Consider the following 56,508-nt stretch of genomic DNA (forward strand, 5'->3'; position numbering starts at 1 on the left):
CCGCAAACAGTGGTTCGACTCGGTGCGCAACGTCTTCTTCACCTTCCTGTTCCCGCTGATCGGTGGCGTGATCCTCGGCATCCTGTTCTTCACCACCCTGATCGACAGCATGGATCCCGACTATGGCAGTGGCTCGAACATCTTCGGTGTCGGCCTGGTCTTCGTGCTCGGCATGGTCATCCTGGTTGCCGGCGGAATCATCATGATGGTGCAGGCGAAGCTGCGGCCCGCCTTCTTCCGCGGTGAAACGCTGAGCAAGGATGCCCCGGCGAGCATCGGGCGTCGTCGCCGTTGCTAGCGCTCGGTGATCGAGCCGCGTCGGCGATCATGCCGCTGCGGTGATCGAGCGTATCGAGATCCGGCCGCCGCCACCGTCTTCGTCGGGCGGGGCGGCGGTCGATGCACGGGGATATGCTGGCGCCAGGTCGGCCATGAGTCGCGCCGGCGGAATCGAGTATCCCTATGTTTACCGTTCGAGTTGAGCACGTCGTCGCCAGTTACGACGCGTGGAAGACCATGTTCGACAACGACCCACTTGACCGACGAGAGTCTGGCGCGAAGTCCTACCGGATCATGCGGCCGGTCGATGACAAGGGTGCGGTCATGATCGACCTCGACTTCGACACGCGCGCCCAGGCGGATGCCATGGTGGTGGCGTTGCACCGTCTCTGGGAGGGGCCGGCCGCCGAGATGCTGGTCGATCCGAAGGCGCAGGTCGCTGAAATCGTGGAGGCGTCGGTCGTCTAGAGTGCCGCCGCAACCGCCCGCCCGGCCACACGACCCGAGAACAGGCATCCGCCGAGGAACGTGCCCTCGAGCGAGCGGTAGCCGTGCACGCCTCCGCCGCCGAAGCCGCTCGCCTCGCCGGCCGCATAGAGACCGGGCACCGGTTGGCCGTCGGCGCCGAGCGCCCGCGCCGAGAGATCCGTCTCGATGCCGCCGAGGCTCTTGCGGGTGAGAATGTGCAGCTTCACCGCGATCAGCGGTCCGGCTGCCGGGTCGAGGAGCTTGTGCGGACTGGCCACTCTGATCAACTTGTCGCCGCGATAGTGGCGCGCCTGCCGGATCGCGTTGATCTGGGCATCCTTTGAGAAATCGTTGTCGACCTCCCGGTCGCGCGCGGCGATCTCCCGTTCGATGCGTTCGAAGTCGAGGGCGACCTCGGGGGAGAGCTCCTGCATTCCGGCCAGCAGCTCAGGGAGGGTGTTGGCGACAACGAAGTCGACGCCCTTCTCCTTGAACGCCTCGACCGGACCAGGCGCGCCGGGAGCAACACGCTTGGCGAGGAGTTTCAGGTCTTTGCCGGTCAGATCGGGGTTCTGCTCGCTGCCGGACAGCGCGAACTCCTTCTCGATGATCTTCTGGGTGAGCACAAACCAACTGTGCTCATACCCGGTCTGCAGAATGTGTTCAAGCGTGCCGAGGGTGTCGAATCCCGGAAAAAGCGGGCCGGGAAGTCGCTTGCCCGTCGCGTCGAGCCACAGCGATGACGGGCCGGGAAGAATTCGGATGCCGTGGGCCGCCCAGACCGGATTCCAATTGGTGATTCCCTCGGTGTAGTGCCACATTCGGTCGCCGTTGATCAGGCGGGCCCCGGCCTTTTCGGCGATGCCGAGCATCAAGCCGTCGACGTGCGCAGGGACCCCGGAGAGCAAATGCGCCGGGGGAGTGCCCATCCGTTTCGGCCACTGTTCGCGCACCAAGTCGTGGTTGCCGCCGATGCCGCCGCTCGTGACGATCACTGCCGAGGCGCGCAGTTCGAAGTCACCGACCACCTCGCGGGAGCTCGCTTCACCCCTCGCGGCATTCGACTCGGCCAGTCTGCTGCCACGCACACCGACGACCGCGGCGCCCGGCCCCGTGCCCTCCAGAATGAGTTCCTCGACCCGGTGTCGGTGCAGTGCGGTGACGAATCCGGCCTGCACGCCCTCGCGCACCCGGGTGATGAAAGGTTCAAGCACGCCGGGGCCGGTGCCCCAGGTGATGTGAAAGCGAGGCACAGAGTTGCCGTGTTCGAGGGCGGTGTATCCGCCGCGCTCGGCCCACCCGACGACGGGAAAGAAACGCACACCTTTCTCGTGCAGCCAGGCACGTTTCTCACCGGCGGCGAAGTCAAGGTAGGCCTCGGCCCAGCGCCTCGGCCAGGCGTCTTCTTCGCGGTCGAAGCCGGCACTGCCATACCAGTCCTGGGTGGCGAGCGCGAGGGAATCCTTGACGCCCATGCGGCGTTGCTCGGGGGAGTCGATCAGAAAGAGTCCGCCGAATGACCACCAGGCCTGGCCGCCCAGCGAGGCGGCGGGCTCCTGGTCGACAAGCAGCACGCGTTTGCCGGCATCCACCAGCTCAGCCGTGGCGACGAGCCCGGCGAGGCCGGCCCCCACAACGATGACATCGGCTTCAGTGGGCGGGTACGACATGCGTGTCTCCTTCGTCACAGTGTGTGCCGAGTCTAGAGCGCGGCACACACTGTGAACGGAAGGCGCGGGTCAGCGTGCCGAGTAGGCGCCGTCGACGAGGTGGTAGCTGCCGGTGATGAATGAGGCGTCGTCGGAAAGCAGGAAGACCACGAGGGCGGCGACCTCATCGGCCGTGCCGAGGCGTCCGATCGGGTGCAGAGCGACGAGGCCGTCGAGCAGGGCCTGCGGCGCGGAGGAGAGCAGCGGGGTGTCGATGTAGCCGGGGCCGACCGCGTTCACGCGGATGCCGTGGGGCGAGACTTCGAGAGCGGCCGACTTGGTCAGGCCGACGACGGCGTGCTTGGCCGACACGTATGCGGCCGAGTTCGCCTGACCGTTGGTGCCGAGGATCGAGGAGAGATTGACGACCGAGCCGGTGCCGCGGCTCATCATGTGGGCCAGCTGGTGGTGCAGACCGTAATAGACGCCATTGAGGTTGATGTCGATGACGCGGCGCCAGTTTTCGAGGGTGCCTTCTGCGATCGACTCCTGGCCGCCACCGATTCCGGCGTTGTTCACCGCGTGGTCGAGCTGGCCATAGGTCGCGATGGCGAAATCGACGGCCTTCTTCGAATCCTCTTCACGCGCGGTGTCCTGCTGCAGCGCCTCGGCGGTTCCGCCGGCGGCGCGAATCTCCGCGACGACGCGCTCGGCTCCGGCCAGGTTGATGTCCGTCACGACGACGGATGCGCCGGCTGCGGCCAGGCGCTTGGACACTGCCTCGCCGATGCCAGAGCCTCCGCCGGTGACCAGTGCGACGCGTGAATTGAATGATGACATTGAGTACCTTCCGTTTGGCTACATGTGTAGTTGAAACAAGACTACGCTCGTGTGCCAGAGTCTTCAATGCGATAGTCGCTTCTCAAAGGAGTTCAGGATGGATGTTCGCGCCGAGCGCACCGTCACGGCACTGTACGGGGCGATTCTGTCGTTGGCCGAAACTCACGATGTGGCCGAACTCACCGCGTCGCAGGTCGCCCAGGCCGCCGGCATCAACCGCGTCACCTTTTACAACCACGCATCGTCACCGGCGCAGTTGCTTGTTGATGCGTTGCGGGTTGAGCTCGACGACATCCGGCAGCGCTTTCTGATTTCGTCGGGGGAGTCGCCTTTGCAGAGCACCGCACGTCGGACGACATTGGCTGTCGCAGCCCACATGATCGAGCGGCGCGCGGTGTACCGGCGGTCCCTGCCAGCCGACGCCCATGGGATCCTCGCCGACTTTCTGAGCGAGCATTTCGCCGCCTCTGTGCGGTTGTTGTTGGCCGATCGCCCGAACGTTCACATCGGGTCATCTCGTCGTTCCCCGGTTTCCGCCCCGGTCTTCTCTGAGGCGACTGCGCAGTTCGTCGCGCACGGCTGCATCGGTGCGTTCGCGGTCTGGCTGCACACCGACGACCCGCTGATTCCCGCAGACGTCGTCGATCTCATTGAAGACCTGATGCCGGCCTGGTGGTCGGCGGCCGACGACGCTTCCTCGCGCTGAGTCGAAGACTCTCAATATGGAAATTCCGCCCCCGCATCCCCTCACCAGAGAGAAGGCGACCTAGGATCACCGTATGAGACGACATTCTTTTCTGACCGTCACTCTCGCGGTGATGGGGCTGACGGCAGGCCTCACGGCGTGCACCGCTGGTCCGGTTCCGACGACGAGCGATTCCGCCCCCACGTCGCCCGCCACGTCGACCCCCAGCCCCACGTCCAAGTCGGAGACCGCTGGCGCCTGGCAACAGCAGTTCCTTGACGGAGGAGACAACCTCGTCCGCTGGGGAGATGACGTCAGCCCGCACATCATTCTCTCCACGTACGGCAGCGGGACCTGCCCAACGACGCCGGCAACATTGGAACTGACCAACTCCACGACAATCACCGTGACACTCGCGCCACCGCCCACCGGCCCGTGCACAGCGGATTACCGCCGTACCTCATTCGCAGCTGAGCAACCTCAGAATCTCGACCTGTCCCAGGTGATTACCGTCATTGTCGACGGAAAACCGTATGGAACTCTTCCCGCACTGACCAGCTGAGATGAGTGACCGCAAGCGAAAACTCGCACTCCCGGCCCTCATGATGCTGTGCCTGTCGGCCGCTGCCACCGGATGCGCCGGGATTCCGGGCGGTGCGCCAAGCTCGGTACCCACCTCGACCTCTTCTGTCGGCGCATCGGTTACGCCCAGCGCCGGGCCGACCGGAACGCCGACATCCGCTGTTCCCGTCCCGACGGCGTCGGCGGCCGGCTGCGCACCGAACGGCGCGAGTGTTCCCGTCGGAGCTACGACGGCCACGATCGAGGACGTCGATGGCGACGACAAGCCAGACGTCGAGTTCTACTCGGAGTCGCCGACATTCGAGTACGGCATTCAGACCGCTTCGGGTGCGACGTTCGCACTTGCCGACGACCTGGCCGGTCCGGGTCGGCACAGTGGCTGGTCAGCACCACTGGAGAGCGGCGTCGTCGTGACCGTTCTCGATGACAGTCGGACAGCAACGCTCCACGCCTTCGTCGGCTGCGCATTTGTGACGACGAAGGGTGTCGACGGAAACCCATACCGGTTCACTCTCAACGGATTCGGTGACTATGGCACCGGCGTCCAATGCAGCAACGGCAACGGCGGGCGCCAACTGCTCGGGGTGCTCGCGACGCAGCAATCGGATGGTCTCTACGACATTGCGCGCACGGTCGTGAACGTGTCGCGCGACGGACTCGTGGCAACCAACGGATCGTTGGCGACCGGAGCGTCTGGCCTGGCGGCCAGCGATCCGCAGGTTGTTCTCGCCTTGACATCGAGGTGTGGTGACATTCCGAAGGTGCAGACGAGCGGGAGATAGCGGGTCGTGTTACGCAGCTGCCGCTTGCGAAATCCGCACCATGTTGCCCGACGGGTCACGGAAAGCGCAGTCGCGGGGTCCCCACGGCTGGTCGATGGGCTCCTGAAGCACTTCGGCTCCCGACGCCCGCAGTCTTTCGAATGTCCCGTCGAGGTCATCGGTACGAAAGACGAGCATTGGCAGCACGCCCTTGGTGAGCAATTCCTGCATGGTGTCGCCATCCGCCTTCGAACGTCCGGCGTGTGGGTCGGAGATCACGATCTCGACATCCGGCTGCGCATCACTGCCGAGTGTCACCCAGCGGTGGTTGCCTGACGCGACATCGTTGCGCACCTCGAGGCCAAGCGCATCGCGGTAGAACGGAAGTGACTCGTCCACGTCGTGGACGGTGATGTTGGTGTAGTGAAGTGAGATTGTMATGACACCAACAGTAGGATCGCCGAGGTTAGACCGCTTCTTGAATCCTGCTCGATCTCGTCTTCATCGGAGCCGGACGCGTGCGCACCTGCGCGACGCAGGAGGGCATCGCCTCGACGGCGTCATGTTCACGGGCGCGGTACGCACTCGGCGTCTCTCCAACCAGTTCACTGAAGCGTGAGCTGAACGAGCCGAGGGACGTACACCCGACTGCCATGCACGCGTCGGTGACGCTGACTCCGGCCCGCAGCAGAGCCATGGCGCGTTCGATCCGGCGGGTCATCACGTAGGCGTAGGGCGTCTCGCCGTACGCTGCCCGGAACTGCCGGGAGAAGTGGGCAGGCGACATCATCGCATGCGCCGCGAGCGACGGTACGTCGAGCGGGAGCGCATAGTCCCGATCGATCAGGTCACGTGCTCGGCGCAGGTGCGCGAGAGTCGCGAGCTCATACGGGGTCATACAGCGAGGCTAGCACTGGGAATCCGGTGCTGCGCGGGAACCTACTCGTCGAATGTGTTGACCATGGCGTGCGCGGCGCGGTCCAGGTAGTCCCACAAAACCTCGCGGTGCAGAGGGGAGATCTCCATCGTGTCGAGCGCATCGCTCATGTGCCCCAGCCAGCGATCGCGGGCATCCGGATTCACCTTGAAGGGCTGGTGCCGCATCCGCAGGCGGGGGTGCCCCCGCTGCTCACTGTAGGTGCCGGGGCCGCCCCAGTACTGCTCCAGGAACATCGTGAAGCGTTCGATCGCCCCGGCGAGATCTTCCTCGGGGTACATCGGCTTGAGCACGGGGTCGCCGGCAACGCCGCGGTAAAACTCGGTGACGAGTGTCGAGAAGAATTCGCGCCCGCCGACCTGCTCGTAGAAGGAGGGGCCGATGGCTGCGCCGTTCTCGCCGTCGCGGAGGTGCACTCCTGTGGGGTCAGGCTTCATGAGGGTTCTCCGGTGGGGTGGCCTTCGGCGTGGGGCGCACGCGAGGCATGGATGCGGGATGTGCGGTCGTTGAGGTCGACGTCGCCGTTTTCGAGGTGCTGGCCGCGGGCGCGTCGGCCGCCGGCGTCGAGCGCTTCGACTTGCGCAGCGGCTTGAGCTCGGGAACGACCGGCATCGGCCGGGTGCGCGGCGGGCGGGCACCCGTGATGCTGTCGGCGCCGTCGAAACCGGTCAGCACAACACTGTTGAGTGACGGGAGCTTGACGCCCATCTCGTCGAGTGCCTTCTTGAGGCGCATCCGCAGCTCGCGCGACACGTCGTCTTTGGTGGACGTGCGCGTCTTGACGACGAGACGGATGAGGAGGGCATCCTCGGCGATCGATTCGAGGCCCCAGACCTCCGGCTTTTCGAGAATGCGGGAGCGCCACTTTCCGGCCGAGGCCATCTCCGTTGCCACGCGCAGGACCTCCGCCTGTACGGCGTCGACGTCCGAGTCGTAGGGCACCGCAAGGTCGATGATCGCCCGAGCCCAGCCCTGGGACATGTTTCCGACGCGCAGAATCTCACCATTGCGCACGAACCAGAGGATGCCGTTCACGTCACGTACCTGCGTGATCCGGATGCCGACGGCTTCGACCATTCCGGTCGCCGGGCCGACATCGACGACGTCGCCGACACCGAGCTGGTCTTCCATCACCATGAACAGGCCGTTGAGCGTGTCCTTGACGATGTTCTGGGCTCCAAAACCGAGACCGGCACCGATCGCGGCGGTCAGGAGAGCGAAGGAACCCAGAATCGTCTGGTCGAGCACGTTCACGATGAGCAGCACCGTCACGACGAGGATGATGACGTTGACGACGTTCGTCAGCACGGAGCCGAGAGTGCGGGTGCGCTGCACCAGTCGAACGGCAGCGAGCGGCGAAACGATGAGCGCCTGCGTGTCGATGGCGTTCTGTTTCTTCTTCGCGCCGGTGACAATCTGCTGCACCACGCGATCGATGACGAAGTGCAAAACCCAGCGCAGGAGGAGCGCGACGACCACGATGATTACGATGGCGATGAGTTTGGGGAAGAACTCCTCGCCGAAAAAGGCGCCGAGGTCTGCCCAGAAAGAGTCAAAATTCATATCCGGTCCAGTCTACTGAGAGCCACCTCGGCAAACCCTGAAGCCGGCCCTCCCTCGTCCCGGCATCCGGCGCGTACCGAAAGCAGGAGTGGAGGTGTGTCGGCACCCCGTCCTCTGCGGAGTAGTCCGGCCGTCGCTGCCGCGACACGCCTCCGTTCCTGATTTTGGACCGCATCAGAGCCGTTGGTCGAGTGTGTCGAGACCCCGTTCGCCGATCTCGAGACCTGGTCACCTGATCGCGACAGGCTCGATCGCCGGGTTAACGACCGACAGGCCCGGCCCCCGGAACACCGGGGATCGAGCCTGTCGAGATCGAACGATCGAGCGAGCGAACTGCTTACTCGGCGTCGCGCGCCTGCACGGCGAGTGCGCGCTCCACGCCGGCGACGTTCTCGATTACCAGGCGGCGGAGAGCCGGCGGCTCGGCATTGGCGTTCAGCCAGGCGTGGGTCGCGTCGACGAGTTCCTGGTTGGCCAACGGCGACGGGTACAGGCCGATGATCAGCTTCTCGGCGATCGCGTAGGCCCGCGACTCCCAGACGGTCTGCAGCGCGTCGAAGTACTTCGCCACGAACGGCTCGAGCAGCGCGGTGTCGTTGGCGCGGAGGAATCCGGCCGCCGTCACCCGAACAATGGTGTTCGGCGCCGTGTCGACGTCGATCAGCGACGACCAAGCGGCGAGCTTGCCCTCTGCGGTCGGAATCGAGGCCCGAGCCTGCGCGGCCGACTGCGCACCGTTGGCGGTGTTGTCGGCCGCCAGTGCGGCGTCGATCTCGGCGGTTCCGGCGCGGCCACCGGCCACGAGGGCGGTGAGCAGCTCCCAGGCCAGGTCGGTGTCGATCTCCAGCGAAGCCAGCGGAGCTGAGCCATCGAGGAGCGCCGCGATCGCGTCAAGCTGTGCGTCGGTGCCGGCGATGGCGGCGAAGAACTTGACGAACTGGAATTGTGCGTCGCTGCCGGCCTCGGCGTTCTGCGCGAGAGCCCAGAGCGCGTCGCCGACCTCGGTGACCGTCGCGGCGCGGTGCGCCTCCGCGACGTACTGCGTCGCGGTCAGCACGACCTGGCCGAGCACCGTGCGGAGCGTCGTCGACTCGGTCTCGGTGGCGATGTTGTTCAGCACCAGGCGCACGAAGTCACGCGGCGACGTTTCGGCGTCGCGAGTCGCATCCCAGGCCGAACCCCAGACGAGTGAGCGGGCCAGCGGGCTTTCGATCGCGGCCAGGTTCTCGATGGCGACAGCCAGTGACGCGTCGTCGAGACGGATCTTCGCATAGGCGAGGTCGTCATCGTTCAGCAGCACGAGGTCGGGACGAGCCTGACCGACGAGCTCGGCGACGTCCGTGCGCACACCGTCGACATCCAGTTCGATGCGGTTCGTGCGCACGAGCGCGCCGTCCCGCATCGTGTAGAAACCGATCGCGAGGCGGTGCGGGCGGATCGTCGGGTAGTCGGCGGCGGCGCTCTGCAGCACGGCGAAGCCGGTGATGATGCCGGATGCGTCCACCTCGATCTCGGGACGCAGCGTGTTCACGCCGGCCGTCTCGAGCCACAGCTTCGTCCACTCCGACAGGTCGCGGCCGCTGGCGGCCTCGAGCTCGACCATGAGGTCGCTCAGTTCGGTGTTGCCCCAGGCGTGCTTCTTGAAGTACGCGGCGACGCCGGTGAAGAAGGCGTCGATGCCGACCCAGGCGACGAGCTGCTTGAGCACCGAACCGCCCTTGGCGTAGGTGATGCCGTCGAAGTTGACGAGCACGTCTTCGAGGTCGTTGATCGTGGCGACGACGGGGTGGGTCGACGGCAGCTGGTCCTGCTTGTAGGCCCAGCTCTTCTCCATCGCGGCGAAGGTGGTCCAGGCTTCGGTCCACTCGGTGGCCTCGGCGGTGGCGATCGTCGACGCCCACTCGGCGAACGACTCGTTCAGCCAGAGGTCGTTCCACCACTTCATGGTGACGAGGTCGCCGAACCACATGTGGGCAAGCTCGTGCAGGATGGTGACGACGCGGCGTTCCTTGATCGCGTCGGTGACCTTTGAGCGGAAGACGTAGCTCTCGGTGAACGTGACGGCGCCGGCGTTCTCCATGGCTCCCGCGTTGAACTCGGGCACGAAGAGCTGGTCGTACTTGTCGAACGGGTAGGCGAAGTCGAACTTCTCCTCGAAGTAGCCAAAGCCCTGACGGGTCTTCTCGAAGATGTAGTCGGCGTCGAGAAACTCCGACAGGCTCTTGCGGCTGAACACGCCGAGCGGGATGGTGCGGCCATCCCGCGAGGTCAGTTCGCTGCGCACGACGGCGTACGGGCCGGCGACGAGCGCGGTGATGTAGCTCGACATGATGTGCGTCGGGGCGAACGCCCAGGTCTTGGCGCCGTTGCCGGCATCGACAGGTTCAGGTGTCGTGGAGTTGGAGACGACTTCCCAGGCGGCCGGGGCGGTCACGGTGAAGGCGAAGGAGGCCTTGAGGTCGGGCTGCTCGAACACCGCGAACATGCGGCGGGAGTCGGGCACCTCGAATTGGCTGTAGAGGTAGACCTCGTTGTCGACGGGGTCAACGAAACGGTGCAGGCCCTCACCGGTGTTGGTGTACTCGGCGTCGGCGACGACGGTCAGCTCGTTCTCGTCGTCGAGATCGTCCAGCTGAATGCGGATGCCGTCGCTCACGACGGCCGGGTCAAGCTCCACGCCGTTGAGGGTGACCGAGTGCACGGTGCGCGTGATGGCGTCGATAAAGGTCGAGGCGCCGGGCGTCGACGCGAACGTCACGGTGGTCGTGCTCGCGAAGGTCTCCGGACCGGTGGTCAGGTCAAGCACGACGTCGTAACTGTGAACGGTGACGAGCGCAGCACGCTCCTGGGCTTCGACCCTGGTCAGGTTTTCTCCGGGCAACGATTTCTCCAATTCAGTTCAGGGAATCACCAGCGCTCGTGGCGCCGGTGCACAGAGATCAAGCCTAGCCATGTCTGGAGGCCGACACCCCGTTTTCTGGGGGTGCAGCAGGGCACAACACAGGCGCCGAATTCACGGAACGAACTCAGCGGTTGAACTGAGCGGTTGAACTGGACGAGTGGGGTGACCGACCTCAGTCGACTGACTCCATTTGCGTGGTGATGAAGTTGTGTTCGGCAGTGGTGAGCGTGATCTCGCCTTCCGGCGTGATCTCGAGGTTGCAGAGCAGGGAGATCTCGGTGACTATATGCACCGGCAGCGGCTCCTCGGGGTGCTCCAGCAGCCAACGCTTGGCCGGGATATCAAGCCCGGGCCACCACCGCTCGATTGACGGTAGTTGTGTCATGTTCATGAGGGTCCTCCTCTGGGCGCACTTCGACAGCACTGAGGCCATCGATGTCTACCTCTCACGATACGCGCGTCAGTTGTGCACGGGCAGGGGCGGTCGGAGGCAGTGGCGCTTCGGCCTGCGCTACATCCATTTCTTGAGTTTGAAGGTGATGTACAGCACGGCGGCGAATGCGAGCATTCCACCGACCGCGAGCGGATACCCGAACGCCCAGTGCAGCTCAGGCATGGTGTCGAAGTTCATTCCATAGACGGCAGCGATCAGGGTGGGGGCGAAGAGAATCGCGGCCCAACCGGAGATCTTCTTCATGTCTTCGTTCTGCCGCTGCGAGACGAGCGTCGCGTTAACGCTCAATATCTGCGACAGGGCATCTCGAAGCTCCGAGACGCGGGCGTCGACCACGGTTAGATGATCGGCAACGTCTTGCAGGTAGGTCTGCAACGCGTCGGGGATGCCATATCGATCAAATCCCTTTCTGAGCGACTCGAGCACGTCGATGAGTGACGAGGTTGCGTGCCTGAGATCGATGACTTCTTGACTCAACCGATAAATGCGCTCTGTGACGGCGGAATCCCCGCTGAACACCTGCCGTTCGATCTGTTCCTTGTCGATCGCCAACCCGCGCAGCACGGGCGTGTAGCCATCGACGATGGCGTCGAGCAACCGGTAGACGACCGCTTCCGGGCCGAGGCTGAGAAGGCTTTCGTTGTCAAGAAGGGTTTTCCCTTCGATGTCGACATCACTGTTCGGGAGAGTCGAATCATCGGTACCGTCTATCCACCGGCCGTCCTGGCACAGTACAGCGACGGCGTTGGGCCGCACGAGGATGTGGAACTCAGAGAAGTCGACCTCTTCAACCTCGTCGACGTAGCGCGCCGACCGCACAACGAGAAACAGCACATCGCCATAGCGCTCCAACTTTGGACGCTGGCCGGCCTGTTGTAAATCCTCGACGAGCACAGGATGCAGGTCCCATGCCTCCGCCAATTCGTCGATGTCTGCACCGGTTGGGGTGGGAAAAAGGCACAACGCGATGCGGCCTGGCGCCGCGACGGAGTACGTGAGGGCCTCCGCTATCGAGGTGTTCAGCGGCGCAGTGGCCAGCCGTCCGTCGACGATGTAGCGGGTGCGTCGAGTCGTCGCAGCGTCGCTGGGCGCGTCGCCCGTGGTGCCACGTCGAAACAGGCCGCTCCGCCGCGGTTGTGCGCCGTCCTGCTGTCGCTGAGGCATCTCATTCGCTTTCGTTGGTTCGGGCGAGGTATCCCTGCAAGCGTAATGTTCGACCGCGATCGCCCGTCGCGAGACACAATGACGCTCAGCGTGAAAGTCGGGTGCGTTTTGAGGAAAAAGGCGTACCGTGCGCTGTAGCAAACGCAGAGCCCCGGGCCTCCGGGCCCCCAACGGAGGAGCAGACAATGCCTGACAAGTCGCCGCACCATCACAACGACAAGAAGCATGGGCTGACCATCAAACAGAAACGCGCGGCCAAGAGGGAAAAGGCCCACCCCTCGGAGGAGGATGTCGATACTATCGCGCATATGAGGAAGCGCACCTAAGCGCGTGAGAAAGCCCCGATGTGCGCTGTGCGGCGAAGAGTGCCGCACAGCGCACTGTGCTGACTACTTGGCGCCAGTCAATCGAGCCGCCAGCGGCAAGGGCTACCAGGTGCCGGGCTTGTAGTCCTTCATGAAGACACCGGTCAGATCTTCGCCGGCCTCGCCGCGCACGATCGGGTCGTAAACCCGCGCCGCGCCGTCCACCAGATCGAGCGGAGCGTGGAAGCCCTCTTCGGCCAAGCGCACCTTGGTCGGGTGAGGCCGCTCGTCGGTGATCCAGCCAGTGTCGACGCTCGTCATCAGAATGCCGTCGCTGAGCATCTCCTTGGCGCTGGTTCGTGTGAGCATGTTCATCGCGGCCTTCGCCATGTTCGTGTGCGGGTGGCCTGGACCCTTGTAGCCGCGACCGAAGACACCCTCCATCGCCGAGACGTTGACGACGTAGGTACGTCGAGCCGGTGACGAGGCCATGGATGCGCGCAGCCGGCTGACGAGGATGAACGGCGCCGTCGTGTTGCAGAGCTGCACTTCGAGCATCTCCAGCGGGTCGACGTCTTCGACGTTCGCCGTCCAGCTGTTCTCCTTGTGCAGATCGGGAACGAGGCCGCCGGCGTCGATGGCGGTGCCTGCGGCGAGGCGGGCCAGCGACGAGGAGCCGGGTGCCAGCGCCAGGTTGGTCAGGTCTTCGGCGGTCAACGGTCCGGCGCCGGCGAGCGACGCAGCGGCCAGAATCGGGTGGCTGGCGACCGAAGCGGCCAGGGCAAGCGGATGCGCATCATTCGTGTGCCCGAAGCTCACGATCTCCGGCATCTCGCCCTCGGGCAGCGGCGACGACTCCGCCTCGACCAGCGGGGAGTAGGAGCCGGGGGAGCGGCGCACGGTCTGCGCAGCGTTGTTGATCAGGATGTCGAGCGGACCCTGCTCGGCCACGGAATCGGCCAGGCCGATCACCTGGGCCGGATCGCGCAGGTCGATGCCGACGATGCGCAGGCGGTGCAGCCAATCGGCGGAGTCGGGCATCGCGGCGAAACGGCGCACCGCGTCGCGCGGGAACCGCGTGGTGATCGTGGTGTGCGCGCCGTCGCGCAACAGCCGCAGCGCGATGTACATGCCGATCTTGGCGCGTCCACCGGTGAGCAGGGCACGTTTTCCGGTGAGGTCCGTGCGGGCGTCACGCTTGGCGTGGCTCATCGCCGCGCAGCTCGGGCAGAGCTGGTGGTAGAACGCGTCAACCAGGGTGTAGCGCTGCTTACAGATGTAGCACGGGCGTGCGACGAGCAGCTCGCCGGCGGTGGGGGCATCCGTGCCCCGTGTCAGCTGGGCGCCACGCGTTTCGTCGTCGATGCGCGTCGGAGCCCCTGTTGCGGTGGCGGCGATGACGTCGCGGTCGGCTTCGGCGATGGCTTGGCGCTTTTCGGCGCGGCGCACGACCTTGACCGACTTGAACATCTTGGCGGTCGCCTGGCGCACGGTCGTGAAGTTGGGGTCGTCGGGGTCGACGTCGGCGAGCGACGCCAAAACCCGCAGGGTGACCTCAAGGTCGTGAGGGTCGATGTGCGAGGCGGTCGCGGGGGATTCAGGCTCCGAGGTCATCAGATAATTCTACGATGACCACGCTGGGAGTCGGCGTTGCATGCAGGAGTCCACGTTTAGGGTTATCGCATGACTGATTCCGTTGAGTTCTGGTTTGACCCGTCGTGCCCCTGGGCCTGGATGACTTCCCGCTGGGTGGATGAGGTGGCCGCGCAGCGCGATCTCGACGTCACCTGGAATGTGATGAGCCTGGCCGTGCTCAACGAGAACAACGATGTCAGCGAGGAATACAAGGCGTTCTTCCCGCGTGCACTCAAGTACACCCGCCTGGTCGCGGCGGCGAAGGAAGTGCACGGCCAAGAGATCGTCAAGCCGCTCTACGACGCGCTCGGAACCCGCATTCACCCCGGCGGCAGCATCGACCCCGACGAGGTCATCCCCGCCGCACTGGCCGAGGTCGGCCTTCCCGCCGAGTTCGCCGCGCACGCCGACAGCGACGCGCATGACCCGCAGATGCGCGCCAGCCACTTCGAAGGAATCAATCGGGTCGGCCAGGATGTCGGCACGCCCGTGATTTCGGTCAACGGCGTCGCCTTTTTCGGCCCGGTGGTTTCGCCCGCGCCGAAGGGCGAGCAAGCCCTCGCGCTCTGGGACGGTGTCGTCGCGGCTGCGGCCTACGACGGATTCTTCGAAATCAAGCGCACGCGCACGCGCGAGCCGATCTTCGACTAACGAGCCAACCCGCCGCATCCGCCCCACCCGCTGCATTACTTCCGCCGAGTTTGACAGTTCCGGTCGAGAATCCCTGTTCTACCAGGCGATCTCGACCGCAACGGTCAAACTCGGCGAGGTCAGCCTCGGCGGGGTCAGTCGTGACGAGCTACGGGAGCGTCAGAATCTCGGCACCACGCTCGGTCACCACGAGAGTGTGCTCAAACTGTGCGGTGATGCTCTTGTCTTTGGTCGTGACCGTCCAGTCGTCGGCCCACATGTCCCACTCGTAGGTGCCGAGGGTGAGCATCGGCTCGATCGTGAAGACCATGCCCGGTTCCATCACCGTGTTGTAGGTCGGCGCGGAGTCGTAGTGGGGGATGATCAGGCCCGAGTGGAAGGCCTCGCCGACGCCATGACCGGTGAAGTCACGCACGACCCCGTAGCCGAAGCGCTTGGCGTAGCTCTCGATGGCGCGACCGATCACGTTCACCTCGCGGCCGGGGGCGACAGCCTTGATGCCGCGGGCGAGCGCCTCACGCGTGCGCTCAACGAGATCGGTGACCTCGGTGCTCGCCTCGCCGACGATGAACGTCATGTTGCTGTCGCCGTGCACACCGTTTTTGAAGGCGGTGATGTCGATGTTCACGATGTCGCCGTTCTCCAGCACCGTGTCGTCGGGGATGCCGTGACAGATCACTTCGTTGACCGAGCTGCAGAGCGACTTGGGGTAACCGCGGTAGCCGAGCGTTGAGGGGTACGCGCCGTGAGCAATCACGAACTCGTGCCCGATGGCATCCAGCTCTTCGGTTGTCACGCCGGGACGCACGGCACGGCCGACGGCCTCGATCGCCTGCGCCGCAATCCGACCCGACTCACGGATCAGCTCGATCTTCTCCGGCGAGTACACGTCGGAGCCGGTGAAGGGCGACGGCCCCTTCTTTCCAACATATTCCGGACGCGGAATAGAAGAAGGGACGGAACGGGTCGCTGAGACCGTTCCAGGAACAAGGTGACCGGCAGAATCCTTAGGCATAGGATCAAGCTTATGGCCGAGGACACTGAGAAACTGTTTTGGTACAATATGCGCACCGGTGACGTCGAGCAAGGCTACGTCTCACCGTCAATCGATCGCGTTGGTCCGTTCAACACGCGCGAGGAGGCTGCGCACGCCCTGGAGAAGCTGCGTGAGAACAGCGCCAAGTGGGCTGAGGAAGACCGCGAAGAGGGTCGCTAGCTACTCATAGTTGTGTTCCGGCGCCGGGTAGGCGCCGGTGGCGACGTCGTCTCTGAACTGATGCACGGCATCCTTCAGAACGTTGCGCACATTCGCGTATTGCTTGACGAATCGGGGAACCCGGCCTTCGCTCATGCCCGCAAAATCGGTCCAGACCATCAGCTGGCCGTCGACATCCGGTCCGGCGCCGACACCGATCGTCGGAATTTCCAGCCGCTTGGTCACTTCGGCGGCCACTGAGCCCGGCACCATCTCCAGCACGACCGCGAACGCGCCGGCATCCTGAACGGCCAGGGCATCTTCGATCAACTTCTCGGCGCCTGAACCGCGGCCCTGGATGAGATGCCCGCCCAGCCCGTGCTCGCTCTGCGGTGTGAAACCGATGTGTGCCATCACCGGGATACCGGCCGAGACGATCCGTTTGATCTGCTTGCGGCTGCGCACCCCGCCCTCGAGCTTGACCGCGTGTGAGTGTGACTCCTTCATGAAGCGCACTGCGGTGTGCAATGCCTCTTCCTTGCCGCCTTCATAGGAACCGAACGGCATGTCGGCAATGACCAGCGCGCGCTTCACGGCCAGCGCCACCGCGCGGGTCAACGGAATGAGCTCGTCAACGGTGACCGGCAGGGTGCTCTCGTAACCGAAGACGTTGTTGCCCGCCGAGTCGCCCACGAGCAGAAAGTCGATGCCGGCCTGATCGAAGATCTGCGCTGTCATCATGTCGTAGCTGGTCAAACCCGTGATCGGGATGCCCTGCTGCTTCGCCGTCTGAAAGTGCCGGGTGCGCACCCGTTTGGGTCCGGCCGGAGCCGCCCCATACGGATTCTGTTCTGAGGGCGTGCTTGAGGCGTCTGACGCTGTCATCTCTGGCATGAGTTCAGTGTAGTCACGGCCCGTTTTCGCTCGTAAACCAGGACAGAGCAAGTAGCCTAGACACGACAAGAAAGGGCGTGGATGGATAAGCAACGCGACTTCGTACTTCGAACTATCGAGGAACGGAGCATCAAGTTCATTCGACTCTGGTTCACGGATGTCGTCGGCACCCTCAAATCAGTTGCCATTGCGCCCGCAGAGGTCGAGGGAGCCTTCATCGAAGGCCTCGGGATCGACGGCTCGGCCATTGAGGGACTGACCCGGTCGTTTGAGGCCGACGTGCTCTTGCATCCGGACCCCACCACGTTCCAGATTCTGCCCTGGCGCGGTGAAGTCGACCCGACCGCCCGCATGTTCTGCGACATCACCACGCCCGACGGGCAGCCGGCTGTCGCCGACCCGCGCAACGTCTTGAAGCGCACCCTCGCAAAGGCCGCCGAACGCGGGTTCACGTTCTACACGCATCCTGAGATCGAGTTCTACCTGCTGAAGTCGTCGAAGGTCGGCAAGGACGGACCGGTTCCGGTCGACTCGGCCGGCTACTTCGACAACGTTCCCGGTGGCACCGCTCACGACTTCCGTCGCCGTTCCGTTCGCATGCTCGAAGATCTCGGCATTTCGGTGGAGTTCAGCCACCACGAGGCTGGCCCCGGCCAGAACGAGATCGATCTGCGCTATGCCGACGCGCTCACCACCGCCGACAACATCATGACCTTCCGCACGGTCATCAAAGAGGTGGCCATCGAACAGGGCGTCTACGCCACGTTCATGCCGAAGCCGATGTCTGACCACCCGGGATCCGGCATGCACACCCACGTGTCGCTGTTCGAAGGTGACACCAACGCGTTCTATGAGGCCGGTGCGCAGTACCAGCTGTCGAAGATCGGTCGTCAGTTCATCGCCGGCCTGCTGCGTCACGCGCCGGAGATCACTGCGGTCACCAACCAGTTCGTCAACTCCTACAAGCGTCTCTGGGGTGGCGACGAAGCTCCGAGCTTCGTCTGCTGGGGTCACAACAACCGTTCGGCGCTCGTGCGTGTTCCGCTCTACAAGCCCAACAAGGGCCAGAGTTCACGCATCGAGTACCGGGCGATGGACTCCGCGGCCAACCCCTACCTCGCCTACTCGCTCATGCTGGCCGCCGGCCTCAAGGGCATCGAAGAGGGCTACGAGCTGCCGCCCGAGGCAGAAGACAACGTCTGGAGCCTGACCGACACGGAACGTCGTGCGCTCGGTTTCCACCCGCTGCCGGCCAGTCTCGATCAGGCCATCGAAGCCATGGAGAACTCAGAGCTCGTCGCCGAAACGCTGGGGGAGCAGGTGTTCAACTACGTGCTGCTCAACAAGCGTCAGGAGTGGAGGGACTACCGCGCCCAGGTGACRCCGTTCGAGCTTCGCAAGAACCTCGAGATGCTCTAACCGCCAGGGGTGTAACGCAACACCATGGCACGTGATCAACTGAACCTCACTGCGCTGGCCCGCGTCGGCTTCAGCGAGCTCAGCGCCGTGCGCGCCCGCCTCGCTGAAGCCGAGGAACTCGGTGCGCCCGACGCGGCCGAGTTGTTGCCGATGCTGGCTCGGGCGGCGAGCCCGGATGCCGCGCTCGGCTCGCTGCTCGAGCTGCTCCGTCAGTCGCCGGAGCAGGTGCAGGCGCTCCTGGCCGACCCGGTCGCCGCCCAGCGTCTCCTGGTCGTGCTCGGCGCCTCAGATGGGGTGGCGGAATTCTTCTTGCGGCATCCGTCTGAGTTGTCGGTGCTCGCCGCCACCCGCACCGACGTTCCGGATGCCGCCGAACTTCTGGCCGATCTTCTCGACTCCGTCGGGGCGGTCAACGGCTTTGCGACACTCGTCGCCGAGCCGGCCTGGGTTGCACTGCGCGTCCGCTACCGGCGGCGCCTGGCCGAACTCGCGGCCTTCGACCTCGAGCAGGAGGATCCGGTCGCCGGGGTTCCCCGCATCGCCGAAACGCTCGCGCATCTCGCCGCTGCCGCACTGGAGGCCGCGCTGGCCGTTGCCCGCACCATGTCTGCCGCCGAGGTGCCCGCACCGGGCGTCTACCCGACGGCCGAGGTCGCCGCCACGCGTCTCGCGGTGATTGGAATGGGCAAAGCCGGTGCGTCGGAGCTCAACTACGTCAGCGACGTCGACGTGATCTTCGTGGCCGCCGGCGATGAAGCGGCCGGGCTGTCCAGCGCGCGCGCTGTCGAGGTCGCCACCCGCCTGGCCATTCTGATGATGCGAGGCATCAACGAGGCGGCGCTGGAGCCCGAGTTGTGGGAGGTCGACCCGAACCTCCGCCCCGAGGGCAAAGACGGCGCGCTCGTGCGCTCATTGGAGTCGCACCTCGCCTACTACGACCGATGGGCGAAGAGTTGGGAGTTCCAGGCGTTGCTCAAGGCGCGTCCGCTCGCCGGCGATCTCGAACTCGGACGTACCTACGTCGATGCCCTGGCGCCGAAGGTGTGGTCAAGCGCGAGCCGCGACAACTTCGTCGAGTCGGTACAGCGGATGCGCGAGCGCGTCACGGCCAACATCCCCGACGACGAGGTCGACATCCAGCTGAAACTGGGTCCTGGCGGCCTGCGCGACATCGAATTCACCGTGCAGCTGCTCCAGCTCGTGCACGGGCAGGTCGACCCGGCGGTGCGCCAGCCGGGCACGCTGCCCGCCCTGACCGCGCTAGCCGACGCCGGCTATATCGGACGCGCCGAGGCCACCGACTTCGCCCACGATTACCGGGTGCTGCGATTGATGGAGCACCGGCTTCAGCTCGCCCGTCTCCGACGCACCCATCTGCTGCCGCGCGATGAGGAGCACTTGCGGGTGCTGGCCCGCGCAACCGGCTTGGCCACGAGTGCGGCAGGCCTCCGCACGCTCTGGTCGGAGACAAAACAGCGTGTGCGTGGGCTGCACGAGCGGCTGTTCTACCGCCCGCTGCTCTCCGCGGTCGCTGCACTTCCGGCTGAGGGATTGAACCTCACGAGCGGGCAGGCTGAGGCTCGCCTGGCAGCGATCGGTTTTCGCAACACCGCCGGCGCCCTGGCCCATATCGCCGCGCTCACCGGGGGAGTGTCCCGCCGGGCGACGATTCAACGGCATTTGCTGCCGGTGCTGTTGCAGTGGTTTTCGGAGGGCGCTGACCCGGACTACGGACTTCTCGCGTTCCGCCGGCTGAGCGACGACCTCGGCTCGACGTACTGGTTCTTGCGTATGCTGCGGGACTCCTCGGGGGCCGCGGAGCGACTCACCCGGGTGCTCTCCGGATCACGTTTCATCGGCGAACTCCTCGAAACCATTCCCGAGGCCGTCGCCTGGCTTGAAGATCCCGATGATCTGCGCCCGCGCCCGTTGTCGGTGCTGCAGGAAGAGGCCAGGGCGGTTCTGTCCCGCCATTCCAGCGCGGATGCCGCGGCCGGCGTCCTGCGCACCGCGCGCCGCCGTGAGGTACTGCGTCTCGCTTTCTCCGCTCTTCTCGGCGAGCTCAGCCTCGACGAGCTGGCGCGCGGCCTGTCGGATGTCACGGCGACCCACATCCAGGCGGTCACTGCCGCAATCCGCGGGAGCGGCCTTGCCGCCGACGAGGGCGACGGCGACGGCATCGAGTTCGGCGTGATCGCCATGGGGCGGTTCGGTGGGGCCGAGCTCGGCTTCGGTTCCGACGCCGATGTGATGTATGTCTTTCGTGCCGCGGCTCTCGAGGGCGACGCCGCTCACGACCGCGCCAAGTTCATTGTGCGTGAGCTCAACCGGCTCACCGAGGACAACCGGTTGCCGCTCGATCTCGACATCGGCTTGCGGCCTGAGGGCAAGAACGGCGTTGTCGTGCGGTCGCTGGACTCCTACGCCGCGTACTATCGTCGCTGGTCGCTGACCTGGGAGGCGCAGGCGCTCCTCCGCGCGCGTGGCGTTGCGGGCGACAAAGGCCTTCTGCGCGACTTTGAAGAGATCGCCGACACCGTGCGCTACCCGACGGCGATCGCCGAGCAAGACGTGCGTGAGGTCAAACGCATCAAGGCCCGGGTCGAGAGCGAACGTCTGCCGCAGGGCGCAGACCCGACCCGGCACCTGAAGCTCGGCCGCGGGTCGTTGAGCGACGTCGAATGGTTTGTGCAGCTGTTGCAGTTGCAGCACGCCGCGGATATCCCGGCGCTTCGCTCGACTTCGACGCTGCACACTTTGCACGAAGCGAGTCTGGCCGGGCTGGTCGCTGAGCCGGATGCGGCGACGCTGCGTGCGGCGTGGGTGTTCGCGTCGCGGGCGCGGTCGGCGATCACCCTCTGGACCAACAAAACGTCCGACGTACTCCCCATCGATCGCACCCAGCTCGAGGGGATCGCCCGGGTGATGGAGTATCCGCCCGGGTCGGCGAACCAGCTCGACGAGGACTACCTGGCCGTCACCCGTCGCTCGCGTGCAGTCTTCGAGCGGGAGTTCTACGGGCCGGCCTAGCGAACGTGCACACTCGGCTTGGCGAGGGTGAAGTCGAGAGCCTGACTAGCTCTACTAGCGCTCCGCGATCAACTTCACGTTCGTGACCAGACTGTCCCACATTCCTTTCGAATGCTGGGCAGCTTCAACGCTCGGATTGTTGTCCTGCGACAGTGTGAGCAGCGTTGTGTCGCCCTCATCATCGAGAGTCCAGGTGAGGGTGTGCCGGTTCTCCGGGACATCTTCCTGGCCGCTTAACGGACTGAAATGGGTATTCACGAGTCGCCGACCCGGTTCAACCTCAAGAATCACGCCCGTGTCCGCGTAGGGCTTGCCCTCCCACACTCCGCGCCATGTAATCGGACTGCCGACCGACCAGTCGGTCTCGACATCAGTGCCGAACATGAACTCCTTGATCGACCCCGGGTCGGTGAGCACCGCCCACACGCGCTCCTGCGGCGCGGCGATCGTGATGCTCGATGTCGCTACGTAGTTCTCTGTCATCGAAGTCTCCTCCTACATTGGCATCATTCTGGCGGTTCGAATCAGCGCGCTTGCCGCCACGCTACTCCGCAGTGCCGGCATCCGGAGCACCAATATGCGTTAACGACATTGGGGCCGCCTCCTCGAAAGGATGCGGCCCCAGCGTGTGTGCTGTGTGGCTTAGACGCCGTAGTACAGCTCGTACTCGAACGGGTGCGGACGTGCAGCGAGCGGCTTGATCTCGTGCTCGCGCTTGAACGCAATCCAGGTCTCGATGAGCTCCGGCGTGAAGACGTTGCCGGCGAGCAGGAAGTCGTGGTCGGCTTCCAGCGCGTCGAGCGCGGCATCCAGCGACGCCGGCAGCTGCGGGATGTTCTTGGCTTCTTCGGGCGGCAGCTCGTAGAGGTCCTTGTCGACCGGCTCGTGCGGCTCGATACGGTTCTTGATTCCGTCAAGGCCGGCCATCAGCTGGGCGGCGAAGGCGAGGTACGGGTTGCTCGCGCCGTCGGGCACGCGGAACTCGATGCGCTTGGCCTTCGGGTTGGTTCCCGTGATCGGGATGCGGATGCATGCCGAGCGGTTTCCGGCCGAGTAGACCAGGTTGACCGGAGCTTCGAAGCCTGGAACCAGGCGACGGAACGAGTTCACGCTCGGGTTGGTGAAGGCGAGCACAGCCGGGGCGTGCTTGAGCAGACCACCGATGTACCAGCGGGCCAGGTCGGAGAGTCCGCCATAGCCGGCCTCATCGTAGAACAACGGCTTGCCGTCGGCCCAGAGCGACTGGTGGGTGTGCATGCCAGAGCCGTTGTCGCCGAAGAGGGGCTTCGGCATGAAGGTGGCGGTCTTGCCCCATTCGTGCGCCGTGTTCTTGACGATGTACTTGAACTTGAGGATGTCGTCGGCTGCGGCGACCATGGTGTCGAAGCGGTAGTTGATCTCGCCCTGTCCGCCGGTGCCCACCTCGTGGTGGCTGCGCTCGAGGATGAGTCCGGCGTCGATCAGCTTGAGGCAGATGTCGTCACGCAGGTCGGCGTGCTGGTCGACCGGGCTGACGGGGAAGTAGCCGCCCTTGAAGGGGGTCTTGTTGGCGAGGTTGCCGCCCTCTTCCTTGCGGCCCGAGTTCCAGGCGCCTTCGCTCGAGTCGACCGAGTAGAAGCTCGAGTGCTGGTTCACTTCGTAACGCACGTCATCGAAGATGTAGAACTCGGCCTCGGGAGCGAAGAACGCGGTGTCGGCGATGCCGGTGGAGGCGAGGTATTTCTCGGCCTTCTTGGCAACCTGACGCGGGTCCTTCGAGTAGATCTCACCGTTGCGCGGGTTGTAGATGTCGAAGAGCATGATGAGCGTGCGCTCGGCGCGGAACGCGTCGATGTACGCCGTGGTGACGTCGGGGATCAGCTGCAGATCCGACTCGTGGATCGACGCGAAACCGCGGATCGAGGAGCCGTCGAACAACTGGCCGACGGTGAAGAACTCCTCATCGACTGTTGCTGCCGGGATGTTGAAGTGCTGCTGCACACCCGGCATGTCGGTGAAACGGATGTCGAGGAACTTGACATCGGTCTCTTTGATGAATTTGAGCACTTCTGAGGAATCGCGGAACATGCTGGAACTCCAAACGGCGTGGTTCTGGGACAGTCGCGCACTGCGGCCATGGTCGAGCGTAGTCGAGCGTCGTTTCTCGAGGGTGACGCGAATGTTTCGCGCATGTTACGTGGCGCCTCCGCGAACTGTCTCGTTCTTGCTCGACCAACGTCGCAGGACTAGATTCACGAGCAAGCGAACAGGATGGTGGCATCAGCGACGCACCATCGCGAAACCGAGAATGTCCGACGGAATCCCCGTACCAGCAGCCCGAGCCAGGGAGAAGCACCGCGCTCCCGCTCAACTCACGGCGATCATCGCGTTGGGCGCCCTGTGCGGACTGGCCTGGGCCGCAGGGTTCCGGGCCTACATGGTCGAACTCGCCGGCGCCGCATCTGCCTTCTCCTGGTGGGGCACATTCGGCGCAGTGCTCCTCCCTGGCGCCCTGGTCGGCGGGCTGCTTGGCTGGGCTGAAGCGATGAGACGCGACGGCGGGCGCAGAGGATGGCGCTGGCTCGCACTCGCGCCGCTCGCGTTTGCGATCGCCCCACTCCTCGGTCCCGGCGCGATCGTCGTCCTGTTGACGCAAGGTCTCGGCGGTGGGGCCATCGCGGTAGCCCTGATCGGACTCGGTGGCGGCTACGCCGTGTCCCGCCGGGGCCCGGGTTGGGTGCGTGTTCTCAGCGGAGTTGTGAGCGCCGCCCTGGCTGTAGCTCTCGTACTCGTGACTCCCGCGATCGGCGGTTCCCGCCTCGCCCTCACCGAACCGAGGGGTGCCTGGGTCGGAGCGTTGGCATTGTCCTTCCTCCTCCTGCTGGCGCTTGCCTCGTCCATCCCGCACCGGCGGGTTTGCACGGCCGCGGTCCCAACGTCGGTGCCCGGGGGCACAACGTCCAGGCGCGCTCGTTAGTATTGAGACGTGTCTGACTCCTCATCGAAATCCGTCTCTTTTGGGCAGCTTGCCCCGAGCGAATGGCCGGGGGAGCGCCTCGGTCTTCCCGAACGTGGACCCCGCTCTGTGGCACGGGTCGGGCGCCGTTTCGCGGCACTGGGGATCGACTGGGCCCTGGCCGTCGTCGTGTCGAGTCTGTTCTTCGACTACAACGGTTTCGCCACGACGCTCGTCTTCGTTGGCATGCAGATCATCTTCATCCCCACACTCGGCGGCAGCATCGGCCACCGCCTGCTCGGCCTGCGCGTCGTCGCTCTGGCCGGCGGCTGGGTCGGCCTCTGGCGACCGGTCGTCCGTTCGGTGCTTCTCGGCATCGTCGTGCCGGCACTCGTCTGGGATTCAGACCAGCGCGGCTTTCATGACAAAATCGCCGGCACGGTTCTGATCCGCGCGTAGCGAACCGAGATACCGTGCCGGCGATGAAAGACGCTGGCGGGGTGAGGCCTAGCGGCCGCGCTGCGGACGCGCCTTGAACGGGTCGACGCCCTTCGGAATCGGCAGTGCGGTTCCGAGGGAGCTCAGACGGTTGTTGACCGCGAGTACCTCGGCCTTGGTCAAGGTCGGCTTGATGCGCGTCAGGCGGCGGGCCAGCTTGTGCAGTGGCACGGCATCCGCGTCGGGGCCGACCGAAATCGTCGTGACGGTGACGTTGCCGAGCACCTTGGCGACCTTGCGACGCTCATCGTCGATCATCCGAGCGGTGCGGGAACGCGGGCCTTCACTGATCAAGACGACGCCACCGCGGCCGACGGCCCGGTAGACGGCATCTTGCGTCTTGCCGTTGACGGCAACCGGCATTTCGCTGCCGACCCAGCCGCGCTTCAACGAGCTGCGCAGAACGGCGCCGACGGCGCCCGGCTGGCCTTCGATCTGGGAGTAGGCGGCCTTCTCTGCACGACGGCCGAGAATGATGAGCATGGCCAACACGCCACCGAGCACACCGGCGACGATCCAGAGCACCAGCGACAGAACGTTGCCGGGCGAGAAGATGAAGGCGAGAGCAAGACCGAGCGCAACCGGAACGAGGAACGCCAGAATCAAGAAGAGTGTGATCTTCGAGTCGTAGCGTCTCGTCATCTGGAAGACCTGCCACATTTGCTTCAAGCGGCCTGGTTCTTTGGGTTTGCGGGGAGTCTTATCCTTGCTGCGTGCCATGGTTCTAACACTACCGAGTCCGTCGAATGCCGCGTGACCGATTCCGGCCCCTGACTGACGCTCAATCCCCGTTTCAGTAGATTCCGAGGTTCTCACCAGGCGAGTGACTGGCCGGTTATCCACGAATCGTGACAGGTCGCGGATGTCGGAGTGCCGGTCAACGACGATGGCAGGCGTGAGATCACGCAAACAGAAGTCGCCTCACGCCGGCGAACCCCTCGGCCCGGTTGATCCCGTGACGTGGAACGTCGAGCCGACGGCGGCGGCAGCGGCTGAGCGATTGTCGGAGATTGCCGGCTACCAGCTCGGACGGAAGCTGGGAACCGACGCCGACGCAGATCTTTACCTTGGCCACGGTGGGCACGGAGAACTTGGCGATGTCGCCTCGAACATCGTGACGCTCAAGCTGTTTCGCACTGAGTCAGCGAGCTCCCAGATCGACCACGAGCTCGCGGTGCGGTCCGTGCTCGTCCCCGGCTCGATCGGTGCTCTTCTCGACGTGGCGAACCTGGCCGACGGTCGAGTGGTTCTGGTGCTGGAGCATTTGGCCGGTGGTTCCCTGGTTCGTTATCTGCGCGCGTACACGCCACTGTCCCCGGGCGAGGCCGTGACCATCCTGGCTCCGATCGTGTCTTCGCTCGCGGCGTTGCACGAGGCCGGGTTCGCTCTGCCCGACCTGTCGGTGACAGCGATCACGCTCACGGCCGAAGGGCGGCCGGTTATTGACAAGTTCGGTGCACTCGAGCTTCTCCCACCGCCGGCGACCGCTGCGCGAGTGCGCCGGGACCTGCTGCGCAACGACTACGAGCGGTTGATCAGAGTGATGCGCGAGGTTTTCGCAGCGGTTGACCCCGCCAGCGGCGGAGCACGGCATGCCGAGGGGATTGCGGGTTGGGGCGAAGAAGCGGCCGATCACCTCTCGATTCCTGAGTGTCTCGACGGGCTGGAAGCCGCATTGTTCGCGTGGGCGCCGGGCGAGGCGCTGCGGATGCGCCGACCGGTCGCCGCCCACGATGCACCGCTGACGGACTTCCCCCTGCGGAGGATTGAACAGGTCGCCGTGCCGCCGCCGCGTGAGCGCGCTGTTGCGGAGCGACCGCCGCCAGTCGTGCGAAACCGAATTCAGCATGCGGCCGATCGGATCGCGACTGCCCTCCGCGGACCGTTTGCCGAGCGCGATAGTGCCGAGCATGGTGCAGCCGAGCTGAGCACGTTCTCGGCCAGGCTGCGAAAACGTCTCCACTCCCGGCCGATTCTGGTTGCGGCGGCACTGGCGATCGGGCTCAGCAGTCTCGCTCTCGGCGCACTGTCGACGGGGGCGGTCGACGAAGAGGTTGCGGCCGAGAACTCCGATGCGGTAACCGCCGAGTCCGATCCTTCGCCAATCGTCGCTGGCACGGCTGCCGAGCGTGAGGCGATCGCCGCTGACGACCCGGTGGCTGCTGCAATGGCCCTGCTCGCCGTGCGAGCCGTCTGCCTCGCCGAATCGTCGGTGCTGTGTCTTGACACGGTTGATCAGGCCGGCTCGGCAGCGATGGCAGCTGACCGATACACCGTACGCATCGCACAGCAGAATGCGGGCGATCCGGTGGTGCAGCTGTTCGAAACCGATGCTCGGCTCGTCGAACGGAACGGAGACTCGGCACTGGTTGAAGTCACCATGAAGCCGGCGGCGAAAGATTCAGCTGGCGCAACCGCAACAGCGACTGAGCTAGGAGAAGCGCCGGCAGACGAACGGGGATACAGCAAACCGGCCTCGCTCCTGGTGATCAGGGGCGAGGCCGGTTGGCGTGTACGTGAGATCTTCGACTACTGATTCCGACAGACGCCACAGTGACGTGGGTTGTCAGAACCGATTCGACCTACAGGCCGAGGTTTGCTTCGAAAGCTCCGGCTTCCAGACGCTTCTTCATGGTGACAAGGAAGCCGGCTGCGTCGGCACCGTCGATGATGCGGTGGTCGTACGACAGTGCCAGGTAGACGGTCGAGCGGATGGCGATCGAGTCGAGGCCGTCATTGGTGACAACGACCGGCTTCTTGTACACGATGCCGGTGCCAAGGATGGCGCTCTGCGGCAGGAAGACGACGGGGGTGTCGAAGAGTGCGCCGCGCGAACCGGTGTTGGTCAGCGTGAACGTTCCACCGGACAGCTCGTCGGGCTTCAGCTTGTTCTCGCGAGTGCGCTCAGCCAGATCGGCGATCTGTGCAGCGAAACCTGCGATGTCGAGGCCTGCAGCGTCGCGCACGACGGGCGTGAGCAATCCGCGCTCGGTCTCAACGGCAATGCTGATGTTCTCCTGCGCCGGGTAGACGATGGAGTCGCCCTCGATCGTCGCGTTGATGATCGGGTTGGCCTGCAGCGCTTCGGCAGCAGCCAAAGCGAAGAACGGCAGGAACGAGAGCTTGTTGCCGGTCTTCGCCAGGAACTCGCCCTTGATCTTGTCGCGAAGAATTGCGACGCGGGTGACGTCAACCTCGACGACGGTGGTCAGCTGGGCTGACGTGTTCATCGAGATGACGGCGCGCTCGGCCACAACCTTGCGCAGTCGCGACATCGGGACGGTGGTGCCGCGCAGCGGTGACACTGCAACGACCGGTGCGGTTGCCGGAGCAGTCGAGGCCGAAGCCGAAGCGATGTCCTGCTTGCGGATGCGTCCACCGACACCGGTGCCGGTGATCGTCGACAGGTCGACGCCGGCCTCGTTGGCGAGCTTGCGCACAATCGGGGTGACGTAGCCGGAGGTGCCGGCGTGCGAGCCGCGGGCAGCCGGGGCTGCTGCGGGTGCCGGTGCGGCGACAGGTGCCGGTGCCGGTGCCGGTGCGGCGACAGGTGCGGGAGATGCAACCGGTGCCGGTGCGGCGACAGGTGCGGGAGCTGCAACCGGGGCTGGTGCGGCAACGGGTGCCGGTGCAACGGGTGCTGCTACCGGTGCGGCGACAGGTGCCGGTGCGGCGACAGGTGCCGGTGCGACGGGCGCCTCAGCAACAGGTGCCTCAGCAACAGGTGCCTCAGCAACAGGGGCCGGTGCTGCGGCAGCAGCTGAACCGTCACCGATGGTGACGAGAATCGTTCCGACCTCGACGGTCTCGTCTTCCTGAACCAGGATTGCCTCGATCACGCCGGCGACGGGGGAGGGGATCTCCGTGTCAACCTTGTCGGTCGACACTTCGAGCAGGGGCTCGTCGACCTCCACGCGGTCGCCTACATTCTTGAGCCAGCGGGTAACCGTGCCCTCTGTGACACTCTCTCCGAGTGCCGGGAGGCTGACGGATTCGCTCATGCGCTTGTCTCCTTTGAAACCATTTGTCTGGGGTTAGATTAGTGAAATCAGTGAACCGGAAGCCGGTTACATTGCGTGAAGCGGCTTGCCGGCGAGAGCAAGGAACGCTTCGCCGAGTGCTTCGTTCTGTGTGGGGTGGGCGTGGATCAGCGGGGCGATGTCTTCTGGGTATGCTTCCCAGTTGACCGCCAGCTGGCCTTCACCGATCAGTTCGCCGACGCGGGCGCCGATCATGTGTACGCCGACGACGGGGCCGTCGTTGACACGAACAACCTTGACCGAACCCGTGGTGCCGATGATCGCGCTCTTGCCGTTGCCGCCGAGGTTGTACTCGTAGCTCGTGACCTGGTCAGCGCCGAACTTCTCAGCAGCCTTCGCTTCGGTGTAACCGACAGACGCTACCTCGGGGTCACAGTAGGTGACCTTCGGGATGTTCACGTCTTCAACGATGATCGGGTTCAAGCCGGCGAGCTCTTCGGCGACGAAGATGCCCTGCTGGAAACCGCGGTGTGCAAGCTGCAGGCCGGGAACGATGTCGCCGACGGCGTAGACGCCGGGCACGTTGGTGGCGAGGCGCTCGTTGGTGAGAACGAAACCGCGGTCCATCGCGATGCCGACTTCTTCGAAGCCGAGGCCGGCGGTCGACGGGCCACGGCCCACGGCGACGAGCAGGAGTTCGGCTTCAATCGTCTTGCCGTCTTCGAGCGTGACGACGACGCCGGTCTCGTTCTGCGTGACACTTGCAAAGCGCACGCCAAGCGAGTACTCGATGCCGCGCTTGCGGAACGCGCGCTCCAGCTGCTTGGAGATCGATTCTTCTTCGTTCGGAACGAGGTGGGGCAGAGCCTCAATGATCGTCACGTCGGCGCCGAAGGACTTCCAGACGCTCGCAAACTCGACGCCGATGACGCCGCCGCCGAGCACGGCAACCTTCTTCGGAACGAAGTTCAGCTCGAGAGCCTGCTCGCTGGTGATGACGCGGCCACCGAGTTCGAGACCCGGAAGCGAACGGGAGTAGGAACCCGTGGCGAGGATGACGTTCTTGCCTACGATGGTGTCTTCGCCGACCTGCACGGTCGTCGGGGAGATCAGGCGACCTTCACCCTGGATGACCGTGATGCCGCGAGCCTTGATCAGGCCCTGCAGACCCTTGTACTTGCTCGAGACGATGCCTTCGCGGTACGCGGTGACGCCCTGGATGTCGATGCCACCGAACGTGGTCGACACCCCGTACTTCGACGACTCACGGCTCACATCGGCTACCTCAGCCGAGTGCAGCAGCGCCTTGGTCGGGATGCAACCACGGTGCAGGCAGGTGCCGCCGAGTTTGTCCTTCTCAATCAGACCAACGGAGAAACCGAGCTGGACTGCACGCAGCGCTGCTGCATATCCACCGCTTCCTCCACCGAGAACGACAATGTCAAAATTCTGTTCCGACACCCAGCTACTCCCTCGCGCATTACGAATTCAGCTACGACTCCGCCAACGGATTCATGATCTACATGGCGGGCCTTCTGCGGCAAGATATTCTTGCCTCTACGACTGTACTACGGGCGAGAAAAGTCCTCGGCCAGTCTGATCAGGGCACGCACAGAAACACCGGTCGGTCCCGGCTTCGTGAAGCCCCATGCTCCGCCTTCGTTCTGGGCGCTTCCGGCGATGTCCAGGTGAGCCCACGGAATCGTCGCGTCGGTGAACTCCCGGAGAAACACGGCGGCCAGGAGCATCCCGGCAGCTTTGTTTCCGATTTTCGCGTTGGCGATGTCCGCCACATCGGAGTTGAGCAGTGCCCGCAATTCGTCGGGCAACGGCATCGGCCAGGCGAGCTCGCCCGTTGCCGTGCTGGCCGCGAGCACCTGGTCGACCAAGGTGGTGTCGCCCATTGCCGCGAAGTAGCGCGTGCCGAGTGCGACCGTCGCCGCACCGGTCAGCGTCGCGACGTCGACGATGGCGTCCGGCTTCTCTTCAGCCGCGGCGACCAAGCCGTCGGCCAGAACAAGGCGGCCCTCGGCATCCGTGTTCAGCACCTCGACGGTGCGCCCACCGCGGATACGCAGAACATCTTCCGGACGAGTCGCGGTGCCCGACGGCATGTTCTCGGCGATGCACAACCAGGCGGTGATGCGCACCGGAAGGGCGAGCTTCGCTGCGGCGACTGCCACAGCCAGAACTGTCGCAGCGCCGGTCATGTCGTACTTCATGCCGACCATCGAGGCCGCGGGCTTCAGCGACAGGCCGCCGGTGTCGAACGTGATTCCCTTGCCCACGAGCGCCAAGTGGCGGGAGGCATCGGCGGGGGAGTAGCTGACCTTCACCAAACGTGGGGGCCGCGTCGACCCCTGGCCGACGCCCAGGATGCCGCCGAAACCGTCGGCGGCCAGGGCTGCCTCGTCCCAGATCGTCACGTCGATCGGCAAATCGCGCGCCGCAGCCTCTGAGCGTTCGGCGAGTGACTGCGGGAACAGGTCGGAGGGCGGGGTGTTGACGAGGTCCTTGACCAGTTGCATCGCCTCGGCGATCGCCAGTGCGTGAGCGACGGAGTCCTGATTGCCGAGCGTGGAGTGAACGTCGATGCGTGTAGCGCTGAGCTTGGCGTCGGCCAGGGAAGTGGTGCGGTATTCGGTGAAGGAATAGGCGCCGAGCAGTGCGCCCTCCAACAGGGCGTCGAGCTGCTGTTCATCGGCCAGGGGGAGTGCAAAGGCGAGGTGGTCAGCACCGGTCAGCTGACGCACGGCCGAGCCTGCAGCCAGGCGGAGCGCATCCGGCGTCATCACGGTGCCGATTCCGACAATGGCGATGGCGCCGGCCGCGCCGATTGTCGCGGGAAGCCGGACGACCTCGTCACGGCGACCTGTGACGCCGAGAGCGGTGAAATGCTCGGCCAGCCCGGCGAAGGCGGGGTCGGCGACCAATGTTGGCCCGTCGGGAGTACTGACCGCGGCGAGCACGAGAATTTCGGCGACTGAATCGACAGCGGGCTGGGTGGACAGTGTCAACGACGGGAGAACCATAGGTCAATGCTAATCACCGGGCGTCGGTGCTCCGTTCCCGACCGTCCCGCTCGCTCCGTCAGTTGTTCGCTCTCGGCACTATCGCCAAGACCGCTTTTCAGTTTGCTTCGAGAGGGCGCGGCCTAGAGTTAATGCATGCGTGATCCAGGTGACCTCTACGAACTGACCGATGCCGCCGCCGGCATCCCCGAGGGCCTGCATCTCGTCGCCGGGTTGACGGGTTTCGCGGATGCAGGTGGTGCAGTTTCGCAGTTCACCGAATATTTGCTCGGTGCGCTTCCGAACACCGTGGTCGCCAGATTCGATGCCGATGTGCTTCTCGACTACCGGGCGCGTCGCCCGATCATCTATTTCGATCAGGATCACCTCAGCGATTACCAGCCGCCGACCCTCAGCCTGTATCTGGCGCGAGACGAGGTCGGGCAGCAGTTCCTGCTGCTCGCCGGCTACGAGCCCGATTTTCGGTGGGAACAGTTCACTGCTGCGATTCTTCAACTGGTCGAACGCTTCACCATCTCGTCGACCACGTGGGTGCACGCCATCCCGATGCCGGTGCCGCACACGCGCCCGATCGGTGTCACCGTCAGCGGTAGCCGCTCAGACCTGGTGGAGAGCATGTCGGTCTGGCGCCCCCACACGCAGGTGCCTGCAAACGTGCTGCACCTGGTCGAGTACCGGCTGCTCGAGTCTGACGCGTCGGCCGTCGGTTTCGTGTTGCTGATTCCTCACTATCTGGCCGACACCGAGTTTCCGTTCGCCGCCTTGTCGGCGCTCGAAAGCACGAGTGCGGCGACGGGCCTCATCTTCCCGACCGATCACCTGCGCGAAAAGAACCGGGAGTTCATTGAGCGGATCGACGAGCAGGTGGCGGACAACCCCGAACTCGCGAAGCTGGTCGGCACGCTCGAACAGCGCTACGACTCCTACATGGAGGGCAGCACGCTGCGTTCGCCGCTCACCGACGAAGACGGCGAGCTTCCCACGGCCGACGAAATTGCCGCGGAGCTGGAGAAGTTCCTCGCGATCCGACGCAATAAAGATGACGGCTCGCCGCTCTAGCCGCACAGGCCTCTGACGCTCCCACAGCCGCCTCGCCGTCAGGGGGGTGCTGAACCGGGCGGTAGGTTGGGATGAGTGAACTCTTCTCGATCCTGGCTTATCTTCTCCCTCGGATCGTTCGCGTACCTCTCTGCTGTACTGCAACGCACCTCGATGGGCATTGCCGGCGTCGCCGCCACCGAGCGGTTCGGCGGTTCGGCCGCAGTGCTGTCCAGCCTCGCCGTCGTGCAACTGATCGTTTACGCGGCGATGCAGATTCCCGTCGGCGTTCTGATCGACCGGTATGGGCCGCGCGTGCTGATTATCACGGGCACCGCGCTGATGGTCGTCGGTCAGATGGCCCTGGCCTTTGCGCCGAGCATCACCATCGCGGTGATCGGACGCATCCTGGTCGGCGCCGGCGATGCGATGATCTTCATCTCAGTGATCCGGTTGATCAGTTCGTGGTTCACCGGCCGAATCGTTCCGCAGTTATCGCAGTGGATGGGCCAGATCGGCCAACTCGGTCAGGTGCTCTCGGCAATTCCACTCGCCTGGGTGCTGTCGGAGTGGGGGTGGACACCCGCGTTCCTCTCGGCGGCATCCGTCGCGGTGGTCGCCTTGATCGCCGTCATCCTTGTCATCAAGGACCGGCCCGCCGATTCCGAAGAACACCCTAGGGCCAACAGCTGGCATGTCGCGGTCACCCAACTGCGGCACAGTTTCAAGCGTCCGGGCACCCAACTGGGTTTCTGGTCGCACTACGTCACCCAATCGTCGGGCACCGTGTTCAGCCTGCTCTGGGGTTTTCCGTTCATGGTGTTCGGGCTGGGCTATGAGCCGCACTTCGCAGCGGCGATGCTCACGATTTTGGTGGGGTCAGGTCTCGTCTTCGGCCCGATCCTCGGGCTGCTGTCCGCCCGGTATCCGCTGCGACGCAGCAACATTGTGCTCGGCATTGTGACGGCGATTGGGCTGGCCTGGGCCGTGGTGCTGCTCTGGCCGACCGTGCCGCCGGTCTGGCTGATTGCCCTGCTGCTTGTGGTTCTCGGCATCGGGGGCCCCGGTTCGCTCATCGGTTTCGACTTCGCGCGCACGTTCAACCCGCAACGCAGCCTGGGCGCCGCGAATGGCGTCGTGAATGTGGGCGGCTTCACCGCCAGTTTCGTGTCGATGTTTCTGATCGGTGTGCTGCTCGACCTGCAAGACGGATGGCGCGTCGCCGGCGGTCAAGCCAGCGACCTGTACGCGCTCGACGCATTCCGTGTCGCGTTTGCCGTGCAATACCTGGTGATCGGGATCGGCGTCTTCTTTTTGGTGAGTGCGCGGCGCCGTACCCGCAGGGGACTTTCCCGCGACGAGGGAATAGAAGTGGCACCGATCTGGGTTGCACTCTCACGAAGGTGGCGTCGGCGCAAGGCCTGAGGCGAACAAAGTGGCTTGTTCCCCCGCCAAACCGTGCAATAATTGAGAACAGGACCCGTTCTGGTTCCGGAGTTTTTGACGCCAGCGTCAAAGCATGCGTTGCCTCGTTGCAGCGCCCCGGACTTGACATGGGTCCTTGTACTGCCCAAATTCAACTGCTTGATCACAATCCGCTCGTTTTAGCGGGTTGCGAGCAGGCTGAGGAACTGGCCAGTGCACCAACCCAGCATGAGAGGTGTTCGAATGGCAACCCCCGCAAAGTCAGAAGCGACGGAGACCACTGAGAGCAAGGAGTCCGCTGTCAAGACTCCCGCGACCAAAGCCGCTGCAACCAAGGCTCCGGCCAAGGCAGCTGCACCCAAGACTGCCGCAGTGAAGAAGGCCGCAACTGCAGCCCCGCGCAAGCGCGCTTCCAAGAAGGCCGACGACGAAGAAGTTGTCGAGCCGGTTGCCGCCGACGACGCGTTCGCCGATGACGATGAAGACGGCACCAAGCGTCCGGTCTCGACCGAGCCGCTTCCGACTGGCGCACTCGTGCTTTCGCTCGTTGATGACGACGACGAGGTTCCGGTCTACTCGAGTGCCATCACCGGTGCGACGGCCGACCCTGTCAAGGACTACCTGAAGCAGATCGGTAAGGTCGCCCTGCTGAACGCGGCCGAAGAAGTTGAGCTGGCCATGCGTATCGAGGCCGGCCTGTTCGCCGAAGACAAGCTGTCGGTCATGACCGATGCCGAGAAGAAGAGCCCGCTCGGGCGCGAACTCCAGTGGGTGGCTAAAGATGGCGCCCGCGCGAAGAGCCACCTCCTCGGTGCCAACCTGCGCCTCGTCGTCTCGCTGGCCAAGCGCTACACCGGCCGCGGGATGCAGTTCCTCGACCTGATCCAGGAAGGAAACCTGGGCCTCATCCGTGCCGTCGAGAAGTTCGACTACACCAAGGGCTTCAAGTTCTCCACCTACGCCACCTGGTGGATCCGTCAGGCCATCACCCGCGCCATGGCCGACCAGGCCCGCACCATCCGCATCCCGGTGCACATGGTCGAGGTCATCAACAAGCTGGCCCGTGTTCAGCGTCAGATGCTGCAGGACCTGGGTCGCGAACCCACGCCTGAGGAGCTGAGCCGCGAACTCGACATGACGCCTGAAAAGGTCGTCGAGGTGCAGAAGTACGGTCGCGAGCCGATTTCACTGCACACTCCGTTGGGTGAAGACGGTGACAGCGAATTCGGTGACTTGATCGAAGACACCGAAGCCGTCGTTCCGGCCGACGCTGTCGGGTTCACCATGCTGCAGAAGCAGCTGGAGAGCCTGCTTGACTCGCTGTCCGAGCGTGAAGCCGGCGTGATCCGTATGCGTTTCGGTCTCGGCGACGGCATGCCGAAGACGCTCGACCAGATCGGCGACACGTTCGGCGTCACACGCGAACGCATCCGTCAGATCGAGTCGAAGACCATGGCCAAGCTGCGTCACCCGTCGCGTTCGCAGTCACTGCGCGACTACCTCGAGTAGGAGCGACGGGGTGCGATATGCCCCGGCGATCCTCATTGGCAGGGTCGTCAGGAAGCTTGCCCGGTGGCGTAAACCGGGTGGTGGCTCGGCGATTCCGGGCGTGGTCGTCAATGCGATTGCGCCCGGATTCCTTCCGCGCACCCTGAACAGCTTTCCCGGAGGGCTCGTCATCGTGACGGGTTCGAGTGGCAAGTCGACGACGACGAAGATGCTCGTTGCGGCTCTGCGCGCGCACGGGGTCAGTGTCTTTACGAACCCCTCCACGGCCAATATCAGCCAGGGCCTGACCTCGGCGCTGCTTGAGCAGGTGTCGCTCGCCGGTCGCATCGACGGCGACATCGCCGTGCTCGAGATGGATGAAGGCCATGGCGCCTTGATCTCCGCATCACTCACGCCGCGGGTCGTCGCCTTGACCAATGTGATGGTCGATCAGATCGATCGTTTTCACGATTCTGAAATGGTCGCGACGATGCTCRCGAAAATTGCGGCTCGGGCGACCGAGGCGGTCGTGCTGAATAGCGACGACCAATACCTTGTCGAACTCGGTGACCGGCTGAGTGGTGTCCGGGTCGACCGGTACGGCGTCAGCGCCGAGGTGCTGGACCAGAACCCGCGCGGCCTCGGCTACACCCAAACGGCCCGCGACCGGTTGCCGGCGGGGGAGGGCGTTGTGCTCACCCGGGTGAAGGGCCGCGATGCCCAGTTGAATCTCGATGGTCGCACCTATTCGTTCACACTGCCGGCCCGTGGCACTCACTATGCGGTCGACGCCGCCACGGCATTGGCCACCGCGCGCTCGGCTCTCGGTGAGCGGTTCGATCCGGTCGTCGCGCTGGCGGCCATCTCGGCGATCCCTCCGGTCTTCGGGCGTGGGGAGATCGTCTCGGTGCGTGGGCGCATGGTCGAGTTCGTGTTGGTTCAGAACCCAGCGAGTTTTCAGCTCAACGTGGACAGCCTGGAACCCGGCACCGAACAGATCATGATCGCCATCGGTTCGGATGTGCGCGACCCGTCTTACTTCTGGCCGGTCGACACGTCGGGGCTCGGTCACGTGCTGCTCGCCTCAGGTTCTAAGGCCTCTGACATTGCCCTGCAGCTGGCCTACGACGGCGTCTCCGTTGATCGGGTGGAACCCGATCTCGGTCAGGCGCTCGACGCGTTCCTTGCTCTTCCCGACCCGGCTCACGGGCTGAAGACAATCATCTTCTCCGCCGACTCGATGCGCCGCACGCGTGCGCATCTCGGGTTGACTTCCAACGACGAGGAGCCGTCATGACCACGTCGCTGACCATTGTTTCGGTGCTGCCTGAACTTCTCGGCACGAACGGGGATGCGGCGAATGCTCGCGTGCTCCGCCGCCGGGCCGAGTGGGCGGGCTTCCAGGCGAACGTCGTCGAGGTGCGCACCGCGGCCGATCTCCCATCGATCGTCGATGCGGTTGTCGTCGGTTCGGGAACCGATGGCGACCTGGCCGTGGCGCGGGACATCCTGGCCACGATGACGGACGAGTTTCGCGCGTGGTCGACGGGCGGGGTTCCGATCCTTGCGGTCGGCACCGGCTGGGAACTGCTCAGCTGGGGCATCGAACAAGCCGATGGCCCGGTAATCGAAGGCCTGGGTCTCGTCGCCGGCCGCGCTGTTCCGCGCACGGAGCGGGTGACCGACGACCTCATCGTGAAGACTAAGTACGGCCGTTTGATCGGGTTCGAGAACCACGCGCGCGACTATGTCGGCGCCGAAGGTTCGCCGCTCGGACGAGTGCTGTCCGGCACCGGAAACGGTGCCGGTTTCGAAGGCCTGGTGATGGGGGAGTTCTTCGGAACCCACCTCCACGGTCCGGTGCTCGCCCGAAACCCGCAGTTTGCCGATCACCTACTGGAGATCATGGCGGCCCGGCACGGTGCGTCCTACCGCCGCGGCGACGACGCAGCTTTTGCCGATGAAATGGCGCAAGCCGCACGCAATCAAATTGCAGTGCGTCTCGCTCAGGCTGCTGAGTAACGAGCCGTTAAAAGTAATCAGCCAAGCTCCGGTGTTCCGGTGCTTGGCTGATTGAGCTCTGTAGGAGCTGAGCGTTCTAGGAGCGCTGGTCTTCGAGGAGTCGGCTCGACTCGTCGTGCCAGCTCTCGGCGATTGCCGACAGCTTCTCCTGGTGCTTACGACCGTGGTGCGCGCAGAACAGCAGTTCACTGTTGTTCACGACGACCCGAATGTAGGCCTGGGCGCCACAAGCGTCGCAGCGGTCGGCTGCGGTGAGCTGGTGGGGGGCGCCCTGCTGGTCGACGGCACCATTATCGGTGGCGATCTGGGACATGTTCTCCTCCTCCAGTTGCGAAGCCTGAAACCCAAGCTTTAAGGCTGATACTCAATCAAAACACGCCTTTGCCTTCCCAGCGAGCATTCTGGCTGTTATTTCGCTGACCGCGTAGTAACGGCAAGGAGTGTCAGCCGGGCAGTGTCAGGCTTGTTCAGTAGTGTTAACCGTTGTGAGTTCTGACTATTCCGCACGCCACCTTTCGGTCCTTGAGGGTCTCGAAGCAGTTCGCAAACGTCCCGGCATGTACATCGGGTCAACCGACTCGCGGGGACTCATGCACTGTCTCTGGGAAGTCATCGACAACTCGGTCGACGAGGCGCTGGCCGGACACGGCAACAGCATCGATATCGTGCTGCACCCCGACCAAAGCGTTGAGGTACGTGACACGGCGCGCGGCATCCCCGTCGACATCGAGCCGAAGACCGGCCTGACGGGTGTCGAAGTGGTCTTCACCAAGCTTCACGCCGGCGGAAAGTTCGGCAGCGGGTCCTACGCCGCATCCGGCGGACTGCACGGTGTGGGCGCCTCGGTGGTCAACGCCCTGTCCGAGCGCCTCGACGTCGAGGTCGACCGTGACGGCAAGACCTATGCGATGTCGTTCCACCGCGGCGAGCCCGGCAACTTCGCCGACACGGGCGAGAAGAGCCCAGATGCCCCGTTCACGCCGTTCGAGAAGAAGAGCGAGCTGCGTGTCATCGGAAAGGTGAAGAAGGGGGTCACCGGCACACGCATCCGTTACTGGGCTGATCGCCAGATCTTCACCAAGGGCGCGACCTTCCAAAACGATGAGCTTCTCGCCCGTGCGCGTCAGACGGCTTTCCTTGTGCCGGGGCTGGCCATCGAAATCGACGACCTCCGTGCTGAGGAGCCGATCCACGAATCGTTCAAGTTCGAGGGCGGCATCTCAGAGTTCGTCGATCACCTGGCGACGGATGCCCCGCTCACTGACACCTGGCGCCTGACCGGTGACGGCCACTTCACCGAGACGGTTCCCGTGCTCACCGACTCCGGCACGATGGTGCCGACCGAGCTGAAGCGCGATTGCCATGTCGACATCGCGTTGCGGTGGGGAACCGGCTACGACACTGTCGTCCGCAGCTTCGTCAACATCATCGCAACGCCCAAGGGCGGCACCCACCAGGCCGGCTTCGAGGCCGGGCTCCTCAAGTTTCTGCGTGCCGAGGTCGAGAAGAATGCCCGCCGGCTCAAGGTGGGTTCCGACAAGCTGGAGAAAGACGACGTGCTGGCCGGTTTGACGGCCGTGCTCACCGTGCGTCTGCCTGAGCCGCAGTTCGAAGGTCAGACCAAAGAGGTTCTCGGCACCCCGGCCGTGCGCGCGATCGTGGCCAACGTCATCGCGAAGACGATGAACGAACGCTTCACCTCGAGCAAGCGTGACGACAAGGCGCAGTCCGCCCTCGTGCTCGACAAGATCGTCGCCGAAATGAAGTCGCGCATCTCAGCGCGTGCGCACAAAGAGACGCAGCGCCGCAAGAACGCGCTCGAGAGCTCGTCGCTTCCGGCCAAGCTCGTCGATTGCCGCAGCAACGACGTCGCCACCAGTGAGCTGTTCATCGTCGAGGGTGACTCGGCGCTCGGCACGGCGAAGCTGGCGCGCGACAGCGAGCACCAGGCGTTGCTGCCGATCCGCGGCAAGATCCTGAACGTGCAGAAGGCATCCGTCTCCGACATGCTCAGCAACGCCGAGTGTGCGTCGATCATCCAGGTGATCGGGGCCGGGTCGGGGCGCAGCTTCGATCTGTCTGCAGCGCGCTACGGGCGGATCATCATCATGAGCGACGCCGACGTCGACGGCGCCCACATCCGCACCCTGCTGCTCACCCTGTTCTTCAGGTACATGCGCCCGATGATTGAAGACGGTCGTGTCTTCGCTGCGGTGCCACCGTTGCACCGGGTCGTGGTGATGAACCCGGGATCCAAGCCCAACGAGACGATCTACACCTATTCCGAAGCCGAACTTCAGGGCGTTCTCGCGGGGTTGAAGCGCAGCGGAAAGCGCTACCAAGACCCGATCCAGCGGTACAAGGGCCTCGGCGAGATGGATGCCGATCAGCTGGCGACAACCACCATGGAACGTGCACACCGCACCCTGCGCCGCGTTCAGGTTTCTGACGCAGAGGCCGCCGGTGCCATGTTCGAGCTTCTGATGGGCAACGAAGTTGCTCCCCGCAAGGAGTTCATCATCGACAGCTCGGCGACGATGTCGAGGGACCGCATCGACGTCTAGGCGGCAACACGCACGGATACACAGTGCCGTGCTCACAGGGTTTCTCAGCCCCGCGAGCACGGCACTTCGTCATTCTGAGCGTCACTTCTCAGTGCGCGGTATCGCTGCTTTCCTCGCTGCGCCTCACGTTGCTTCTTGCGGGGCAACTCACCGGGGCCGACTTCGCCGCTCCGGCTGTTCTGCGCTGAGCGGCCGCCCCGCGTCGACCGGTGCCGCACAGCCCCGGCGCGGTCTATCCCGCTGGGCGAGGGGTAGACCGCGCGCCTGCGGGGATACACCGCGCCGAGAAGGGTGGGGGCTCGTGGCTGCCAGTCGCGCGGGACGATGAAGAGCCCGCCTCAACGAGGCGGGCTCTTCACAATTCACCGGTTGCGCAGCCTAGCTCAGTGCTGCACCGATCGCGCCGACAACGGCGTCGAGCATGGTTCCTGAGGCGTCACGGCGTGCGCCCGATTCGGGAAGTGCGCGGGGTGTTCCGTCGAGAGCCACCGCGTGCGCCGGTGCCGGACCGACCCAGGCCAGAGCCAGGGTGTCTTCGCCCTTGAGGAAACGCTGCGACCGCACGCCGCCCGTCGCCCGGCCCTTGGCCGGGTACTCGGTGAACTCCGACACCTTGGCGCTGCCGGGATCAATGCCCAGTAGCGTCTGGCTGCCGATCGCGACGGTGGCGACGACCGCGGTCTCCGCCTCCTCGGGGCTCAGGCTGGTGAAGAACACGACCTGGGCATCCGCTGCCAGCTTGATGCCCGCCATGCCGCCGGCCGCACGCCCTTGCGGCCGCACGCCTGACGCGGGGAAGCGCAAGAGCTGAGAGTCGGAGGCGACGAAGACGAACTCGTCGTCGTCACCGCCCTGAACGGCTCCGATGACTTCGTCTTTCGGCTTCAGAGCGATGATCTCGAAATCGGGCTTGTTGGCCCAATCGCCGGGGGTGACGCGCTTGACGATTCCCTGCTTGGTGCCGAGCGCAATCGCGCGCGGAGATTCCAGTGAGACGAGAGCGAGAATCTTTTCGCTTCGATTCGGCAGCGCCAGGTAGTCGGCAACCTTGACGCCGGCCGCAAGCTGAATCGACGTCGGTGGCATCAGGGGCAGATCGACCGGGGTGAACCGGATGAGACGGCCCAGGTTCGTGACCGCACCGATCTCGGCACGGCTGGTGGTGTCGAGCACCGAGAGCACCGCGTCATGCTTGCTGCGTCGTTTGGTGGGGCCGACGCGGTCGGCCTGGGCGTCGTCGCCCTCATGCAGTTCGACCCGGGCGATGCGCCCGGTCACGCTCAGGTAAACCCGGGTCGGGGTGTCCTGAACTTCGAGCACCACCGCGCCACGCTTCGAGGCGGCGCCGGCGATGCTCGGCTTGGCTTCGGTGAGGAGGGTGCGCCGGGGCGTGCCGAACTTCTCGGCAACCGCCGCCAGCTCGTCGGACACAAGGTTGCGGATTGCCAGCTTGCTTCCGAGCAGTTTCTCCAAAGCAGCGATCTCAGCGAGCAACTGGTCACGTTCGCTCTCCAGCTCGATGCGCGAGAACCGGGTGAGTCGGCGCAGACGCAGCTCGAGAATGTACTCCGCCTGAAGCTGGCTGAGCTCGAACACGTCGATCAGGCGGGTCCGTGCCTGCTCGCTGTCATCACTGGTGCGAATGACCTGAATGACCTCGTCGATGTCGACGATGGCGATGAGGAGGCCCTGCACCAGGTGCAGACGTTCCTTGCGGCGTGCCAGGCGGTAGGCGGACCGGCGGGTGACAACCTCGATACGGTGGCCGACATACACGACGAGCAGCTCACGCAGCCCGAGCGTCTGTGGTCCACCGTCGACCAGTGCGACGGCATTGATGTTGAACGAGTCTTCGAGCGGCGTCACCCGGTAGAGCTGCTCGAGTACCGCCTCCGGGCTGAACCCGGTCTTGATGCCGATGACCAGGCGCAGGCCCTTGGTGCGGTCGGTGAGGTCGGTGACATCGGAGATGCCGCTGAGCTTCTTGTTGTTGACGCCATCCTTGATCTTCTCGATGACCTTCTCAGGCCCGACCAGGTAGGGCAGCTCAGTCACGACCAACCCGGTCTTGCGTGCGGTGATCGCCTCGACCGAGACCCGGGCGCGCGTCTTGAAGCTGCCGCGGCCGGTCGCGTAGGCATCCTTGATGCCGGCCAGCCCGACGATGGTGCCGCCGGTGGGCAGATCGGGGCCGGGAACGAACTCCATCAGGTCTTCGAGCGTCGCATTCGGATGCGCGAGCAGGTGCCGGGCGGCGCCGACGACCTCGACCAGATTGTGCGGGGCCATATTGGTGGCCATGCCGACCGCGATTCCGCTCGCCCCGTTGACCAGCAGGTTCGGGTAGGCGGCGGGAAGCACATCGGGCTGGGTCAGCTGATTGTCATAGTTGGGAACGAAGTTCACGACGTCTTCGTCGAGGTTCTCGGTCATCGCCAGCGCCGGGGCCGCCAGCCGCGCCTCGGTGTAGCGCGAGGCGGCCGGGCCGTCGTCGAGCGAGCCGAAGTTTCCGTGGCCGTCGATGAGCGGAACGCGAAGCGTGAACGCCTGCGCCATGCGCACGAGTGTGTCGTAGATGGCGGTGTCGCCGTGCGGGTGCAGCTTGCCCATCACCTCGCCGACAACCCGGGCCGACTTCACATGGCCTTTGTCTGGTCGCAGGCCCATTTCGCTCATCTGGTAGAGGATGCGGCGCTGCACGGGCTTCAGGCCATCTCGCGCGTCGGGGAGGGCGCGCGAGTAAATCACTGAGTAGGCGTATTCCAGGAACGAGCCTTGCATCTCGACGGAAACGTCGACGTCTTCAATGCGTTCGGTAATCGAGGCGGGGGGAGTGCTGTCTTTGCGGCTCATTCGTGACTTCTGCTTCAGGCGTGCGCTGTGCGTGAGGCAGGCACTGTGCACTTCGGTGAGATGCGGACGTGCGGAACAGCTGTGAAAGACTTGTCCCGATGCCTTCAATTCTACCGGCCCGCCAATTCGGAGCCCTGCGCCTGGCCGATGTTCTGACAAGTTCTCTTGCCGCAATCTGCGGCGAACCCAACACCTTCGGGCTTCCCCCCGTGGCCAAGGCCGTGGTGGTGCTCGCTGACGGGCTCGGCGTGAGCTCGATCAAAGCGCGCGCCGGGCACGCCCGGTTTCTTGCGTCGAGGCTGACCAAGACTTCGGTGATCGAAGGTGTCTTCCCGGCGACGACGGTGGCCGGCATCGCCGCGCTGACCACGGGTGCGCAACCAGGAATGCACGGCCTGGTCGGCTACCGCGTACTCGATGAAGCCAATGACCGTGTGGTGAACCAGATCAACGGCTGGGATGAGGGAATGCCTCCCGAGACCTGGCAGCGCGCGCGCACCGTTTTCGAACAGGCAACGGATGTCGGCGTGCCGTCGTTCGTGATCGGGCCCAAACGCTACGACGCCTCGGGCCTCACCCAGGCGGTGCTTCGCGGAGCGACCTACGTCGCTGCAGACTCGGTTGCCGACCGCTTCGCCGCGGCCCGGCGAGTGCTTGACGAGAATGACCGGGCGCTCGTCTATCTCTACGTCGCCGAGCTCGACATAGCCGCCCATGCCCACGGCTGGGAATCGGCGAAGTGGCTGGGGGCCCTCGAAACCCTCGACGGCGAGATCGCCGCCTTCGCGGGAGGGTTGGGCGCCGACGAAGGCCTGCTGCTCACCGCAGACCACGGTGTAATTGACGTGCCGCACACCAAGCACATACTTTTCGACACGGTTCCGGAGCTGGTTGCGGGAGTTCGCCACATCGGGGGAGACCCGCGCTGCCTCTACCTCTACCTGGAGTCTCCGACGCCCGGTGCGGCCGATGCGTTGGCCGAGGACTGGCGCAGCGTCGAAGGAGACCGTGCCTGGGTGTTCACGCGTGACGAGGCGATCGCATCCGGTCTCTTCGGCCCGGTCGCCGACGAGGTACTGCCGCGCATCGGCGACGTAATCGTGGCGGCGCGCAAACTCGTCGCCTATTACGACTCCCGCGAACCCAATCAGACTGCGCGACAGATGATCGGCCAGCACGGCTCAATGACCGATGACGAGGTGCGCGTTCCGCTGATTCGTGCGGGCGCCTTCAGCAACTGAGGCTCAAGAAACAACTGACCCGCAGCCGAATCGGCTGCGGGTCAGTTGTGTGGTTCAGGGTGTAGATCAGCTCGGGTACTGGCCGCGCTTCACCTGAGGCTTCGGCAGGCGCATCGGGCGCAGCTGGAGCGCGCGCATCGCTGCGTACCAACGCACCTTCTCCGCCTTGTCGGCACCGAACTTGGCGGCAACCTTACGGGTGACGATGAAACCGAGGATGACGCAGTCGACAACTGCAACGAGGAAGAACGCCCAGAGGGCGAGGATGCCGTACGTCTGCACTGCAGGGTCGGGGAAGAAGGTGAGCAGGATCACCAGGAACATGACCGGAATCATGAACTCGCCCACGTTGAAACGCGCGTCGACGTAGTCACGCACGTAGCGCTTCTGCGGTCCACGCTCGCGAAGGGGGAGGTACTTGTCTTCGCCGTTTGCCATTCCGATGCGGGCGCGTCCTCGCGCCTCCATCGACTTTTCGCGGGCTTGCTTGGCGGCAATCTTGCGATCACCGGGGACGAGCGGACGCTGGTTGGCAGCTTCTTGCTGCTTGCGCGTCGGCGTCGCCTGACCTTTTCCGGTCGTGGCCGCAGCAGCGAGGCGAGCTGCAGTTTCGTCGGCAGTCTCAATCGACGGCTGGGCGTCGGGGTTTACAGGGTTCTTAGCCACATCAATTCCTTGCGATTGGTTGCTTTAAGATTACCTCCATGACGGATACCCAGAAGCCAGTCTCTGAAGTTGTTCCCGAACTCGATTCCGCGTTGCGCGCGGCCGTTGAACGCGGCCTACCCGGCACGATCGCCGACCTCTCTGCGCTTGTGCGCATCCCGTCGGTTTCGTGGGCGGCATTCGACCGAAACCAGGTCGCCGCCAGCGCCGACGCAGTCGCCGCCCTGGCCCGTGATCTCGGGGTGTTTGACGTCGTCGAGGTGAAGCAAGCCGGCATTCCCGGCACCGACGAGCTCGGTCAGCCCGCCGTGATTGCAACGCGCGCCGCCCGAAACGGGCGGCCGACCGTTGTGCTCTACGCCCACCACGACGTGCAGCCTCCCGGCAAAGACGAAGAGTGGGAGTCGAACCCATTCGAGCCCACCGTGCGCGGCGACCGCCTCTACGGCCGTGGCGCCGCCGACGACAAAGCGGGCGTGATGGCCCACATCGGCGCCATCCGCGCGCTGGTCGAAGCGGAAGGGGCCGACTTCGATCTCGGTCTCACCCTGTTCATCGAAGGCGAGGAGGAGTTCGGCAGCCGCTCGTTCGCCACCTTCCTCGAAGAGAACCATGCAGCGCTCTCGGGTGACGTGATCGTGGTCGCCGACTCCAATAACTGGGACATCGACACGCCGGCACTGACGATCGGCCTGCGCGGAAATGTCACCTTCCGGTTGACGGTGCGCACGCTCACCCATGCCTCGCACTCCGGAATGTTCGGGGGAGCGGTGCCGGATGCGATGCTGGCCACGATTCGCCTGCTGTCGACACTTCACGACGCTGACGGCGGCGTCGCCGTGGCCGGGCTGACCAGTCACGACCAAGAGACACCGCCCTACTCCGAGGAGCAATTGCGCCGGGAGACCGGGCTGCTCGATGGCGTGTCGCCGATCGGACACGGCACGATTCTCAGCAGGATCTGGGCTCAGCCATCGATTACCGTCACCGGAATCGATGCGCCGACTGTCGCGAACGCGTCAAACACTCTCTCCCCGGCGATCAGCGTGCAAATCAGTGTGCGCGTCGCCCCCGGTCAGGAGGCTCAGTCGGCATATGAGGCGATCGAGAAGCACCTCAGAGAGAACGCACCGTTTGGCGCGCACCTCGAGATCGATGACGTCGACACGGGGGAGCCGTTCCTCGTTGACACCAGCGGCTGGGCGGTCGCCTCGGTGCGGCAGGCGATGGCCGATGCGTGGGGCGTGCCACCGGTTGACATCGGAGTCGGTGGGTCGATCCCGTTCATCGCCGACCTCGTTCGGGTGTTCCCGGCCGCGCAGATCCTGGTCACCGGCGTCGAAGACCCTGACTCCCGGGCGCACAGTCCCAACGAGTCGCTGCACCTCGGCGTGTTCAAGCGGGCGCTTCTGACCGAGGCCTACCTCTTGGGGCGCTTGAACCGCCGCGACGCCGTCTAGAACCGGCTGCTTGAATTCGCCACGCGCATCCGCGACGTCAGTGACGCCCGAAATGACGCTCGGGAATGTTCACGGCGAGTTCAACGTTGCCGGAGTTAGAATCTTTTCAATACCGGCCCCCGTGCCGAGCTATCCCAGTGCCGAACGACCGAACCGACGCGATCACTCACCTGATCGAACCGAGGAGCACCATGACTGACACCATCACCACTGCGTCCCAGACCGCCGACGCCGCAGTTCACGCCGTCGGGCTGAGCGACGCCGCAGCCGACAAGGTGCGCAGCCTGCTCTCACAGGAGGGCCGCGAAGACCTGCGTCTGCGCGTAGCCGTGCAGCCGGGCGGATGCTCGGGTCTGATCTACCAGCTTTACTTCGACGAGCGCACGCTCGATGGTGACGCTGTGCGTGACTTCGACGGCGTCGAAGTGATCGTCGACAAGATGAGCGTTCCCTACCTGGAGGGCGCAACCATCGACTTTGAAGACAYGATTCAGAAGCAGGGATTCACCATCGACAACCCCAATGCGGGTGGAAGCTGCGCGTGTGGAGATTCTTTCCACTAGTTAGCCGAAGCACGTCAACCTGGGAGATCATCCGTCTGGATGGTCTCCCATCTGGCTTTTTCGGCCCGTTTTACCGGGAAATTTTCAGGCAGACGGCGACTTCTCGAGCGACTCGGCCCCCAGAGTGCACATTGGGCGGCATCTGCCGGAGTAGGCTAGAACCGGTCAAAGCACTTCCTGTGAAGTGCCCTCGAGTCTCCCGAAAGGTCACCGGTGCGCACAAATCGCCGTCTCCGATGGGCTGCAATTCCGATCGCAGCGACGTTAACCATTGTTCTTGCCGGGTGCACTACCGCCCAGCTGAATGGTTTTCTCCCCGGCTTTGTTGATGGCGAATCGGCGGTGACAAATCACACCGAGCGCATTTCAGGGCTCTGGACCACTTCGTGGATCGTGTTGCTCATCGTCGGTCTCATCACCTGGGGCCTTACTATCTGGGCGGTCGTTGTCTACCGACGCCGCAAGGGTCAGACCGGTCTTCCGGTCCAGATGCGTTACAACATGCCGATCGAGATCTTCTACACAATCGTGCCGCTGATCTTGGTGCTGGGCTTCTTCGCCTTCACCGCGCGTGACCAGGCTGCGATCGAAGCTCGCTTCGACAAGCCGGACGTGCAGATTGAGGTCATGGCCAAGCAGTGGGCTTGGGACTTCAACTACGTGAACGAAGACGTCTACTCCGCGGGCATTCAGGCCCAGCCGAAGCTCGATGCTCCGGCCGGCACGATCAAGGAAGCCGAGCTGCCGAAGCTGGTTCTTCCGGTCGGCGCGAAGGTCGAGTTCAAGCTCGAGTCGCGCGACGTTATCCACTCGTTCTGGGTTATCGACTTCTTGTACAAGAAAGACGTGATTCCGGGCAAGACGAACTACATGTCGCTGATCCCCGAACGCGTCGGCACGTACGCCGGCAAGTGTGCGGAACTGTGTGGCGAGTACCACTCCCTCATGCTCTTCAACGTCGAGGTCGTCTCTCAGGCTGACTACGACACGTACATCGAGTCGCTGCGTGCAGCCGGCAACACCGGTCAGCTCGGTCAGGAATATGACCGAAACAGCAATCTTCCGGGCACGGGTGCCCCGACCATCGAGGAGGGCCACTAACCCATGAGCACCATCACAGCACCCGCCCCGACACCGACGGCGTCACAGGGCTCATCGCCCGTGACCTCGCCGTCGGCTGAGCGCAAGGGCAACATCCTGGTCAAGTGGATCACCTCCACCGACCACAAGGTCATCGGGTACATGTACCTGATCACCTCGTTCATCTACTTCTGCATCGGCGGCGTGATGGCCTTGGTCATCCGCGCACAGCTCTTCGCCCCGGGTCTTGAGATTGTTCAGACCAAGGAGCAGTACAACCAGCTGTTCACGATGCACGGCACGATCATGTTGCTCATGTTCGCCACCCCGCTCTTCTTCGGGTTCGCGAACGCCCTCATGCCGCTGCAGATCGGTGCTCCCGACGTGGCATTCCCGCGTCTGAACGCCTTCTCCTACTGGCTCTTCAACTTCGGTAGCCTCATCGCCGTCGCTGGGTTCCTCACCCCGCAGGGTGCTGCATCCTTCGGTTGGTTTGCTTATCAGCCGCTGGCATCGACGACGTTCTCGCCCGGTGTCGGTGGAAACCTCTGGATGGTCGGCCTGGGTCTCTCGGGATTCGGCACGATCCTCGGTGGTGTGAACTTCATCACCACGATCATCACGATGCGTGCCCCCGGTATGACCATGTTCCGCATGCCGATCTTCACGTGGAACGCGCTCGTCACCTCGATCCTGATCCTGATGGCGTTCCCGGTTTTGGCCGCAGCCCTGCTGGCCGCCGCTGCAGACCGTATCTTCAACGCTCATATCTACGACCCAGCAAATGGTGGCGCCATCCTCTGGCAACACCTGTTCTGGTTCTTCGGACACCCTGAGGTCTACATCATTGCGCTGCCGTTCTTCGGCATCGTCTCCGAAGTGTTCCCGGTGTTCAGCCGCAAGCCGATCTTCGGGTACAAGACCCTCGTCTACGCCACGATCTCGATTGCTGCTCTCTCGGTCACGGTGTGGGCTCACCACATGTACGTCACCGGCTCCGTGTTGCTGCCCTTCTTCTCGCTGATGACGATGCTCATCGCGGTTCCAACCGGTGTGAAGATCTTCAACTGGATCGGCACGATGTGGCGCGGGTCGTTGACCTTCGAAACCCCGATGCTCTGGGCGATCGGCTTCCTGGTCACGTTCACCTTCGGTGGTCTGACCGGTGTCATCCTCGCGTCGCCGCCGCTCGACTTCCACGTGTCTGACACCTACTTCGTCGTGGCGCACTTCCACTACGTCGTCTTCGGCACCGTCGTCTTCGCCATGTTCAGTGGCTTCTACTTCTGGTGGCCGAAGTGGACGGGCAAGATGCTCAACGAGACTCTCGGAAAGTGGCACTTCTGGTTGCTGTTCATCGGCTTCCACACCACCTTCCTCGTGCAGCACTGGCTGGGTGTCGTTGGTATGCCGCGTCGTTACGCGACCTACTCACCGGAAGACGGCTTCACCTGGATGAACGAGTTGTCGACCATCGGTGCAATGATCCTCGCGGTCTCGCTGATCCCGTTCTTCTTGAACGTGTACATCACCGCTCGCAAGGCGCCGAAGGTCACGGTCAACGACCCCTGGGGTTACGGTGCTTCCCTCGAGTGGGCCACGTCGTGCCCGCCGCCGCGTCACAACTTCACCTCGATTCCGCGTATCCGGTCGGAGCGCCCCGCGTTCGACCTGAACCACCCCGAGGTGGGCATCCCGGTCGGCATCGGTCCGGCGAAAGATGCACCAGACGCACCCATCTATGACGCCGCCTCGGAAAAGGTCAAGTAAATGAAAGCCAACGTCAATCTCTTCTGGATCCTGACGGTCTTCTTCGCACTCTCCACCATCACCTATGTGGTCTGGAGCCTGCTTGACCCGAACCACCTGGCTGTCGAGTGGGCCGGTACCTTTGCCCTCGCGTTGTCGACGATCCTGTCGGCCTTCCTCGCCTTCTACCTGGGCCGCGTCCACGCCGCTCAGGGTGGAGAGCTTCCGGAAGACCGCCTCGATGCAAACATCGATGATGGCGATCCCGAGATGGGCTTCTTCAGCCCGTGGAGCTGGTGGCCGATCATGCTGGCTGGAAGCGCAGCGTTGCTGTTCCTCGGCCTCGCAGTCGGTTTCTGGATCTGCTTCATCGCGGTCGGTGTCGGCGTCATCAGCCTCGTCGGCTGGGTCTACGAGTACTACCGCGGTCTCTTCGCCCGCTAACGCTGGCAGGCATCTGCTTTCTGAACGCGAAACGCCCTCCTTCGGGAGGGCGTTTTGCGTATCCGGACGCCGTGCACCTGTACGCTCAGTGACAGACAGCGTTGGGGGGCGTGGGCAAATGGTTACTTCACGGATCTGGGCAGGAGCACTCGCCTGCAGCGCGGCACTGGTTCTCACGGGGTGCGTGGGCGACGATCAAACAACTCAGATTCGTAAGTTCCTGTCTGCGGAAAGCAGCCCGATCGACGCCTTGCCCGTTGACGTGAAGGAAGTGGCGAGCGGCGCCGCCACCGGTCGCCTCGTCGGCGAGCTCGCCGGTGTGAGCTACTTTGTGACCGACTACGTCGAAGCGGAGTCGGGGATGCCTGGAATCTGTTTGGTGCTCACTCATCCGCCGAAGGGCAGTGTTTCGGGATGCACGACCGACGCCAACGCCTCACGGCTTTGGATAAGCGGCAGCGCAACCGGAACTGCCAGAATCGTGGCCCCGGATGACCCGGTACCGGACGGCTGGACGAAACTCGGAGGGTTTCTGATCGTGAACCCCGACACGACCTCTTCGTAAGCCTTCAGTGAAGCCGCACTGAATCTAGCTGTGCAGATCCAACCGCATGACGACGCGGGGAAAACCGTTCAACACGGATTCGGTGTCGGCCGCCTTGGTGAATCCGGCCCGCTCGAAAAGTGAGCGAGTGCCGACATAGGCCATCGTGAGATCGACCTTCTCGCCTGCGTTGTCGACCGGGTAACCCTCGATCGCCGGAGCGCCATGTTCGCGTGCGAATTCGACGGCGCCGGCCAGCAGCCGGTGTGAGATCCCGGTTCCACGATGCCCCGGGCGCACGCGGATGCACCAGACCGACCAGACGTCGAGCTCGTCGACGTGCGGAATCTTACGGTTGCGTGCGAACCCGGTGTCGGCGCGAGGATGAACCGCCGCCCAGCCGACTACTTCGCCGTCGTCGTCGTAGGCGAGAACCCCAGGCGGCGGGTCTTCGCTCGTCAGGCGTTTCACTCGCTCACCGCGTTCAGGCCCACGCAGCGCGAGGTTCTCGGTTGACGGGATGCGGTAGCTCAGACACCAGCACACGTTCGCATCGGGGCGTTTCGGCCCCACCATCGTCTTCACGTCGTCGAAGACCGTCGCTGTGCGCACCTGGATCGCCATGCACTCACCCTGGCACTCCCATTCGACGGCGACAACACCGGTCATCGGTGAGGAGAGCGCTTCGGCCAGATCCCGCTGAGCGCGGGGGAGCGGTGATCAGCGGGAGAGCCGGCGGAAGCCGAACACTTCGAATGACGTCGTCACCGGGTGTCGGTCGACCGTGAGGTCGTCCGCATCCTCACGCAGGTCATCTGCGGCGGACTGGTGATGGGCCGACGGCCCCATCCCAACAAGTGCCGTGATCTCTGACTCCGTGAGCCAGACCTCCGCAGAGAGCTGCTGACGGGAGTGCACGGCGAAATACTCGGCGAGTCCGGAGATCAAGACGGCAGCTTTGTCTTCTTGAACGCCGAGGGCACGACCCGCCTCGCGCAATTCGCGCAGGTGGGAAGGCTGGGGGATGACCACGACGAGGAGGCCGTCCGGTCGAAGTACACGTGCGAACTCCGCGGCATTGCGGGGCGCGAAGACGTTGAGGATGACATCGGCTGCGCCATCCTTGATGGGCAGTGGCGACCAGACATTGGCGACAAGGCCGTCGGTTCGGTCCACGTTGCGTACCGTTCGGGAGACCGCCGCAGGCGAAATGTCGACGGCCAACGCGCGCGCCGCCGGCACCTGGTCAAGAACACCGCCCAGGTAGTAGCCGGTGCCGCAGCCGATGTCGACGACGGTGAGCGGCGATTCCGACGCGACGACACGGGTGACGGCCTCCCGGAGCGACGCGTACCAGCCGGCACCCAGAAAAGCATCGCGTGCGGCAAGCATCTCAGCGCTGTCGCCGATCAGCCCGCGGGAGCGCAGCAGGGTGATGAAGCCGCGCTTGTTCACGTCATAGGAATGCCCGGCGTCGCAGGTGACCATGAGCGGTTCCTGCGGGCTGAGCGCAGAAAAACAGACCGGGCATCGAAGCCACTCCGACAAAGTCTGGAGTGACATCGATACCCGATCTGTTATGTGTGTTCCGATCAGCCGTGGTGACTAGTGGTGATCGCCGTGCGACTGGTCGAGTTCCTTCTGGCTGACCGGTGCGATCCGGTCTTCGAAGAACCAACGGGACATCGCGGCACGGAAGTGCTGGCCGGCTGTGATCTGACCCTTGGCGTTCGGGCGGATCATCAACGGCTTGTAGTCCGTGTGGTTGATGAGCTTCCAGCGCTCGTACTCGTCAACGGGCTGGTGCACCTCGATGTACTCGCCGCCGGGGAGGCGAACGATGCGGCCTGACTCGTAGCCGTGCAGCACGATCTCGCGATCCTTCTTCTGCAGCGCCAGACAGATGCGCTTGGTGAGGAAGTAGGCAAGAACCGGTCCGAGGATGGTGATCGCCTGGATGGCGTGGATCACGCCTTCCATCGTGAGGTGGAAGTGGGTCGCGATGATGTCCGACGACGCGGCAGCCCAGAGGCCTGCGTAGAAGGTCACGCCGGCGGCGCCGATCGCGGTGCGGGTCGGAGCGTTGCGCGGGCGGTCCAGGATGTGGTGCTCGCGCTTGTCGCCGGTGATCCACGCCTCGATGAACGGGTAGAACATCACGAGCATGATGAAGATGCCGATGACGATCAACGGGATCAAGATGTTCCACGAGTAGGTGTGGTCGAGCCACACGACCTCGAGTCCCGGCGGAATCAGGCGCAGTGCACCGTCGGCGAATCCGATGTACCAGTCAGGCTGGGTACCGGCAGAAACAGGTGACGGGTCGTACGGGCCGTAGTTCCAGATCGGGTTGATCGTGAACAGCGCAGCCATCAGCATCACGACGCCGAAGACGATGAAGAAGAATCCACCGGCCTTCGCGGCGTAAACCGGGAGAACCGGGAAGCCGACGACGTTCTGGTTGGTCTTGCCCGCACCGGGGTACTGCGTGTGCTTGTGGACAACCACAAACAGGAGGTGCAGTGCGATGAAAGCGACGACCAGAGCGGGCAGCAACAGGATGTGCAGCGAGTAGAGGCGGCCGACGATGTCTTCGCCCGGGAACTCGCCGCCGAAGAGCAGGAAGGAGATCCAGGTTCCGGCGACCGGAATGCCCTTGATGATTCCGTCGATAATGCGCAGACCGTTTCCGGAGAGCAGGTCATCGGGGAGGGAGTAGCCGGTGAAGCCTTCAGCCATCGCGAGGATGAAGAGCACGAAGCCGATCACCCAGTTGAGCTCACGCGGCTTGCGGAACGCACCGGTGAAGTAGATGCGCAGCATGTGCAGGCCGATGGAGGCAACGAAGAGAAGCGCAGCCCAGTGGTGAACCTGGCGCATGAGCAATCCACCACGAACATCGAAGGAGATGTCGAGGGTCGACGCCATGGCGGCAGACATCTCGACACCCTTCAACGGAACATACGAACCGTCGTAGTGCATTTGCGTCATCGACGCCTGGAAGAAGAAGGTCAGAAAGCTTCCAGAGAGAAGAATGATGACGAAGCTGTACAGCGCCACTTCACCGAGAAGGAATGACCAGTGGTCAGGAAAGATCTTTCGACCCAGTTCCTTGACCGCTGTAGAGATGCTGGTGCGCTCATCGAGGTAGTTCGCCGCGGAAGCGGTGAAGCCGCCCGACTTTTTAGCCTCGGCGGGTGCGCTCGTGGTGGTTGACGTGCTCAAGAACGCTCCCAGAAGCTCGGTCCGACGGGTTCGGTGAAGTCGCTCTGCGCGACCAGGTAGCCCTCAGAGTCAACGGCGATGGGCAGCTGGGGGAGCGGCCGCTTGGCCGGTCCGAAGATAACTGCACACTCGTTTGAAACATCAAACTGTGACTGGTGGCACGGGCAGAGCAGGTGGTGTGTCTGCTGCTCGTAGAGAGCAACAGGGCAACCGACGTGGGTGCAAATCTTGGAATACGCGACGATGCCGTCATACGACCAGCTCTTGCGTGAGGGCTGCTCGTGGAGATCTTCCGGCTTCAAACGCATCAGCAAGACTGCGGACTTGGCCTTCTCTTCGAGCTTGCCGTGCTCCAGGTCGACCAAACCCTCGGGGATCACGTGGAACACCGAGCCGAGCGTGACGTCCGATGCTCGGATCGGGGTGCCGCTGGGGTCGACCGTCAGGCGCATGCCCTTCTTCCACATGGTGTGCTCGAGGAGCGCCACCGGATCCTGGTCCTGAGGGCCGAGGCCGCGGAACAGCACCACTGCGGGAAGTGGGAACACGACGAGTGCGCCGATCAGGCTGTTGCGGATGAGGGTGCGACGGCCGAAGCCTGACTCCTCATTCGCTTCCTGGAAGATCTCCACGGAACGGGCACGGGTTTCGTCGCTGCCCTGAACCGGGTGACGCTCATCGACGCCTTCGTGGTCGGACATCAGTGCCTTGCCCCAGTGGACGGCACCAATACCGAGCGCTAGAAGTGCGAGGGCCAGACCCAAACCAATGAACAGGTTGTTCAGTCGAACGGATCCGACGTCTTCACCTTCCATCGGGAAGATCATGTAGGCGGCGATCGCCCAGATGCTGCCCACGATTGACAGGTAGAAGAGCGTGTACACAGCGCGCTCGGCGGTGCGTTCAGCTTTCGGTTCGAGATCTGTCACACGCTTGCGGTGCGGGGGGAGACCTGGGTTGGCGACGGCATCCCGTGCGACGACGGCGATACCGGAGGATTCCTCCGCGTGTGCGCCGGGCGAGTCGGCGGCGATCAGGTCCTTCCCGCCGTTATCGTCCTTGGCCATTGTTCTCCTTCAGGGGCTTTATACGCTGTGTCATGAACCGGTATCCGGTTAGTTCGACTTTGCCGTGATCCACACGGTCAACGCCACGACTGCACCCAGGCCGAAGATCCAGAGGAACAAGCCCTCTGAAACAGGTCCGAGCGAGCCCAGCGCAAAACCGCCCGGCGACGGGTTGTTCTCGAGGTACTTGAGGTAGCTGATGATGTCGCGCTTGCCCTCAGGGGTGATGTTCATGTCGTTGAAGACCGGCATGTTCTGCGGGCCGGTGACCATCGCCTCATAGATGTGCTTGGACGACACGCCCGTCAAAGGGGGAGCGAACTTTCCCTCGGTCAGGGCGCCGCCTGCGCCGGCCACGTTGTGGCACATTGCGCAGTTGATGCGGAAGAGTTCTCCACCGTTGGAGAGGTCACCCTGGCCGTCGAGCACTTCGCCCTCAGGAATCGCGGGGCCGGGAGCCAACGAAGCGACATAGGCGGCAAGAGCTGCAACCTGTTCGTCGGTGAACTGAACGGGCTTCTGTTCTGCCTGCGGTCCGTTGACTGCCATCGGCATCCGGCCGGTTCCGACCTGGAAATCGACAGCAGCAGCGCCGACGCCGATCAAGTTCGGGCCGTCGGCCGTGCCGTCGGCGGCGAGGCCGTGGCAGGTGGCGCAGTTTGCGGCGAAGAGCTTCTTGCCTTCGTCAATGGTCTGCTGGCTCGTGGCATCTGCTTGCGCAGTTGCGGAGCTCGTTGCACTGAAAGCAGCGTAGGCGCCTCCGGTGAAGAGCAGGCCGATGGCAATCAGGGCGACGCTGGCCAAAGGATGGCGACGACCGGCTTTGCGACCCTGCCGGGTAGTGAGTTTTCTGTTCTCGGGCATGCTGTGGTTGTCCGCTTCTGATTTCTATTTGAGAACGTAAATGACCAGGAAGAGCCCGATCCAGACGACGTCGACGAAGTGCCAGTAGTAGGAGACCACGATGGCGCTGGTGGCTTCCTTGTGGCCGAAGTGCTTGACCGCGAAGGCACGGCCGATGACCAGAAGGAATGCGATCAAACCACCGGTCACGTGGATTCCGTGGAATCCGGTTGTGATGTAGAAGGCTGAGCCGTACGCGTTGGAGCTGAGCGAGATGCCCTCCGAGACCAACGTCGCGTACTCAAGCACCTGGCCGGCCACAAAGATGGCGCCGAGGGCGTAGGTGAGGAAGAACCACTCGACCATGCCCCACTGGCT

53 protein-coding genes (2 of these 53 only partly in view) are annotated in these 56,508 nt (G+C 64.2%); 26 read left to right on the forward strand and 27 right to left on the reverse strand.

The annotated features are described in order from the left end of the window. Both AB4Y63_RS03725 and AB4Y63_RS03730 read left to right on the forward strand, forming a co-directional pair. Positions 1 to 298, forward strand: partial view of an APC family permease gene (locus AB4Y63_RS03725; protein ID WP_441789920.1) — the end only. It extends 1,229 nt beyond the left edge of the window; only the last 298 of its 1,527 coding nucleotides appear in the window; the start codon falls outside the window, past its left edge; the stop codon is at positions 296 to 298. 164 nt (positions 299 to 462) lie between these two features. Continuing rightward, positions 463 to 747, forward strand: a complete 285-nt coding sequence (locus tag AB4Y63_RS03730) for a hypothetical protein (protein ID WP_441789701.1) — start codon at positions 463 to 465, stop codon at positions 745 to 747. Here AB4Y63_RS03730 and AB4Y63_RS03735 read toward each other — a convergent pair. Continuing rightward, positions 744 to 2,417: an FAD-binding dehydrogenase gene (locus AB4Y63_RS03735; RefSeq protein ID WP_441789702.1), complete on the reverse strand. Its 1,674-nt coding sequence runs from the start codon at positions 2,415 to 2,417 to the stop codon at positions 744 to 746. The two genes, AB4Y63_RS03730 and AB4Y63_RS03735, sit on opposite strands and share 4 nt — an antisense overlap. 69 nt (positions 2,418 to 2,486) lie before the next feature. Further along, the gene (locus AB4Y63_RS03740) at positions 2,487 to 3,236 is read right to left on the reverse strand and encodes an SDR family NAD(P)-dependent oxidoreductase (RefSeq protein ID WP_441789703.1); all 750 of its coding nucleotides are present in this window, start codon (positions 3,234 to 3,236) and stop codon (positions 2,487 to 2,489) included. Positions 3,237 to 3,333: 97 nt separating this feature from the next. Here AB4Y63_RS03740 and AB4Y63_RS03745 point away from each other — a divergent pair, with 97 nt between their 5' ends. From AB4Y63_RS03745 to AB4Y63_RS03755, 3 genes are all read left to right on the forward strand, one after another. After that, positions 3,334 to 3,942, forward strand: a complete 609-nt coding sequence (locus AB4Y63_RS03745) for a TetR/AcrR family transcriptional regulator (RefSeq protein ID WP_441789704.1) — start codon at positions 3,334 to 3,336, stop codon at positions 3,940 to 3,942. A gap of 73 nt (positions 3,943 to 4,015) precedes the next feature. Next, complete coding sequence (locus AB4Y63_RS03750) at positions 4,016 to 4,483, forward strand: hypothetical protein (protein ID WP_441789705.1); 468 nt, start codon at positions 4,016 to 4,018, stop codon at positions 4,481 to 4,483. A 1-nt stretch (position 4,484) separates the two neighbouring features. Next, entirely contained in the window at positions 4,485 to 5,285 is an 801-nt protein-coding gene (locus AB4Y63_RS03755; protein WP_441789706.1) for a hypothetical protein, read from the forward strand. Between the two features lie 9 nt (positions 5,286 to 5,294). On the opposite strand, the gene AB4Y63_RS03760 is transcribed toward AB4Y63_RS03755, so the two are convergent. The 7 genes from AB4Y63_RS03760 to AB4Y63_RS03790 form a co-directional block, all read right to left on the reverse strand. Continuing rightward, entirely contained in the window at positions 5,295 to 5,705 is a 411-nt protein-coding gene (locus tag AB4Y63_RS03760; protein ID WP_441789921.1) for a VOC family protein, read from the reverse strand. Positions 5,706 to 5,730: 25 nt separating this feature from the next. Then, positions 5,731 to 6,162, reverse strand: a complete 432-nt coding sequence (locus AB4Y63_RS03765) for a helix-turn-helix transcriptional regulator (RefSeq protein ID WP_441789707.1) — start codon at positions 6,160 to 6,162, stop codon at positions 5,731 to 5,733. A 41-nt stretch (positions 6,163 to 6,203) separates the two neighbouring features. Then, entirely contained in the window at positions 6,204 to 6,638 is a 435-nt protein-coding gene (locus tag AB4Y63_RS03770; protein ID WP_441789708.1) for a globin, read from the reverse strand. Beyond that, a complete protein-coding gene (locus AB4Y63_RS03775; RefSeq protein WP_441789709.1) occupies positions 6,628 to 7,764 on the reverse strand; it encodes a mechanosensitive ion channel family protein in 1,137 nt (378 codons plus the stop codon). Before AB4Y63_RS03775 ends, AB4Y63_RS03770 begins: the two co-directional genes overlap by 11 nt. A gap of 337 nt (positions 7,765 to 8,101) precedes the next feature. Next, a complete protein-coding gene (pepN, locus tag AB4Y63_RS03780; protein WP_441789710.1) occupies positions 8,102 to 10,645 on the reverse strand; it encodes an aminopeptidase N in 2,544 nt (847 codons plus the stop codon). 193 nt (positions 10,646 to 10,838) lie between these two features. After that, the gene (locus tag AB4Y63_RS03785) at positions 10,839 to 11,057 is read right to left on the reverse strand and encodes a hypothetical protein (RefSeq protein ID WP_441789711.1); all 219 of its coding nucleotides are present in this window, start codon (positions 11,055 to 11,057) and stop codon (positions 10,839 to 10,841) included. A 120-nt stretch (positions 11,058 to 11,177) separates the two neighbouring features. After that, positions 11,178 to 12,284, reverse strand: coding sequence for a magnesium and cobalt transport protein CorA (locus tag AB4Y63_RS03790; protein WP_441789712.1), 1,107 nt, complete (start codon positions 12,282 to 12,284; stop codon positions 11,178 to 11,180). Between the two features lie 185 nt (positions 12,285 to 12,469). On the opposite strand from AB4Y63_RS03790, the gene AB4Y63_RS03795 reads away from it, so the two are divergent. Next, complete coding sequence (locus AB4Y63_RS03795; RefSeq protein ID WP_441789713.1) at positions 12,470 to 12,610, forward strand: hypothetical protein; 141 nt, start codon at positions 12,470 to 12,472, stop codon at positions 12,608 to 12,610. Between the two features lie 102 nt (positions 12,611 to 12,712). Here AB4Y63_RS03795 and AB4Y63_RS03800 read toward each other — a convergent pair whose 3' ends face one another. Beyond that, a complete protein-coding gene (locus AB4Y63_RS03800) occupies positions 12,713 to 14,203 on the reverse strand; it encodes an SDR family NAD(P)-dependent oxidoreductase (protein WP_441789714.1) in 1,491 nt (496 codons plus the stop codon). 69 nt (positions 14,204 to 14,272) lie between these two features. On the opposite strand from AB4Y63_RS03800, the gene AB4Y63_RS03805 reads away from it, so the two are divergent. Then, the gene (locus tag AB4Y63_RS03805; protein WP_441789715.1) at positions 14,273 to 14,875 is read left to right on the forward strand and encodes a mycothiol-dependent nitroreductase Rv2466c family protein; all 603 of its coding nucleotides are present in this window, start codon (positions 14,273 to 14,275) and stop codon (positions 14,873 to 14,875) included. 148 nt (positions 14,876 to 15,023) lie between these two features. Here AB4Y63_RS03805 and map read toward each other — a convergent pair whose 3' ends face one another. After that, positions 15,024 to 15,890, reverse strand: coding sequence for a type I methionyl aminopeptidase (gene map, locus AB4Y63_RS03810; protein ID WP_441789716.1), 867 nt, complete (start codon positions 15,888 to 15,890; stop codon positions 15,024 to 15,026). A gap of 12 nt (positions 15,891 to 15,902) precedes the next feature. Between map and AB4Y63_RS03815 the strand changes: the two genes are divergently transcribed. Next, entirely contained in the window at positions 15,903 to 16,091 is a 189-nt protein-coding gene (locus AB4Y63_RS03815) for an SPOR domain-containing protein (RefSeq protein WP_441789717.1), read from the forward strand. Here AB4Y63_RS03815 and panB read toward each other — a convergent pair whose 3' ends face one another. Then, a complete protein-coding gene (panB, locus tag AB4Y63_RS03820; protein ID WP_441789922.1) occupies positions 16,092 to 16,955 on the reverse strand; it encodes a 3-methyl-2-oxobutanoate hydroxymethyltransferase in 864 nt (287 codons plus the stop codon). Between the two features lie 90 nt (positions 16,956 to 17,045). Here panB and AB4Y63_RS03825 point away from each other — a divergent pair, with 90 nt between their 5' ends. Together AB4Y63_RS03825 and AB4Y63_RS03830 are read left to right on the forward strand one after the other, a co-directional pair. Then, positions 17,046 to 18,383 (forward strand): glutamine synthetase family protein, encoded by a 1,338-nt coding sequence (locus AB4Y63_RS03825; RefSeq protein ID WP_441789718.1) that lies wholly within the window; start codon positions 17,046 to 17,048, stop codon positions 18,381 to 18,383. Positions 18,384 to 18,407: 24 nt separating this feature from the next. Continuing rightward, the gene (locus tag AB4Y63_RS03830) at positions 18,408 to 21,413 is read left to right on the forward strand and encodes a bifunctional [glutamine synthetase] adenylyltransferase/[glutamine synthetase]-adenylyl-L-tyrosine phosphorylase (RefSeq protein WP_441789719.1); all 3,006 of its coding nucleotides are present in this window, start codon (positions 18,408 to 18,410) and stop codon (positions 21,411 to 21,413) included. Between the two features lie 54 nt (positions 21,414 to 21,467). On the opposite strand, the gene AB4Y63_RS03835 is transcribed toward AB4Y63_RS03830, so the two are convergent. Beyond that, on the reverse strand, positions 21,468 to 21,896 hold the full coding sequence (locus AB4Y63_RS03835) for an SRPBCC domain-containing protein (protein ID WP_441789720.1): 429 nt from the start codon (positions 21,894 to 21,896) through the stop codon (positions 21,468 to 21,470). Positions 21,897 to 22,055: 159 nt separating this feature from the next. Continuing rightward, positions 22,056 to 23,480 carry a type I glutamate--ammonia ligase gene (glnA, locus tag AB4Y63_RS03840; RefSeq protein ID WP_441789721.1) on the reverse strand — a complete coding sequence of 475 codons (1,425 nt, stop codon included), beginning with the start codon at positions 23,478 to 23,480 and terminating at the stop codon, positions 22,056 to 22,058. A gap of 220 nt (positions 23,481 to 23,700) precedes the next feature. Here glnA and AB4Y63_RS03845 point away from each other — a divergent pair, with 220 nt between their 5' ends. Together AB4Y63_RS03845 and AB4Y63_RS03850 are read left to right on the forward strand one after the other, a co-directional pair. Continuing rightward, positions 23,701 to 24,369 carry a hypothetical protein gene (locus tag AB4Y63_RS03845; RefSeq protein WP_441789722.1) on the forward strand — a complete coding sequence of 223 codons (669 nt, stop codon included), beginning with the start codon at positions 23,701 to 23,703 and terminating at the stop codon, positions 24,367 to 24,369. A gap of 9 nt (positions 24,370 to 24,378) precedes the next feature. Then, positions 24,379 to 24,807, forward strand: a complete 429-nt coding sequence (locus AB4Y63_RS03850) for an RDD family protein (protein ID WP_441789723.1) — start codon at positions 24,379 to 24,381, stop codon at positions 24,805 to 24,807. A gap of 48 nt (positions 24,808 to 24,855) precedes the next feature. Here the strand turns inward: AB4Y63_RS03850 and AB4Y63_RS03855 are convergent, their stop codons facing one another. Continuing rightward, a complete protein-coding gene (locus AB4Y63_RS03855) occupies positions 24,856 to 25,566 on the reverse strand; it encodes a DUF4191 domain-containing protein (protein ID WP_441789724.1) in 711 nt (236 codons plus the stop codon). 175 nt (positions 25,567 to 25,741) lie between these two features. Here AB4Y63_RS03855 and AB4Y63_RS03860 point away from each other — a divergent pair, with 175 nt between their 5' ends. After that, positions 25,742 to 27,382, forward strand: coding sequence for a hypothetical protein (locus tag AB4Y63_RS03860; RefSeq protein ID WP_441789725.1), 1,641 nt, complete (start codon positions 25,742 to 25,744; stop codon positions 27,380 to 27,382). Between the two features lie 46 nt (positions 27,383 to 27,428). Here the strand turns inward: AB4Y63_RS03860 and AB4Y63_RS03865 are convergent, their stop codons facing one another. From AB4Y63_RS03865 to AB4Y63_RS03875, 3 genes are all read right to left on the reverse strand, one after another. Next, positions 27,429 to 28,847, reverse strand: a complete 1,419-nt coding sequence (locus tag AB4Y63_RS03865) for a 2-oxo acid dehydrogenase subunit E2 (protein ID WP_441789726.1) — start codon at positions 28,845 to 28,847, stop codon at positions 27,429 to 27,431. Positions 28,848 to 28,913: 66 nt separating this feature from the next. Next, positions 28,914 to 30,287 (reverse strand): dihydrolipoyl dehydrogenase, encoded by a 1,374-nt coding sequence (gene lpdA / locus AB4Y63_RS03870; RefSeq protein ID WP_441789727.1) that lies wholly within the window; start codon positions 30,285 to 30,287, stop codon positions 28,914 to 28,916. Positions 30,288 to 30,394: 107 nt separating this feature from the next. Then, positions 30,395 to 31,858, reverse strand: coding sequence for a leucyl aminopeptidase (locus tag AB4Y63_RS03875; protein WP_441789728.1), 1,464 nt, complete (start codon positions 31,856 to 31,858; stop codon positions 30,395 to 30,397). 135 nt (positions 31,859 to 31,993) lie between these two features. Between AB4Y63_RS03875 and AB4Y63_RS03880 the strand changes: the two genes are divergently transcribed. The 5 genes from AB4Y63_RS03880 (at position 31,994) to AB4Y63_RS03900 (ending at position 37,831) form a co-directional block, all read left to right on the forward strand. Then, positions 31,994 to 32,917, forward strand: coding sequence for a proteasome assembly chaperone family protein (locus AB4Y63_RS03880; RefSeq protein ID WP_441789729.1), 924 nt, complete (start codon positions 31,994 to 31,996; stop codon positions 32,915 to 32,917). A gap of 75 nt (positions 32,918 to 32,992) precedes the next feature. Continuing rightward, complete coding sequence (locus tag AB4Y63_RS03885) at positions 32,993 to 34,321, forward strand: MFS transporter (protein ID WP_441789730.1); 1,329 nt, start codon at positions 32,993 to 32,995, stop codon at positions 34,319 to 34,321. A 243-nt stretch (positions 34,322 to 34,564) separates the two neighbouring features. Then, positions 34,565 to 35,830 carry an RNA polymerase sigma factor gene (locus tag AB4Y63_RS03890; protein ID WP_441789731.1) on the forward strand — a complete coding sequence of 422 codons (1,266 nt, stop codon included), beginning with the start codon at positions 34,565 to 34,567 and terminating at the stop codon, positions 35,828 to 35,830. 10 nt (positions 35,831 to 35,840) lie between these two features. Beyond that, positions 35,841 to 37,106, forward strand: a complete 1,266-nt coding sequence (locus AB4Y63_RS03895) for a MurT ligase domain-containing protein (RefSeq protein WP_441789732.1) — start codon at positions 35,841 to 35,843, stop codon at positions 37,104 to 37,106. Further along, positions 37,103 to 37,831, forward strand: a complete 729-nt coding sequence (locus AB4Y63_RS03900) for a type 1 glutamine amidotransferase (protein ID WP_441789733.1) — start codon at positions 37,103 to 37,105, stop codon at positions 37,829 to 37,831. The genes AB4Y63_RS03895 and AB4Y63_RS03900 overlap by 4 nt, the downstream gene beginning before the upstream one ends. Positions 37,832 to 37,907: 76 nt before the next feature. On the opposite strand, the gene AB4Y63_RS03905 is transcribed toward AB4Y63_RS03900, so the two are convergent. Beyond that, positions 37,908 to 38,144, reverse strand: a complete 237-nt coding sequence (locus tag AB4Y63_RS03905) for a DUF7455 domain-containing protein (RefSeq protein ID WP_345062831.1) — start codon at positions 38,142 to 38,144, stop codon at positions 37,908 to 37,910. A gap of 172 nt (positions 38,145 to 38,316) precedes the next feature. On the opposite strand from AB4Y63_RS03905, the gene AB4Y63_RS03910 reads away from it, so the two are divergent. Further along, positions 38,317 to 40,395 (forward strand): DNA gyrase/topoisomerase IV subunit B, encoded by a 2,079-nt coding sequence (locus AB4Y63_RS03910; RefSeq protein WP_441789734.1) that lies wholly within the window; start codon positions 38,317 to 38,319, stop codon positions 40,393 to 40,395. 378 nt (positions 40,396 to 40,773) lie between these two features. On the opposite strand, the gene AB4Y63_RS03915 is transcribed toward AB4Y63_RS03910, so the two are convergent. Continuing rightward, entirely contained in the window at positions 40,774 to 43,248 is a 2,475-nt protein-coding gene (locus tag AB4Y63_RS03915; protein WP_441789735.1) for a DNA gyrase/topoisomerase IV subunit A, read from the reverse strand. 98 nt (positions 43,249 to 43,346) lie between these two features. Between AB4Y63_RS03915 and AB4Y63_RS03920 the strand changes: the two genes are divergently transcribed. Next, on the forward strand, positions 43,347 to 44,489 hold the full coding sequence (locus AB4Y63_RS03920; RefSeq protein ID WP_441789736.1) for an alkaline phosphatase family protein: 1,143 nt from the start codon (positions 43,347 to 43,349) through the stop codon (positions 44,487 to 44,489). Between the two features lie 66 nt (positions 44,490 to 44,555). On the opposite strand, the gene AB4Y63_RS03925 is transcribed toward AB4Y63_RS03920, so the two are convergent. Further along, on the reverse strand, positions 44,556 to 45,155 hold the full coding sequence (locus AB4Y63_RS03925; protein ID WP_441789737.1) for a DUF3043 domain-containing protein: 600 nt from the start codon (positions 45,153 to 45,155) through the stop codon (positions 44,556 to 44,558). A 38-nt stretch (positions 45,156 to 45,193) separates the two neighbouring features. On the opposite strand from AB4Y63_RS03925, the gene AB4Y63_RS03930 reads away from it, so the two are divergent. The 6 genes from AB4Y63_RS03930 (at position 45,194) to AB4Y63_RS03955 (ending at position 51,016) form a co-directional block, all read left to right on the forward strand. Beyond that, positions 45,194 to 46,615 carry a dipeptidase gene (locus AB4Y63_RS03930; protein WP_441789738.1) on the forward strand — a complete coding sequence of 474 codons (1,422 nt, stop codon included), beginning with the start codon at positions 45,194 to 45,196 and terminating at the stop codon, positions 46,613 to 46,615. A gap of 191 nt (positions 46,616 to 46,806) precedes the next feature. Next, positions 46,807 to 47,178: a HesB/IscA family protein gene (locus AB4Y63_RS03935; RefSeq protein ID WP_441789739.1), complete on the forward strand. Its 372-nt coding sequence runs from the start codon at positions 46,807 to 46,809 to the stop codon at positions 47,176 to 47,178. A 213-nt stretch (positions 47,179 to 47,391) separates the two neighbouring features. Beyond that, positions 47,392 to 48,279 (forward strand): aa3-type cytochrome oxidase subunit II, encoded by an 888-nt coding sequence (ctaC, locus tag AB4Y63_RS03940; protein WP_441789740.1) that lies wholly within the window; start codon positions 47,392 to 47,394, stop codon positions 48,277 to 48,279. Between the two features lie 3 nt (positions 48,280 to 48,282). Next, the gene (gene ctaD / locus AB4Y63_RS03945; protein WP_441789741.1) at positions 48,283 to 50,028 is read left to right on the forward strand and encodes an aa3-type cytochrome oxidase subunit I; all 1,746 of its coding nucleotides are present in this window, start codon (positions 48,283 to 48,285) and stop codon (positions 50,026 to 50,028) included. Then, entirely contained in the window at positions 50,029 to 50,451 is a 423-nt protein-coding gene (locus AB4Y63_RS03950; protein WP_441789742.1) for a cytochrome c oxidase subunit 4, read from the forward strand. Between the two features lie 118 nt (positions 50,452 to 50,569). Continuing rightward, on the forward strand, positions 50,570 to 51,016 hold the full coding sequence (locus AB4Y63_RS03955) for a hypothetical protein (RefSeq protein WP_441789743.1): 447 nt from the start codon (positions 50,570 to 50,572) through the stop codon (positions 51,014 to 51,016). 24 nt (positions 51,017 to 51,040) lie between these two features. Here the strand turns inward: AB4Y63_RS03955 and AB4Y63_RS03960 are convergent, their stop codons facing one another. The 6 genes from AB4Y63_RS03960 to ctaE form a co-directional block, all read right to left on the reverse strand. Further along, positions 51,041 to 51,619, reverse strand: a complete 579-nt coding sequence (locus AB4Y63_RS03960; RefSeq protein ID WP_441789744.1) for a GNAT family N-acetyltransferase — start codon at positions 51,617 to 51,619, stop codon at positions 51,041 to 51,043. 96 nt (positions 51,620 to 51,715) lie between these two features. Then, positions 51,716 to 52,558 (reverse strand): methyltransferase domain-containing protein, encoded by an 843-nt coding sequence (locus AB4Y63_RS03965; protein WP_441789745.1) that lies wholly within the window; start codon positions 52,556 to 52,558, stop codon positions 51,716 to 51,718. Between the two features lie 42 nt (positions 52,559 to 52,600). Continuing rightward, positions 52,601 to 54,220: a cytochrome bc1 complex cytochrome b subunit gene (gene qcrB, locus AB4Y63_RS03970; RefSeq protein WP_441789746.1), complete on the reverse strand. Its 1,620-nt coding sequence runs from the start codon at positions 54,218 to 54,220 to the stop codon at positions 52,601 to 52,603. After that, complete coding sequence (qcrA, locus tag AB4Y63_RS03975) at positions 54,217 to 55,287, reverse strand: cytochrome bc1 complex Rieske iron-sulfur subunit (protein ID WP_441789747.1); 1,071 nt, start codon at positions 55,285 to 55,287, stop codon at positions 54,217 to 54,219. The genes qcrB and qcrA overlap by 4 nt, the downstream gene beginning before the upstream one ends. 48 nt (positions 55,288 to 55,335) lie before the next feature. Next, a complete protein-coding gene (qcrC, locus tag AB4Y63_RS03980; RefSeq protein WP_441789748.1) occupies positions 55,336 to 56,151 on the reverse strand; it encodes a cytochrome bc1 complex diheme cytochrome c subunit in 816 nt (271 codons plus the stop codon). A 24-nt stretch (positions 56,152 to 56,175) separates the two neighbouring features. Continuing rightward, positions 56,176 to 56,508, reverse strand: partial view of an aa3-type cytochrome oxidase subunit III gene (gene ctaE / locus AB4Y63_RS03985; RefSeq protein WP_441789749.1) — the 3' portion only. The gene runs 336 nt beyond the window's last position; 333 of the gene's 669 nt are visible here — the last part of the coding sequence; its start codon lies off the right edge, out of view — the gene reads right to left on this strand; its stop codon occupies positions 56,176 to 56,178.

The sequence above is a fragment of the Leifsonia sp. YAF41 genome, assembly GCF_052113185.1.
Lineage (GTDB): Bacteria > Actinomycetota > Actinomycetes > Actinomycetales > Microbacteriaceae > Cryobacterium.

What these genes read in the sequence shown, in the direction of transcription:
- AB4Y63_RS03730 (WP_441789701.1), top strand. Translation starts at nt 463, where the DNA reads ATGTTTACCGTTCGAGTTGAGCACGTCGTCGCCAGTTACGACGCGTGG.
- AB4Y63_RS03735 (WP_441789702.1), bottom strand. Translation starts at nt 2,417, where the DNA reads ATGTCGTACCCGCCCACTGAAGCCGATGTCATCGTTGTGGGGGCCGGC.
- AB4Y63_RS03740 (WP_441789703.1), bottom strand. Translation starts at nt 3,236, where the DNA reads ATGTCATCATTCAATTCACGCGTCGCACTGGTCACCGGCGGAGGCTCT.
- AB4Y63_RS03745 (WP_441789704.1), top strand. Translation starts at nt 3,334, where the DNA reads ATGGATGTTCGCGCCGAGCGCACCGTCACGGCACTGTACGGGGCGATT.
- AB4Y63_RS03750 (WP_441789705.1), top strand. Translation starts at nt 4,016, where the DNA reads ATGAGACGACATTCTTTTCTGACCGTCACTCTCGCGGTGATGGGGCTG.
- AB4Y63_RS03755 (WP_441789706.1), top strand. Translation starts at nt 4,485, where the DNA reads ATGAGTGACCGCAAGCGAAAACTCGCACTCCCGGCCCTCATGATGCTG.
- AB4Y63_RS03765 (WP_441789707.1), bottom strand. Translation starts at nt 6,162, where the DNA reads ATGACCCCGTATGAGCTCGCGACTCTCGCGCACCTGCGCCGAGCACGT.
- AB4Y63_RS03770 (WP_441789708.1), bottom strand. Translation starts at nt 6,638, where the DNA reads ATGAAGCCTGACCCCACAGGAGTGCACCTCCGCGACGGCGAGAACGGC.
- AB4Y63_RS03775 (WP_441789709.1), bottom strand. Translation starts at nt 7,764, where the DNA reads ATGAATTTTGACTCTTTCTGGGCAGACCTCGGCGCCTTTTTCGGCGAG.
- AB4Y63_RS03785 (WP_441789711.1), bottom strand. Translation starts at nt 11,057, where the DNA reads ATGAACATGACACAACTACCGTCAATCGAGCGGTGGTGGCCCGGGCTT.
- AB4Y63_RS03790 (WP_441789712.1), bottom strand. Translation starts at nt 12,284, where the DNA reads ATGCCTCAGCGACAGCAGGACGGCGCACAACCGCGGCGGAGCGGCCTG.
- AB4Y63_RS03795 (WP_441789713.1), top strand. Translation starts at nt 12,470, where the DNA reads ATGCCTGACAAGTCGCCGCACCATCACAACGACAAGAAGCATGGGCTG.
- AB4Y63_RS03800 (WP_441789714.1), bottom strand. Translation starts at nt 14,203, where the DNA reads ATGACCTCGGAGCCTGAATCCCCCGCGACCGCCTCGCACATCGACCCT.
- AB4Y63_RS03805 (WP_441789715.1), top strand. Translation starts at nt 14,273, where the DNA reads ATGACTGATTCCGTTGAGTTCTGGTTTGACCCGTCGTGCCCCTGGGCC.
- map (WP_441789716.1), bottom strand. Translation starts at nt 15,890, where the DNA reads ATGCCTAAGGATTCTGCCGGTCACCTTGTTCCTGGAACGGTCTCAGCG.
- AB4Y63_RS03815 (WP_441789717.1), top strand. Translation starts at nt 15,903, where the DNA reads ATGGCCGAGGACACTGAGAAACTGTTTTGGTACAATATGCGCACCGGT.
- panB (WP_441789922.1), bottom strand. Translation starts at nt 16,955, where the DNA reads ATGACAGCGTCAGACGCCTCAAGCACGCCCTCAGAACAGAATCCGTAT.
- AB4Y63_RS03830 (WP_441789719.1), top strand. Translation starts at nt 18,408, where the DNA reads ATGGCACGTGATCAACTGAACCTCACTGCGCTGGCCCGCGTCGGCTTC.
- AB4Y63_RS03835 (WP_441789720.1), bottom strand. Translation starts at nt 21,896, where the DNA reads ATGACAGAGAACTACGTAGCGACATCGAGCATCACGATCGCCGCGCCG.
- glnA (WP_441789721.1), bottom strand. Translation starts at nt 23,480, where the DNA reads ATGTTCCGCGATTCCTCAGAAGTGCTCAAATTCATCAAAGAGACCGAT.
- AB4Y63_RS03845 (WP_441789722.1), top strand. Translation starts at nt 23,701, where the DNA reads ATGTCCGACGGAATCCCCGTACCAGCAGCCCGAGCCAGGGAGAAGCAC.
- AB4Y63_RS03855 (WP_441789724.1), bottom strand. Translation starts at nt 25,566, where the DNA reads ATGGCACGCAGCAAGGATAAGACTCCCCGCAAACCCAAAGAACCAGGC.
- AB4Y63_RS03865 (WP_441789726.1), bottom strand. Translation starts at nt 28,847, where the DNA reads ATGAGCGAATCCGTCAGCCTCCCGGCACTCGGAGAGAGTGTCACAGAG.
- AB4Y63_RS03875 (WP_441789728.1), bottom strand. Translation starts at nt 31,858, where the DNA reads ATGGTTCTCCCGTCGTTGACACTGTCCACCCAGCCCGCTGTCGATTCA.
- AB4Y63_RS03880 (WP_441789729.1), top strand. Translation starts at nt 31,994, where the DNA reads ATGCGTGATCCAGGTGACCTCTACGAACTGACCGATGCCGCCGCCGGC.
- AB4Y63_RS03890 (WP_441789731.1), top strand. Translation starts at nt 34,565, where the DNA reads ATGGCAACCCCCGCAAAGTCAGAAGCGACGGAGACCACTGAGAGCAAG.
- AB4Y63_RS03900 (WP_441789733.1), top strand. Translation starts at nt 37,103, where the DNA reads ATGACCACGTCGCTGACCATTGTTTCGGTGCTGCCTGAACTTCTCGGC.
- AB4Y63_RS03905 (WP_345062831.1), bottom strand. Translation starts at nt 38,144, where the DNA reads ATGTCCCAGATCGCCACCGATAATGGTGCCGTCGACCAGCAGGGCGCC.
- AB4Y63_RS03915 (WP_441789735.1), bottom strand. Translation starts at nt 43,248, where the DNA reads ATGAGCCGCAAAGACAGCACTCCCCCCGCCTCGATTACCGAACGCATT.
- AB4Y63_RS03920 (WP_441789736.1), top strand. Translation starts at nt 43,347, where the DNA reads ATGCCTTCAATTCTACCGGCCCGCCAATTCGGAGCCCTGCGCCTGGCC.
- AB4Y63_RS03930 (WP_441789738.1), top strand. Translation starts at nt 45,194, where the DNA reads ATGACGGATACCCAGAAGCCAGTCTCTGAAGTTGTTCCCGAACTCGAT.
- ctaD (WP_441789741.1), top strand. Translation starts at nt 48,283, where the DNA reads ATGAGCACCATCACAGCACCCGCCCCGACACCGACGGCGTCACAGGGC.
- AB4Y63_RS03950 (WP_441789742.1), top strand. Translation starts at nt 50,029, where the DNA reads ATGAAAGCCAACGTCAATCTCTTCTGGATCCTGACGGTCTTCTTCGCA.
- AB4Y63_RS03955 (WP_441789743.1), top strand. Translation starts at nt 50,570, where the DNA reads ATGGTTACTTCACGGATCTGGGCAGGAGCACTCGCCTGCAGCGCGGCA.
- AB4Y63_RS03960 (WP_441789744.1), bottom strand. Translation starts at nt 51,619, where the DNA reads ATGGCGATCCAGGTGCGCACAGCGACGGTCTTCGACGACGTGAAGACG.
- AB4Y63_RS03965 (WP_441789745.1), bottom strand. Translation starts at nt 52,558, where the DNA reads ATGTCACTCCAGACTTTGTCGGAGTGGCTTCGATGCCCGGTCTGTTTT.
- qcrA (WP_441789747.1), bottom strand. Translation starts at nt 55,287, where the DNA reads ATGGCCAAGGACGATAACGGCGGGAAGGACCTGATCGCCGCCGACTCG.
- qcrC (WP_441789748.1), bottom strand. Translation starts at nt 56,151, where the DNA reads ATGCCCGAGAACAGAAAACTCACTACCCGGCAGGGTCGCAAAGCCGGT.